This is a genomic window from Cerasicoccus frondis, assembly GCA_031296915.1.
GTDB lineage: Bacteria > Verrucomicrobiota > Verrucomicrobiia > Opitutales > Cerasicoccaceae > Cerasicoccus > Cerasicoccus frondis.
The window spans coordinates 170,740-228,018 of record JAVDPC010000007.1; the positions used below are offsets into that span (position 1 = coordinate 170,740).

At 56.0% G+C, this 57,279-nt stretch carries 50 protein-coding genes and 1 tRNA gene (1 of these 51 only partly in view); 12 read left to right on the forward strand and 39 right to left on the reverse strand.

Annotated features, from left to right (window positions below):
• Positions 1-441, reverse strand: the 5' portion of a protein-coding gene (locus RBB63_RS08105) for an Ntn hydrolase family protein (protein WP_309382943.1). It extends 132 nt beyond the left edge of the window; the window shows 441 of its 573 coding nt (coding positions 1-441); it begins with the start codon at positions 439-441; its stop codon lies beyond the left edge, outside the window.
• Between the two features lie 127 nt (positions 442-568).
• On the opposite strand from RBB63_RS08105, the gene RBB63_RS08110 reads away from it, so the two are divergent.
• From RBB63_RS08110 to RBB63_RS08120, 3 genes are all read left to right on the forward strand, one after another.
• Complete coding sequence (locus RBB63_RS08110) at positions 569-2,101, forward strand: mechanosensitive ion channel family protein (protein ID WP_309382945.1); 1,533 nt, start codon at positions 569-571, stop codon at positions 2,099-2,101.
• Between the two features lie 125 nt (positions 2,102-2,226).
• Entirely contained in the window at positions 2,227-2,613 is a 387-nt protein-coding gene (locus RBB63_RS08115; RefSeq protein WP_309382947.1) for a VOC family protein, read from the forward strand.
• A 338-nt stretch (positions 2,614-2,951) separates the two neighbouring features.
• Positions 2,952-3,509: a hypothetical protein gene (locus RBB63_RS08120; RefSeq protein WP_309382949.1), complete on the forward strand. Its 558-nt coding sequence runs from the start codon at positions 2,952-2,954 to the stop codon at positions 3,507-3,509.
• A gap of 67 nt (positions 3,510-3,576) precedes the next feature.
• Here RBB63_RS08120 and RBB63_RS08125 read toward each other — a convergent pair whose 3' ends face one another.
• Complete coding sequence (locus tag RBB63_RS08125; RefSeq protein ID WP_309382951.1) at positions 3,577-5,667, reverse strand: RecQ family ATP-dependent DNA helicase; 2,091 nt, start codon at positions 5,665-5,667, stop codon at positions 3,577-3,579.
• A gap of 197 nt (positions 5,668-5,864) precedes the next feature.
• Between RBB63_RS08125 and RBB63_RS08130 the strand changes: the two genes are divergently transcribed.
• On the forward strand, positions 5,865-6,566 hold the full coding sequence (locus RBB63_RS08130) for a PEP-CTERM sorting domain-containing protein (protein ID WP_309382953.1): 702 nt from the start codon (positions 5,865-5,867) through the stop codon (positions 6,564-6,566).
• Here the strand turns inward: RBB63_RS08130 and RBB63_RS08135 are convergent.
• The 4 genes from RBB63_RS08135 to RBB63_RS08150 are packed head-to-tail and all read right to left on the reverse strand — an operon-like array spanning position 6,554 to position 10,248.
• On the reverse strand, positions 6,554-7,597 hold the full coding sequence (locus RBB63_RS08135; protein WP_309382955.1) for a DUF4129 domain-containing protein: 1,044 nt from the start codon (positions 7,595-7,597) through the stop codon (positions 6,554-6,556). The genes RBB63_RS08130 and RBB63_RS08135 overlap by 13 nt on opposite strands.
• Positions 7,598-7,647: 50 nt before the next feature.
• Positions 7,648-8,919 carry a DUF58 domain-containing protein gene (locus RBB63_RS08140; RefSeq protein WP_309382957.1) on the reverse strand — a complete coding sequence of 424 codons (1,272 nt, stop codon included), beginning with the start codon at positions 8,917-8,919 and terminating at the stop codon, positions 7,648-7,650.
• Positions 8,920-8,922: 3 nt separating this feature from the next.
• Positions 8,923-9,867, reverse strand: coding sequence for an AAA family ATPase (locus RBB63_RS08145; RefSeq protein ID WP_309382959.1), 945 nt, complete (start codon positions 9,865-9,867; stop codon positions 8,923-8,925).
• Between the two features lie 36 nt (positions 9,868-9,903).
• On the reverse strand, positions 9,904-10,248 hold the full coding sequence (locus RBB63_RS08150; protein ID WP_309382961.1) for a hypothetical protein: 345 nt from the start codon (positions 10,246-10,248) through the stop codon (positions 9,904-9,906).
• A gap of 261 nt (positions 10,249-10,509) precedes the next feature.
• Here RBB63_RS08150 and ychF point away from each other — a divergent pair, with 261 nt between their 5' ends.
• A complete protein-coding gene (gene ychF / locus RBB63_RS08155; RefSeq protein ID WP_343219123.1) occupies positions 10,510-11,610 on the forward strand; it encodes a redox-regulated ATPase YchF in 1,101 nt (366 codons plus the stop codon).
• Here the strand turns inward: ychF and RBB63_RS08160 are convergent.
• The 9 genes from RBB63_RS08160 to pyrG all read right to left on the reverse strand — a co-directional run bounded on the left by RBB63_RS08160 (position 11,607) and on the right by pyrG (position 22,054).
• A complete protein-coding gene (locus RBB63_RS08160) occupies positions 11,607-12,698 on the reverse strand; it encodes a hypothetical protein (protein ID WP_309382963.1) in 1,092 nt (363 codons plus the stop codon). The two genes, ychF and RBB63_RS08160, sit on opposite strands and share 4 nt — an antisense overlap.
• Before the next feature lie 16 nt (positions 12,699-12,714).
• Positions 12,715-13,152: a glycine-rich domain-containing protein gene (locus RBB63_RS08165; protein ID WP_309382965.1), complete on the reverse strand. Its 438-nt coding sequence runs from the start codon at positions 13,150-13,152 to the stop codon at positions 12,715-12,717.
• A 105-nt stretch (positions 13,153-13,257) separates the two neighbouring features.
• Positions 13,258-13,650 carry a response regulator gene (locus tag RBB63_RS08170; protein ID WP_309382967.1) on the reverse strand — a complete coding sequence of 131 codons (393 nt, stop codon included), beginning with the start codon at positions 13,648-13,650 and terminating at the stop codon, positions 13,258-13,260.
• 302 nt (positions 13,651-13,952) lie between these two features.
• Positions 13,953-15,113: an alginate O-acetyltransferase AlgX-related protein gene (locus RBB63_RS08175; RefSeq protein ID WP_309382969.1), complete on the reverse strand. Its 1,161-nt coding sequence runs from the start codon at positions 15,111-15,113 to the stop codon at positions 13,953-13,955.
• 21 nt (positions 15,114-15,134) lie between these two features.
• Positions 15,135-16,547: an MBOAT family O-acyltransferase gene (locus RBB63_RS08180; RefSeq protein WP_309382971.1), complete on the reverse strand. Its 1,413-nt coding sequence runs from the start codon at positions 16,545-16,547 to the stop codon at positions 15,135-15,137.
• Positions 16,548-16,610: 63 nt separating this feature from the next.
• Complete coding sequence (locus RBB63_RS08185) at positions 16,611-17,411, reverse strand: ABC transporter ATP-binding protein (protein ID WP_309382973.1); 801 nt, start codon at positions 17,409-17,411, stop codon at positions 16,611-16,613.
• Positions 17,412-17,453: 42 nt separating this feature from the next.
• Positions 17,454-19,325 (reverse strand): heparinase II/III domain-containing protein, encoded by a 1,872-nt coding sequence (locus tag RBB63_RS08190; RefSeq protein WP_309382975.1) that lies wholly within the window; start codon positions 19,323-19,325, stop codon positions 17,454-17,456.
• A gap of 77 nt (positions 19,326-19,402) precedes the next feature.
• The gene (locus RBB63_RS08195) at positions 19,403-20,359 is read right to left on the reverse strand and encodes an AraC family transcriptional regulator (protein WP_309382977.1); all 957 of its coding nucleotides are present in this window, start codon (positions 20,357-20,359) and stop codon (positions 19,403-19,405) included.
• 24 nt (positions 20,360-20,383) lie between these two features.
• Positions 20,384-22,054, reverse strand: coding sequence for a CTP synthase (pyrG, locus tag RBB63_RS08200; RefSeq protein ID WP_309382978.1), 1,671 nt, complete (start codon positions 22,052-22,054; stop codon positions 20,384-20,386).
• 204 nt (positions 22,055-22,258) lie between these two features.
• On the opposite strand from pyrG, the gene RBB63_RS08205 reads away from it, so the two are divergent.
• Positions 22,259-22,720 carry a hypothetical protein gene (locus RBB63_RS08205; protein ID WP_309382980.1) on the forward strand — a complete coding sequence of 154 codons (462 nt, stop codon included), beginning with the start codon at positions 22,259-22,261 and terminating at the stop codon, positions 22,718-22,720.
• A 7-nt stretch (positions 22,721-22,727) separates the two neighbouring features.
• Here RBB63_RS08205 and RBB63_RS08210 read toward each other — a convergent pair whose 3' ends face one another.
• Positions 22,728-23,219: an acyl-CoA thioesterase gene (locus tag RBB63_RS08210; RefSeq protein ID WP_309382982.1), complete on the reverse strand. Its 492-nt coding sequence runs from the start codon at positions 23,217-23,219 to the stop codon at positions 22,728-22,730.
• Between RBB63_RS08210 and RBB63_RS08215 the strand changes: the two genes are divergently transcribed.
• Together RBB63_RS08215 and RBB63_RS08220 are read left to right on the forward strand one after the other, a co-directional pair.
• Entirely contained in the window at positions 23,218-23,514 is a 297-nt protein-coding gene (locus RBB63_RS08215; RefSeq protein WP_309382984.1) for a hypothetical protein, read from the forward strand. The two genes, RBB63_RS08210 and RBB63_RS08215, sit on opposite strands and share 2 nt — an antisense overlap.
• Complete coding sequence (locus RBB63_RS08220) at positions 23,504-24,097, forward strand: hypothetical protein (protein WP_309382986.1); 594 nt, start codon at positions 23,504-23,506, stop codon at positions 24,095-24,097. The genes RBB63_RS08215 and RBB63_RS08220 overlap by 11 nt, the downstream gene beginning before the upstream one ends.
• 23 nt (positions 24,098-24,120) lie before the next feature.
• Here RBB63_RS08220 and RBB63_RS08225 read toward each other — a convergent pair whose 3' ends face one another.
• From RBB63_RS08225 to RBB63_RS08235, 3 genes are all read right to left on the reverse strand, one after another.
• Positions 24,121-30,402 carry a right-handed parallel beta-helix repeat-containing protein gene (locus RBB63_RS08225; RefSeq protein WP_309382988.1) on the reverse strand — a complete coding sequence of 2,094 codons (6,282 nt, stop codon included), beginning with the start codon at positions 30,400-30,402 and terminating at the stop codon, positions 24,121-24,123.
• A 518-nt stretch (positions 30,403-30,920) separates the two neighbouring features.
• The gene (locus tag RBB63_RS08230; protein WP_309382990.1) at positions 30,921-31,109 is read right to left on the reverse strand and encodes a CopG family ribbon-helix-helix protein; all 189 of its coding nucleotides are present in this window, start codon (positions 31,107-31,109) and stop codon (positions 30,921-30,923) included.
• A gap of 69 nt (positions 31,110-31,178) precedes the next feature.
• A tRNA-Tyr gene (locus RBB63_RS08235) sits at positions 31,179-31,265 on the reverse strand.
• 452 nt (positions 31,266-31,717) lie between these two features.
• Here RBB63_RS08235 and RBB63_RS08240 point away from each other — a divergent pair.
• Together RBB63_RS08240 and RBB63_RS08245 are read left to right on the forward strand one after the other, a co-directional pair.
• Positions 31,718-33,145 (forward strand): chloride channel protein, encoded by a 1,428-nt coding sequence (locus RBB63_RS08240; protein WP_309382992.1) that lies wholly within the window; start codon positions 31,718-31,720, stop codon positions 33,143-33,145.
• The gene (locus tag RBB63_RS08245; RefSeq protein WP_309382994.1) at positions 33,142-34,950 is read left to right on the forward strand and encodes a chloride channel protein; all 1,809 of its coding nucleotides are present in this window, start codon (positions 33,142-33,144) and stop codon (positions 34,948-34,950) included. The genes RBB63_RS08240 and RBB63_RS08245 overlap by 4 nt, the downstream gene beginning before the upstream one ends.
• A gap of 65 nt (positions 34,951-35,015) precedes the next feature.
• Here RBB63_RS08245 and RBB63_RS08250 read toward each other — a convergent pair whose 3' ends face one another.
• Positions 35,016-35,477, reverse strand: a complete 462-nt coding sequence (locus RBB63_RS08250) for a heme-binding domain-containing protein (RefSeq protein WP_309382996.1) — start codon at positions 35,475-35,477, stop codon at positions 35,016-35,018.
• A gap of 41 nt (positions 35,478-35,518) precedes the next feature.
• Positions 35,519-36,121 (reverse strand): shikimate kinase, encoded by a 603-nt coding sequence (locus RBB63_RS08255; protein ID WP_309382998.1) that lies wholly within the window; start codon positions 36,119-36,121, stop codon positions 35,519-35,521.
• A gap of 117 nt (positions 36,122-36,238) precedes the next feature.
• Between RBB63_RS08255 and RBB63_RS08260 the strand changes: the two genes are divergently transcribed.
• Complete coding sequence (locus RBB63_RS08260) at positions 36,239-37,381, forward strand: polyprenyl synthetase family protein (RefSeq protein WP_309383000.1); 1,143 nt, start codon at positions 36,239-36,241, stop codon at positions 37,379-37,381.
• A 504-nt stretch (positions 37,382-37,885) separates the two neighbouring features.
• Here the strand turns inward: RBB63_RS08260 and rimO are convergent.
• From rimO to RBB63_RS08290, 6 genes are all read right to left on the reverse strand, one after another.
• Entirely contained in the window at positions 37,886-39,274 is a 1,389-nt protein-coding gene (gene rimO / locus RBB63_RS08265; protein WP_309383002.1) for a 30S ribosomal protein S12 methylthiotransferase RimO, read from the reverse strand.
• A 139-nt stretch (positions 39,275-39,413) separates the two neighbouring features.
• The gene (locus RBB63_RS08270; protein ID WP_309383004.1) at positions 39,414-40,214 is read right to left on the reverse strand and encodes a hypothetical protein; all 801 of its coding nucleotides are present in this window, start codon (positions 40,212-40,214) and stop codon (positions 39,414-39,416) included.
• A 103-nt stretch (positions 40,215-40,317) separates the two neighbouring features.
• A complete protein-coding gene (locus RBB63_RS08275; protein ID WP_309383005.1) occupies positions 40,318-40,515 on the reverse strand; it encodes a hypothetical protein in 198 nt (65 codons plus the stop codon).
• Positions 40,516-41,058: 543 nt separating this feature from the next.
• Positions 41,059-42,375: an ABC1 kinase family protein gene (locus RBB63_RS08280; protein WP_309383007.1), complete on the reverse strand. Its 1,317-nt coding sequence runs from the start codon at positions 42,373-42,375 to the stop codon at positions 41,059-41,061.
• A gap of 114 nt (positions 42,376-42,489) precedes the next feature.
• Complete coding sequence (locus RBB63_RS08285) at positions 42,490-43,326, reverse strand: PEP-CTERM sorting domain-containing protein (RefSeq protein WP_309383009.1); 837 nt, start codon at positions 43,324-43,326, stop codon at positions 42,490-42,492.
• Between the two features lie 155 nt (positions 43,327-43,481).
• Positions 43,482-44,132 carry a TetR/AcrR family transcriptional regulator gene (locus RBB63_RS08290; protein WP_309383011.1) on the reverse strand — a complete coding sequence of 217 codons (651 nt, stop codon included), beginning with the start codon at positions 44,130-44,132 and terminating at the stop codon, positions 43,482-43,484.
• A gap of 171 nt (positions 44,133-44,303) precedes the next feature.
• Between RBB63_RS08290 and RBB63_RS08295 the strand changes: the two genes are divergently transcribed.
• Positions 44,304-45,176 (forward strand): sugar phosphate isomerase/epimerase family protein, encoded by an 873-nt coding sequence (locus RBB63_RS08295; RefSeq protein ID WP_309383013.1) that lies wholly within the window; start codon positions 44,304-44,306, stop codon positions 45,174-45,176.
• Positions 45,177-45,312: 136 nt separating this feature from the next.
• Here the strand turns inward: RBB63_RS08295 and RBB63_RS08300 are convergent, their stop codons facing one another.
• The 12 genes from RBB63_RS08300 to RBB63_RS08355 form a co-directional block, all read right to left on the reverse strand.
• Complete coding sequence (locus RBB63_RS08300) at positions 45,313-46,047, reverse strand: tetratricopeptide repeat protein (RefSeq protein ID WP_309383015.1); 735 nt, start codon at positions 46,045-46,047, stop codon at positions 45,313-45,315.
• Positions 46,044-47,789: a BatD family protein gene (locus tag RBB63_RS08305; RefSeq protein ID WP_309383017.1), complete on the reverse strand. Its 1,746-nt coding sequence runs from the start codon at positions 47,787-47,789 to the stop codon at positions 46,044-46,046. The genes RBB63_RS08300 and RBB63_RS08305 overlap by 4 nt, the downstream gene beginning before the upstream one ends.
• A 26-nt stretch (positions 47,790-47,815) precedes the next feature.
• Entirely contained in the window at positions 47,816-50,398 is a 2,583-nt protein-coding gene (locus tag RBB63_RS08310) for a VWA domain-containing protein (protein WP_309383019.1), read from the reverse strand.
• Positions 50,395-51,438, reverse strand: a complete 1,044-nt coding sequence (locus RBB63_RS08315) for a VWA domain-containing protein (RefSeq protein ID WP_309383021.1) — start codon at positions 51,436-51,438, stop codon at positions 50,395-50,397. The genes RBB63_RS08310 and RBB63_RS08315 overlap by 4 nt, the downstream gene beginning before the upstream one ends.
• The gene (locus RBB63_RS08320) at positions 51,435-52,037 is read right to left on the reverse strand and encodes a DUF4381 family protein (RefSeq protein ID WP_309383023.1); all 603 of its coding nucleotides are present in this window, start codon (positions 52,035-52,037) and stop codon (positions 51,435-51,437) included. The genes RBB63_RS08315 and RBB63_RS08320 overlap by 4 nt, the downstream gene beginning before the upstream one ends.
• Positions 52,038-52,961, reverse strand: a complete 924-nt coding sequence (locus RBB63_RS08325; RefSeq protein ID WP_309383025.1) for a DUF58 domain-containing protein — start codon at positions 52,959-52,961, stop codon at positions 52,038-52,040.
• 118 nt (positions 52,962-53,079) lie between these two features.
• Positions 53,080-54,072: an AAA family ATPase gene (locus tag RBB63_RS08330; RefSeq protein WP_343219124.1), complete on the reverse strand. Its 993-nt coding sequence runs from the start codon at positions 54,070-54,072 to the stop codon at positions 53,080-53,082.
• 456 nt (positions 54,073-54,528) lie between these two features.
• A complete protein-coding gene (locus RBB63_RS08335; RefSeq protein WP_309383029.1) occupies positions 54,529-55,119 on the reverse strand; it encodes a hypothetical protein in 591 nt (196 codons plus the stop codon).
• Between the two features lie 73 nt (positions 55,120-55,192).
• Positions 55,193-55,627 carry an immunity 22 family protein gene (locus tag RBB63_RS08340; protein WP_309383030.1) on the reverse strand — a complete coding sequence of 145 codons (435 nt, stop codon included), beginning with the start codon at positions 55,625-55,627 and terminating at the stop codon, positions 55,193-55,195.
• Between the two features lie 15 nt (positions 55,628-55,642).
• A complete protein-coding gene (locus RBB63_RS08345; RefSeq protein WP_309383032.1) occupies positions 55,643-55,963 on the reverse strand; it encodes a hypothetical protein in 321 nt (106 codons plus the stop codon).
• A gap of 350 nt (positions 55,964-56,313) precedes the next feature.
• Positions 56,314-56,661, reverse strand: a complete 348-nt coding sequence (locus tag RBB63_RS08350; protein WP_309383037.1) for a hypothetical protein — start codon at positions 56,659-56,661, stop codon at positions 56,314-56,316.
• Positions 56,662-56,714: 53 nt separating this feature from the next.
• Complete coding sequence (locus RBB63_RS08355) at positions 56,715-57,059, reverse strand: hypothetical protein (RefSeq protein WP_309383039.1); 345 nt, start codon at positions 57,057-57,059, stop codon at positions 56,715-56,717.
• Between the last annotated feature and the right edge of the window lie 220 nt (positions 57,060-57,279).

Here is a 57,279-nt window from a genome sequence, read left to right on the forward strand (position 1 = left end):
GCCCAAGGCGTATTCCCGCCCGGCGCCGATGGCCCAAAAGCGTGAATACTCGTTGACATTGCGGTAGCTGCTGAAGCCTAAAATACCCTTGGGCGAAATCAGCAGTCCGTCCAACTGGGAGGACTCAACGGGCTGGCTTTTATCCTCGCTGGTTTCGAGAAAGAAGTCAGTGCGCAAGATGGGATGGAGGCCGCGCAGGGTGTCGAAGACTCCCTGGCGAGAATGGTCGTCCAATGCGTCGGGGTAGTCGCGGATCAGCGTTTCGACGATATTGCCCAATGCGCCCCAGCCGATCAGCCCGACCCAGCAAGGGCCCCACTTGTAGAGTTTGTGGCTGTTCACCTTATGCTGGGGCGGCACTTTCAGCGTGCCGGCGGTAAAGAGTGAGTCCGACGCAATGGCGACGCGGTTTCCTTTTTCAACAGCAACAACTACCGACATGGCTGCATTTTCCTCGTTGAGCGCGGCAACGCCACACTAAACTTTGCGAGAATCCACCGGTAGGTCGCTACGGAATTGTCTCACGATGCGGCTTGATATGAACGTCGGTGGTCTGCTAACAAGGCGCATGCGAAAAATCTTCAGCTTCGTGCTACTGGTGGCCACGGCAATTGCCTGGTTCTCCGTAGTCGCCCCTGCTCAGGAGAATGGCTCGACCCTGGACGCCGCTCCCGCCAAGGAATCCCAGACTGCTTCGGCGAAGCCAACTGACCCGGATGCACAGCAAACGACCACACTCGATGAGGCCGATGACTTGGTCGACAGCGGCATGGACGAGTTTGGCGAATCGCTGAGGGCTTCAGTCCGCGAGTTGGCCAGCGAAGCAGCCCAAGCAACTGGCTTGAGCAGTGAGATTTCGACGTTCCTCAACTTCAAGATTGGCAGCTTTCAGGTGAAGGATTTGTCCGTGAGCTTCGTCATCCTGCTCGTGGCCATGATGATGCGCAACGTGATCACGCGCATCTTTTTCAAGCGCCTGCAAGGCTTGGCGAAGAAAACGAAATTTGAGCACGACGACGAGTTGCTCGACGTGCTGGAAAAGCCGTTCTCCATATTCCTGCTCATCCTGGGCATCTACCTGGCGATCTTGGTCCTGCCGCTCAGTTCGATGGTGGAAGGCCTGGTAGGCGATCTCTTCCGTGGCTTCACCATGGTGCTCGCCGTCTGGGGCATGCTCCGCGCAACGGATGTCTTCACCAAAGCAATTTCTGAGAACTTGGCCGGACGCGGCTCGGCCCTGCATGGCTTCATTCCCACGATTAACAAGACGCTGAAAATATTCATTGTGATCGTCGGCGTGCTGCTCGTCATTGACAACCTCGGCTACAATGTGGGCGGGATTCTGGCGACACTTGGCCTTGGCGGCGCCGCAATCGCCTTTGCCTCTCAAGATACGATTAAGAACCTGTTCGGCACGTTCATGATCATGCTCGACCGTCCGTTTAAGGTTGGCGACTGGATCATGGTCGGCGACAAAGTCGATGGCGACGTTGAAGAAATTGGCCTGCGTTCGACCAAGGTGCGCACTTGGCCGAAGACGGTTATTTCGATTCCCAACGGCGTCCTCGCCAATGAGTATATCAACAATTGGACGCGCATGCCGAAGCGTCGCGTAAAGCAGGTCATCGGCATCACCTACGAGGCGACAGCCGAGGATATGGAGGCGCTGGTGCAGGACATTCGCCAGATATTGCGCAACGACGAAGGCGTGAACCAAGAGTTCATCCTCGTCAACTTCACTGACTTCGGCAGCAGCTCGCTGGATATCCTCGTTTATTATTTTTCGCTGTCGACGAAGTGGCTCGAATACATGGACGTGCGTCAGCGCGTGAATTGCAAGATCATGCGCGCGATCCGTGACCGTGGTTTGTCCGTGGCCTTCCCCACGCGCACGCTTTACCTCGATGGCCAAGTGGCGCGCAACATGGCGCAAGTCGACTACGAAGACCGTTGGATGGAGCAGTCGCGCCGCGGTGGATTGGGTGGTGCTCGCCCGGCTGACACCGGCCACGATCCGAACCGTCCTCCAGGGCAACTTGGTGGCGGCGGCGACGGCGAAGGCCGACTCCCCGGCGACTTCGGTTCGCAATTGCCAATGTAGTGCTTGAAGCGATTTTCGGGCAAATCCGCTCATTGTCCGGGCAACCTTTTACTTGATCCCAGGGCTCAACGCCCTATGACTGGTGTTTCCGTCTGATCTTTTATCAACTTTAACCAATGCACGCCATGAAGCCGGAGATTATCAAAAAACTAGATTGCATGAGCCCGCAATTCCTCGTGGCGGACTTGGACCGCTCCATCAAGTTTTACACTGAGACTTTGGGGTTTCAGCTCAACTTCCGCTACATGGATTTCTATGCGGGCATCAATTGCAATGGGCACTCCATTCACCTGAAAGCCTGTCAGCCCTACACTGAGCACCAGAATCGAAAAATTGCCGAGGGGCATGTGGACGTCACTTTTGGCGTCATCGACATCGAGGCGGTTTATGAGGAAGTCTGCCAGGCTGGGGCGGAGATCGTGCAGCCCTTGCGGGTCATGCCCTACGGCACGGAGTTTTACATTGCCGACCCGGACCGAAACATCATCGCATTCTTTTGGAGCGAGGGTTGAACCGGCAACTTGAGGAAGCGTTCGCTCGCTCCTGATGAACGGTCTATCCGTACCGAAAATAGAACGTTGTTTTACCGTTTTATAGCTCTATCTCGAAACCTGCCTTGGCGTTACCCACTGGAGGGCGACGCTCTGTCGTCGCATCAGCTTGTTGTCGGATTTTTTAATTGCTGTCTTGTCTTTATTGCCAGGAATAGATTGAAAACATTTTACTGTACGATGTTACATAAATAAACTGGCTAAATGCTTCAACTGGCACTGAAAGGCTTACTACTCTTCGTTTGTTGAGTGATGTTTTTGAAGCTTAAAAGATACCGCTCTGAAAAAAGAAAGCTGAATTGAAAAGAGAGTTTGAAGATAATCCTTACCCTGAAACAGGTTATAAGCTGTTTCGTGATGGAACTGACTTGGTCTTTTACCCTGATGGAGGTTATTTCCCTTGTCGATGCGTGAAAACCAACGCACAGGAAGGACTTGAGGAAGTTTTTGAAACTGCGGTAGATGACGCATTGCTAAGGTCAATCCTCGGCTTGTTTATACCGAGAAGGTTACTGAGCGGTGTGATGGGGGAGAACCATGTGATTATGCAGATCTACCTTCGCAAAGACCTTGCCCTTAAAAGGAAGGCTTTGAGGTTTTTCATGGCTATGTCTATAGCGGCTGGAGTCTTGCTGATGGTGTCTGCGTTACTTGGCCAAAGTCTTCTACTTGGGTTGGTCTCAGGATTTTTATTTTTGGTATTTATCGTCCTTCGGAGAGTAAGCAGTATTCTTAGGGTTAATAAATGGAAACGAGACAGATTGCGGCTAACGGGGGCTGGTTTGTTGTTCGTGGAAACCCTCCAGCGCGAGGATTCGAACAAGTCGCCACAGGCGATGCCTAACGCAGCAACCTAGCCTAGACTTTCCCATCCAACTCGCGGTGATAACAGAGCAACGCCCTCCAGCTAAGCAGACGCCGCCCTCAAGCGCTCGCCGCTGGGGCGGCGCTGGCGTTGATCAGCTCCAGGAACGGCGGGAGGATGCTTCGGGCTTTTTGTGGGCCGATGCCTTTGATGGACATCGCTTCCTCGGCGTTCGCTGGTTTGAGGGCGGCCATTTGCTGGAGCACGGTGTTGGGGAAGATCGTGTAGGCAGGCGGGTTGCCGCGCTTGCGGCGCATGTCGTTGCGCAGCTTCACGAGCTGCTCGTAAAGGGCGTCGTCGGGCTCGGCGGCTTGGACGATGGCGTCATCAGTTTCCGGCCAGACGAGCTTGGGGCGCAGTTCGCCAAACATCACTTTGCTGCCGGAGTCGGTTAGCTCAAGCAGTGGGTAGTCTCCTTCGGTCACGGTCAGGTAGCCGCTGTTTTCCAACTCGTTGAGCAGCTTGCCGACGAACTCCGTGCCGTGCTCTTTCAAGATGCCGTGCGTGGACAGCTTGTCCAAGCCGGGGTCGACGATGACCTTGGCCTGGCTGCCGGTGAGGCACTTGATGATGCGGTCGCGGCCGTAACGCGCCTCCCAATGGTGACGACTGCGGCGGACGGACATCCGGGCGACGCCGCTCAGCGCCTTTTGCACCACGAGCGCCTTGTCTTCATCGACGGGGCCAACGTTGCCCGGGCGATGACGACAGCGGTCGCACTGGCCGCATTCGGCGGCGTCGGCGTCTTCGAAGTATTCGAGAATCCACTGCTGGCGGCAGCTCTTGGCGTAGGCAAATTGAATCAACCGGCGCAGCTTGTCCTCGTCGCGTTGGCGCTTGATGAGGAGCCCGCGCGCATCGAGCCCGAGCTCGCTGGCGAGACGCACACGCTTGAGCACCCGTGTGCCACGCAGGCGCGAGCCCGGCACGTCAAAGCGCTCGATGGCGCCGCAGCGGCGCAGTTGGCTGATGGCGGAGCTGACGGCCATGCCGTTTACTTTGCCCGGCAAAGTATCGCAGATTTCTTCCATGGAGAGGAAGGCCTCGTTGTTCTCATTCACGTTCCTTTGCAATACAGAGTGAATGCTGTGGATGAGGCTCAGCGGCGGGTTGGCGCCTTCGATAAAAAACTCCTGCGTGGTCTTGTCGGCGTAGCAGAACAGCATCTCGCAGTAGGCGGGTTTGCCATCGCGGCCGGCGCGCCCGGCTTCCTGGTAGTAGGCCTCGACGCTGCCCGGCATTTCGTAGTGTGCGACGAAACGGATGTCCGACCGGTCGATGCCCATGCCAAAGGCGTTCGTGGCGACGGCAATGGGGACCTCGCCGCGGACAAAGCGGTCTTGCGCGGCGTCGCGCTCACTGGGCGTCATGCCGCCGTGGTAAATGACGTGCTGCACGAACTCCTCGCGTAGTAGCGTGGACACCTCTTCGACGGACTTGCGGCGCGCGCAGTAGATAATACCGACGCCGTTGTTTTCGATGAGCTGGCGGATGCGCTTAATCTTGTCCTTGCGCTTGTCGATTTGCTTGATCGCAAAGGAGAGGTTGTCGCGGCCAAAGCCGGAAACAAACGTCGCCGGCTTACGCAGCTTGAGGTTGTTGGCGATGTCTTCGCGGACCTCAGGCGTGGCCGTTGCGGTGAAGGCCGCGCAGCACGGGTGGCCGATCTTTTCCAGGGCCTCGCCGAGGCGTTGGTAGTCGGGGCGGAAGTCATGGCCCCATTGGGAAATACAGTGCGCTTCGTCGACCGCGAACAGCGAGATCTTCACGCCCTTCAATGAGTCGATAAACGACTGCGCGCGGAAGCGCTCGGGTGCGACGTAAACCAGCTTGAGCTCGCCGCGGCGAAGGTCGTCGAGGCAGGCGCGTTGCTCATCCCAGCTTTGCGAGCTGTTGATCATGGCCGCCGCAATGCCGCGCGCATTGAGCGCGTCGACCTGGTCTTTCATCAGCGCGATGAGCGGCGAGATGACGAGCGTCACCCCGGGTAGCATCAGCGCGGGGAGCTGGTAGCAGAGGCTCTTGCCGCCACCGGTCGGCATGATGACCAACGTGTCGCGCCCGCCGATGATTGATTCGACGATTTCGTCTTGCGGCTCGCGAAATTGCTCGAAGCCGAAATGTTTTTTAAGTCCTTGGGCGGGCGTCATGCTGCCCTAACTAACTGCACGGAAATGCAGTGAGTCGAGGCTGAATTTGCCGGAAGTTTTTAGTCGTTGAGCGAGAGGTGTTTGGAGATGGTGATTTCTCGTTGTTCGCCCCCTTGGGAATCTTGCGCTGACTGGAATTCCGGTTGACTTTTCGCTGTTTGAGGATGCAATGTTTTTAAACGCTTCACCCCAGCACTATGTCCTCTTTTTCTATTCTCTCATCGTTGTTTGCGGCCACTGTGTTCGTCGCCAGCACGAGCAGCGCGCAATTGTTGATCATCGGTGGAACTGACCCCGATTACCTCAACAACGGCAGCTTCGAAACCGAAACGAATTGGTGGATCGGGGAGTTGGATAACGCGACTACCTTGTCCAGCAACCTGGGCGTCAACCAGGGGTTTTTACAGCGAGACAACATAACGCCTCCAGATGGCGACTGGTATGCGGTCGTGGGCGCAAACCTGGACCGGGAAGACCTGCGTGGGTTTTATCAGGATACGGGGTATGACCTCGTGGAAGGCGACACGTTCAACCTTAGTTTCTGGCATGCCGAGCACTATGCGCTGGAGTCGGGAGACAGCTTTTCCTGGATGCTGTTTACGACCAGCACGAATACCGACCAGGGCGTGGTGGATAGCATCATCGCCTCTGGCGATGTTGACGTGGTGCTCGACAATGAGTTTGTCAAAGTCGCGGCCAACGGAATCGGTGAAGTGACCAGTGATCTCGAAGGAGCGCGGCTGTTCATCGCATTTTTGCCAACGGGATTGAACAACGACTATGTTGCGCTCGACGAAGTCAACCTTTCGCTGGTGCCCGAGCCTGGAGTTTACGCGCTGATGATGGGGGTGGTTGTCCTGGGCGGACTATTCTGGCGTCGCCGTTACTATTCGCGATAGGCGACGATGATCTGCGGCGTGAGCTCTTCCATGGTCGTCGCGTCGAATTCGTTGGTTGCTTCGTCGTGATAGCATGCCCGGTAAAATAGGTCGTTGATCGACTCGCAGAGGGGGGCGGGGATGCCGCGCTCTGTGGTTAAACTTTCGGCTATTTCCTGCGGGGTGGCCGCGACGTCATGTGGGAAGCCGAGCTTGATCAGCGCTTTCAACATTTCGTGGTAGCTGTAGATGATGCGCTCGCGGGGGGATTGCCGCCCCAGCGCTTTCTTGAATTGCTCAGCGATGCGGTGAAAGGCGGAATCGGTGTTTTCAAACGGTGCGTCGGCGACTTCCTGTTTCTCGCTAAAGAAGCGAATCAGGTACGGGAGTAAAAAATAAGCCATCGCCGCGAGCACCACGAAGTCCCACCACTTTATCTGGTGCTTTTGAGTGGTTGCTGCGGCTCGTTCCATCACGAAGGCAGGCGCCTTGGCGGGATTGAGTTCGACGCCCATCAGGTGAAGCAGCACCCCGAGCACGAGGTAAATTGCCAGGATGCCAGCGCTAAGCCCAAGGATGATCAATGCGAGTTGACCATGATCCCGCCAGGACAGATACGCCCGGGACTCGGGAGGGTCGTAGGTGAGTTGCAAGGCGAGGATCAGCAGCAGCGGGATGCACCAGAAGAACAGCTTTCCGGCCAAGCCCCAGAATGCAGCGCCTAACGCCAGGAAAATGCCGATCCGCATGAGGACATCGGTTTGCGACTGTGCGCGCGTCGCTGTCAGGCCGATCAGCCCGAAGCCGACGGCCATTGCCACACGCTTGGCGGCGGGGCTGTCGGTCATCAGGTTGGCCCCAATGAGAAGCGCGAGGACCGGCAGGACTATTTTCCAGCGACCTTCCATGTATTCCCAATCCATGTCGCTGACCTTGACCAGGTATTCATTGAGTGCGACGGCGATGCAGATGCCGAAAATAATGAGCACTGTCGTGCTAATGGCGCTGCCCGTGGACAGCGGTCCCCAGGCGCCGGCCCACAGGGGCAACATGCTGAGGGAAAAGATCGACAACGCGTGCCAATATTGGGGCGTCAGCTGCCTCACAGCGGACCCTCCAGCATGGACTTTTCCAGGCCGCGTTCGATATCGACCCACCAAAACGCAGCTACTCGATTGCCGATCTGGGCCGCCAGTTGTTGGCGATTGGGCCGGGCGGCGCGGTCTTGCAGCGATTTTTCATAAGCGACCATGCCTTCGTCGTCCAGGATCACCAAAAAGATCTGGCATGGTTTCCAGGCAAAGGGTTCGAGCAGTTCATCGAGCGCGTCGATGGAGAAATTGACACGACTTTGGATCAGCCAGAAGGTCGACCCGTCGCGGATGATATCCGGGTGTTCTTTTAGTTGCGCTTTGAGTGTCGATTCACTTTTTTCGCGAACGGGGATGAGCGCGTCGAGGATTGCGATGAGGTGCTGGTGACCACAGTCCGACGGCACAAACACCGATGGCTTGCTGTTGATGAGCACGCCGATTGGTTGCCCGCTTTGGATGGTCTTAGCCGCAATGCTGCCCACCAGTTGCACGCCGTATTCTTCGGTGGAAACTTTGCCGGTGCCCGCGCGACCGGCCAGTGGCAAGTCCAGCAATATGAAGGTGTTTGCGGGCGTTATCTGCTCGTATTCGCGAACCATCAGCTCTTCGCTGCGCGCGGTTTGCGGCCAGTGAAGGTGCCGGTAGGGATCGCCGGGGACGTATTCGCGAACGCCGAGTTGGAGGTCACTTTCTCCCGCACGCGCCCGGGGCAAGCCTTCGGGAATCGCGTCGGGAATGCCGATGCCTGGCGGGCTTACAGGGACATTAAACACCTGCGGAAAAACGGAGAATTCCTGTTTCACGTCGAGCGTTCGTGTGAAAATAAACATGCCCAGAGGGTCGGACAACTCGATGCGAATTGGCCCAAGCGTGTAGCGTCCGCGGTCCATGTAGCACTCGGCGTTGTAGTGAAATTCGGTGGAGGAGTGGGGGGGGAGTAAGCCAGGAAGCGTCAGGTATTTGTCCGCCTCCATTTCGGGCTCGAAGTTATCATGCACCATGAGCCGAAAAATCGGAAACCAATGCCGGTTCTCGACAGTGATGGCGACGTCGACGCGTTCTCCCTCGCAAGCGCCGTCAACGCAGGTTCTATGGGCGCGAATTAATTGACGTTGCTGCAGGACGATCAGCGCGCAGCAAAAGCCAAATGTTGGAATGAACAGGCCCGCGAGCAGGTAAGCGGCGTTCTGTAGGTTCCACCCAAACATGATGAGCAGTCCCGAGCCGAACAGCGTGACGGCGCGGCTGATGCGTTGGCGCTTCTGCTCGCTGGCGGTCATGGTTTACTGCGTGATCGGCACCTCGACGTTGTCCAGAATGTCGCGGATGACTGCGGCCGCCGAGTCGACATTGACGACTGAGCGAGTCTTTAAAATAATGCGGTGTGCGAGGACGAAACTCCCAACTTCTTTCACGGTGTCGGGGCGCACGAAATGCTCGCCCTTGAACAGGCTTTGCGCCTGGCTGGCGCGCATGAGCGCCAAGGAGCCACGCGGGCTCGCGCCGACGGCGATACGCTCGTCCTCGCGGGTGGCGGCCATGATGCGCGCGATGTAGTCGAGGATGTTGGGCTCAATGTGGACCTCGCGCACGGCGGCCTGCGCTTCGAGCACTTCATTGACCGAGATGACTGGCTGCACGTCGAGCACGGGGTGGTGCTTGACCTGCATCTGCATGACGCGCGCCTCCTCCTCGACGCTCGGGTAGCCGAGGGAGAGCTTGCCGAAAAAGCGGTCGAGCTGCGCCTCGGGCAGGGAGAAGGTCCCCTTGAGCTCGATCGGGTTTTGCGTGGCGATGACAAAGAACAGCCGCGGCAGGTCATGTGTCACGCCATCGACAGTGACGGTGTGTTCGCCCATGGCTTCGAGGAGGCTGGACTGCGTGCGTGGTGTGGCGCGGTTGATTTCGTCGGCAAGCAGGACGTTGGCAAAGACGGGCCCGCGACGGAACTCAAACTCGTTGCTTTGCCGGTTGAAGACGGCGACGCCAGTCACATCGGACGGCAGCAGGTCGGGGGTGAACTGGATACGCTTGAAGTCGCCGGAAATGGATTTGGCCAGCGTCCGCGCGAGGATCGTTTTGCCGACCCCGGGCATGTCCTCGATCAGCAGGTGGCCGTCGCAGACGAGGGCGATCAGCACGCCCTGCATGGCGCCGGGCTTGCCGACAATGACGGACTCCAGGCTCTGGCGCAGCCGGGTGAGTTTGGTGAGTATATTCGAATCCATAGCAGTGGCGGCAGAAAATCTTATTAATTAAAATGATTAACTCATGAGGGTGGAGAAATATTTAATGACTTTTCCATCACGAATTATGGCAAACCCGCGACAACCGCATTTTTTAGCGAAATTTTCGGGAGGGCTACTAAATGACCAAAGTTCGTCTCCTTCCTCTAGTTGGCTGGTGAAGCTTTTCCATGCGGCTGTCACTTGCCCGAAGGGGCGCTCTTGGAATTTTGTCCTGACTTTGGCGATTGGAAGCTTGAATGCATCAGCTTTACTTTGCAGTTCAGCTTCCTCAAAGGAAGCTATGCTTCCTTGGTGCTGTAACCAGCTTGATGGTATGAGTCTTTCTTCCGACATATTGGTGAAGTAGAGCTTTGCGGTCAATATTCGCTACGGATTGATAACACTGTGCCGGGCAAAGTCAAAGGGGGAGTCGCTGTGGATTGGGGATGTCGGGAAGGATCGCGAATTTCCACATTCGCCTCCATTCAACGACTTTTAAATTCAGATGGATTGGCAGCGATTGTGGAAATTCGCGATCCGCGCTTGATCCGCAGGCGGTTTGGCGCGCTTTCTTTCGCGATTGACGCCGGGCGGCTTTGGCCCTTGCGTTGCGGGTTTCTAAATAACCCGGATTTTTACATTATGCTGCAAGCAGGCATCGTCGGACTGCCCAACGTGGGCAAGAGCACCCTTTTTAACGCCCTTACGCGCACCCGCAAGGCGGAGGCCGCCAATTACCCATTTTGCACGATCGAGCCCAATGTGGGCGTGGTTGAAGTGCCGGACGAACGTCTGGAGCCGTTGCGCCAGATCGCCAAGACCCAGGTGATCATTCCGGCGGCGATTGAGTTTGTGGACATCGCGGGGCTCGTCGCTGGCGCCAGCGAAGGTGAGGGCCTCGGCAATAAGTTTCTGGCCAACATCCGCGAGGTGGACGCTATTGTCCATGTGGTGCGCTGCTTTGATGACGACGACATCATCCATAAGATGGATACGGTCGACCCGATTCGCGACATTGAGGTGATCAACACCGAACTCATCCTGGCCGACCTGCAAAGCGCCGAAAGCCAGCTCGACAAAAACCGCCGTCGCGCCAAGGGCCAGGACAAGGAAGCCGTCGCCAACGCCGCGTTGCTCGAAAAAATCGTCATGCACCTCAACGCCGGTAAGCCTGCCGTCACGATGGACTTGACCGACGACGAGCGCGAGCTGATGAAGACCTTCTGCCTGCTCTCAGCCAAGGATGTGCTCTACGCCTGCAATGTGGGTGAGGAAGATCTCGCCAACGGTGGCAACGACTACACCGCGAAGGTCGCCGCCTGGGCCGGAGAGCACCACGGCGCCGGGTCCTGCGTGATTTGCGCCCGCATCGAGGAAGAGCTTTCCGAACTGGAGCCCGAAGAAGCCAAGGAATTCTTGGCGGACCTCGGCGTCGATGGTTCGGGTGTGTCCGGCCTCATTCAGGCGGCTTACTCGCTGCTCGGCCTGGCGAGCTACTTCACCGCCGGCGAAAAAGAAGTTCGCGCTTGGACCTTCCACGTGGGCATGAAGGCCCCGCAATGCGCGGCCGTGATCCACACCGACTTCGAGAAAAAATTCATCAAGGCGGAAGTCGTGAGCTACCCGGACCTCGTGGCCGCAGGCTCAGTCGCCGCCGCGCGCGACGCGGGCAAATACCGTCTGGAAGGCAAGGAATACTTATTTAAGGACGGCGACGTCGCGCTGTTTAAGGTGGGCGGTTAATCGCCGCCACACCCTCCGCCGCAACTGCCACCACAGGAGCTGCCTCCGTCGTCGCCATCGCCGCTGAAGAATCCGTCTTCACCGAAAAGGCTTTCGAACCAGCCGCCTTCGTTACGGCGGGAGTCGGTTGTGTTGTCGAAGTAGGTGCCGGATCCCGCATCGTTGCCGGCGTCCCCGGCGTAGATGCTGGAGGAAGATTCCCGCTTGCGGCTTTGGTCGCCGGCGATGACGCCTTCTGGGCCGATGGTGCGCAGATCCTGGCCGGTTTCATCGACGACGCCTAAGTCGGAGCAAAAGATTTTCCGCTCGTGGCAGAGGTCGGACCAGACCCAGGCGTGGGTAAATGCATCCTGCACGCCGTAGTAATTATGAAAGGCGGGCTCGGTGCTGAGTGGCGCTAGGCGGTTGCTGGACTTTGCGCGGGCTCCGTCGCCGCGGCGGATCATTTTACGGAAGGTCTTTTGCTGAGTCGCCTCGACGTGCATGTGCTGATGCAGCGCCATTACGACGGCTCCGGTAAACTGGTCGAACAAGCCGCGTTGTTGGCATAGATACGCGTCGTAAATTTCCTGTTTGGCGAAGATCGGCGCCAGGGATTCGCGCAGTTGGGCGTCGCTACTGTTCTTTGCGGAGAATTCGTTGGAGAAGCCGTTGATGTGGATCTCAATCGGGTGGGCGCCGACTTCGTGGCTGCGTAAAATGTTTACCTGCACGAGGAAGGTCATACCGGGCACGTGGTGCTCCAAGACGAGGGAGAGCTCATTGAAGAGTTCATTTTCCTGCGGATCGATCTCGCGCTCGAAGGCGTCCATGCAGAGGCGCAGGTCCTGCGGGATGCCTTGGTAGTCGTAGTAAAAATCGGTCGCGTCCTTGGACAGCCGGACGATGTTATCAACGCCGATAGCCTGCAGCGCGAGGTTGAGTGATTGAAGAATCGAAATCGCCGTGAAAGTCTGGCGAACTTCCTTGGGAGAAGAAAGACCTAGCGTTAAAAAGTGGGCGAGTTTGCCGAAGGCTTTGGTCGGCCTGCGACGCTCTATGTGGGAGAGTTCGGCAGGTTCTACAGTGATGAGTGCTTTGTAGTACATTGTAGAGTCGGGTGGGTTAAGAGGCTTCGCAGGCGCCGCAGGCGGAGGCGGCAGGCCCAAGGTCGGGGTTATCCCAGAAGCGGATGCTGGGTGGCCCAAAGGCGCTTTTGTAAGCGGCGAGCGTTGCTCGATATTGATGGTGGTTTTGATCGACGGCGCCGCCGGGTGTGTGGTGGATGTACTTGTCGAAGTGCTTTTTGCAAACAGCGTGATACTCGTAAGTGAAGAGAATGAATTCGTGCCAAGCAAGGTCGACTTTATGCGATGGCGTTAGTGGTGAATTACTCTGTGAGACGAGCGTCAGAAAACGAATGACCTCTGTCAGAGCTTCAGTTGCTGTAGGCGCATCACAGGTTAGTGCGCGTGCAATCTTTTCACCGAGTAACGGTCGAGTTTGGATCAGTTTACACGCTATATTGCAGGCGTTAAGCTTTGGATAGTGAGCTTGTATCATGACAGTCGCAGTTCCCTGACGCTACCATGTTGGGGGCAACGCGTGAATTACAATTTGAGAAAAGAATTGTAAGTCAATATTGCAGCCAGATCAGGGTGACTCAGGTTAGCAAGCGGCGCGTCCCAGGAGTGTATCGATCTTATCGGCGAATTTGCGGACTGATTCCAGGGGCTTGTTGAAAAACAAGTCCATGCCGGTGGCTTCGCGGCTGAGGTTGCGCTTGTTGAGATACAGCCCAGAACAGCCGACGATGTAAGTGTCCATATTGAAGGGGCCGTGTAGTCCCTTGCGGATTTGTTCGGCGATGGTAAACCCGTCAATGCCGACCATGGCGATGTCCAGAACGATCAGGTCAAAGTGATTTGTTTTCAACAGATCAGAAGCCTCGGCGGCGTCTTCCGCTTCAGTGATGACGTATCCGCGCGGTGTAAGTATCAGGCGGATGAGTAGTCGTGATTCGTTACAGTCGTCGACCAAGAGTGCGTGTGGTTGGTTCATCGTAGGAATTTTATCCTACTAATAGCGAGTTATGCATTGATGACAAATGAATCAGTTATCTTCACAATTTGATTACAATGGGGGTCGTTACTATGTGTAGTGCATAGATAATTGATGGTTAGTGCTTATCTAGTAAATTACTACAGTAGTTAGTGGATTAAAGATCGCCGCTATATGGCTAACATAGTTTCTTTAATTTGAGACTATGGGGAAGATGACCCACTTATCTTTTGGGGCGGCTGAAATACCGGAATGTGCGATATTTGAGGATGGTCAGCTAATCCACTGACGCAGTTCAATTATCATTGATTGGGCTTCATGTCTGGCGGCCAGGGAATTTGGCTGACGTTAAACCAATACCGTTCGAGTATTTCGAGCACGACAATATCCGGTTTTGTTTCTTCAATGAGCGACACATCCAAATCATAGTTCCATTTTGCAGTGTAGTGACGAAATGCCGGTTGTAAAAATGGCTCCATAGCTAAGAGGAAGGAGTCGTGAAAGATGAGAATTGATAAGTCGGTGCTGGCATTGGAATTCTCAAACTCGAAAAGCACATTATTGGTTCGATGGACCTTTTGAGGAAGCTTAACTTCTCGAGCGGGATTCGTTGGCTTTGCCGTCACGCGTATGTCGTCAATTTGTTCATCTAACAAGAGGAAGCTGGCTAAGTCCCCGCCTTTTCTGGAGGCGATGCCGAACTCATAGTCATCGTCGTTAAACAGAGGGATTTCTGGCGCCAGTTGATGGAGCTCTTGAGTCAGCGTTTGTGCGCCTATGGATGCGCCTAGCTTGTTCCAGTGAGTGTCAGTGCGGTAGTAGAGCGTTTGCTCATGTTGTTTTTTCCCTTCGCGGAGTATAGGCTCCAGATCGACAAAGTTGAGCTCAGGGGCTGCACTGAGCCGGTTACGAATTGGATCGAGGTGGGGCGTCTTGATGACTGGCTTGATGTGCGCAGGTAAATACTCTGGATAGAGGCTTACCTTGTTCGGCGGAGTTACGATGAGGAAGAAAATGTCGCGCTCAGCCAACCAAGCGTTCCAGGCTTTGAGTTTGGCAATCGCGAGGTCTTGCTCTGCGTCAGACATATTCAGGACTCCGCGCCATTGATCGATGGTGTCGTCACGTCCACCTGAAGCCAGATACATCCAGCCGTCTTCTCCGCGTAGTACAGTGCCTGACCAGCCGGAGTAGTCCGGTAGCGTGTCACGAAGAAAATAGGCGGCGTGAATCATTTCCGAGCGTAAGCCAAAGCGGTCTTCGAAGTAGGCGGAGAACTCGCCGGGCCACTTCGCAAATTGTCCCGGATTGTTGGGGATGCTGGGCAGTGGAGCCAGCGTCCGGTTCTCCAAGTTTTCAGTATCCTCGTGTCGACTGAAAGGGATCAAGCACAGTGGTGTGAACAGGATTATAAAAAACACCAGGACATGAGCGCGGGCTTCAGATAAACCTTTCGTATTCACTGACTGTGATTTGTGCTGCATCTAAAAACGGAAATACAGAAAAGGAGAATGCGTCGAACTGACCATTAAAATGATCGCCAGGCAAAACAGGACGTAGAGCAGCACAAACTTGATGGTCTCAGTCCAATCAGAGAGAAAGGTCAAGGAATTGGTGCGCTGAGATAACAGGCGAAATAATGGAGTTGCCGCGATGATGCCCACCGCCATGACGATCCATGCCTCGGTATCGACGACCATCGGAAGTGGGTAGTAGGCCACATCTGATGCGCCAAAGCCAAAGAGCACTCCAAGAAAACGCAGGGCTTCACCAAAGTCTTCCACCCGGAAAAACAACCAACCGATCAGCACGATAAAGATTAGGTAGAGATGCTTTACGGGCGCCCAGAGACGATCAACCATGCGCCCCCACCAGCCGCGTTCGATGATCAGGAAGAAGCCGTGATACAGCCCCCAAATAAGGAAGGACCAACTGGCGCCATGCCAGATGCCGCACAGGGCAAAAACCAAGGCCAGGTTGAAGGCGTTGCGCCACTTTCCGCAGCGGTTGCCTCCCAGTGGGATGTAAAGGTAGTCGCGAAACCAAGTAGACAATGTCAGATGCCAGCGCCGCCAGAACTCTTTTACGCTGCTCGCGATGTATGGGTAGTTGAAGTTCTCCGGGAAGCTGAAGCCAAACATGGCGCCCAGGCCGATCGCCATGTCGGAGTAGCCCGAAAAATCAAAGTATATCTGTAGGCCGTAGGCAAGCAGCGCCACCCAGACTAGTGCAGTGGTGCATTGGTCTGGCGGTAGGGCAAAAACGGTGTCCGCGACACCAGCCATGGCGTCAGCGATGATGACCTTCTTACTCAAGCCGATGATAAAGCGGCGTATTCCATACGCAAATTTTTCCCAAGTAATGCTACGCTCGGTCAATTCATGTGCGATGATTTCATAACGCACGATGGGGCCAGCGATGAGCTGTGGAAACATCGAGATATAGAGGGTCAGGTTGATCAGGCTGCGTTGCGGCGCTACGTGCCCGCGGTGGATGTCGATCAGGTAGGACAGTGCTTGAAAGGTGAAAAAGGAAATGCCGATGGGCAGTGGTATGTCTGGTAGGCGCACCCATTCGGCGGCCAGCGTAGTGTTGATCGTATCGCAAATTAGGTTCGTGTATTTGAAAAACCCGAGAAGCGCCAGATTGCCAATAATGCCCAGGGTTAAGGGCAGTTTACGACGCTCTGCGCTGGTCTTGCCGATCCACAGTCCAGCGGCGTAATTCATTACACACGAAAAGAGCAACAGCAGGACATAGAATGGCTCGCCCCAGGCGTAAAAGATCAGACTGGCAATGAGCAGGAAGACATTGCGCCAACTCCGTCGACTCAGCCAGGCCCCGAGTAGGACGACTGGGAGAAACAGAAATAAAAATGTTGGTGAGCTAAAGACCATTCGCTTAGCAGCAGATTTGGCCAATATGCGTTTTGGAAAATGCCTCGGTAGGCAAACTTTTTCCTAACCAGTCTGGATGACAGAAAGCGCCCACCGCTCATTTGCGCGGCTGATTTGCACTGGCGAATTGAAAGCTTCGCTGAGCACCTCGCTGGTTAGTATGTCTGTGGTGACGCCTTGGGCGAGGGTTTGGCCGTTGCGGAGAATGAGCGTGTGGGAAAAGCCAGGCATGATCTCTTCGACATGATGGGTGACGAGGATGATTGTTGGCGCCTCTGGCTGCCGGATCAGTTCCTCAATGCTGAGCATGAATTTTTCACGCATCACTGGATCAAGCCCGGCGCATGGTTCGTCCAGAATGAGGAGCGCTGGTCGCGTCATCAGGGCTCGCGCGATGAAGACGCGTTGACGCTCTCCCTGACTTAGGTATAGCCAGGCGCGATCCGCAAGGTTGGCTACGCCCAGACGCTCCAGGCATTCTCGGGCGAAGTTGTCGTCCGCCATTTCCTGGTTACGGGTCCAGTAGCCTAGTTGCGCCTTCGGGCCACTGAGCACGGTATTGAGCGCAGTTTCATCGATGGGCACCTTTTGCGATATGCCAGAGCTGACGAGGCCAATGCGTTGACGCAACTTGGACCAGTCGGTCTTACCGTAGGTTTGCCCATCGATTTGGATTTTGCCGCGACTCGGAGTCAGGTAGGCGGTCATGGCTTGCAAAAGGGAGGTTTTGCCGGAGCCATTGGCGCCCAGGATTACCCAATGCTGTCCCTTATCCACGCGCCACGATACGTCGTGAAGTATCGTAGTTTCCCCACGGATAACGCTTAAGCCCTGGATGTCGATGATCGCGCTGCTGTCTGGCATGCGGACAAGTTGTGCCGCTTCTGCCTGAAAGACAAGTGCGCCTTACCAGTCTGAGTAGGCGTCGGGGGAGATGAATTTGCTGGCGCCGCCGCCAGGGCGGAGCTCGACGAGGATGACCTCTTCGCTATTCGCGGGGAGCTTGACCGTGAAGCCGATCATTTTGGCGCCGGGGTTGGGGGCGTCGTAGTCGTGCGGAGGCGGGTCCATCTGGTAGATTTCCAGTTGCGCGTTGGCGGGAGATTTAACCACGAGCTTGAGCTGTTTGCCGTCTTGACGGAGCGTGGCGCAGGTCGGGCTGTCGATGGTTACGTCGGCGTGGGTGCCCATGCCCCAGCGGATTTCCGTTTCATGATCGAGCGTTTCCACGACATCGCGCACGACGACCGTGCCATGCTCGTGGCGCCCCATACCGCGGCGGGCGGATTGGAGCTGTCCGGCGTAGACCGGGCTTGTGTCGATGATCGTGTGAGGGAAGGGGCCGTCGTCCACATCCTTGATGATGGAGGCGTCGCCTTGGACGTCCATATTTTGTCCGTCCACCATGAGTACGTTGTGGCTCTTGATGCCGAGCCGGAACACATCCCAACGCTGTTTGCCCCATAGCTGTATGTCGATGCTCTCAAGGCTGTAGTAGTCCTGCATGCCAAGGTCGATGGCCCAGCGTACGCCGTCGGACTCCATCACGAAAGTTCCTGCATCCATGTGGGCATGGCCGGCGGATGGCGAGCCGCCCTTGATGCCGTAAAACGTGGCGTTGGGATCCTCCCAACTGGTGCGGTGGAAGGTTACTGGCACCTCGCCATCGCCATGCCAGTGATTGGCCATGGGAGCCTCGATGCCTTGCATCGGAGGGGCCCAGATCAGGGCGAATGGAAAGAGACGGTAGTCTGCGCCGTTGGGGTTGTGCTCCCGGTTCAGGAATTCTTCGAGCAGTGGGCGTTCGCGCCACAGGAGAGCGGGGTTCTGAGTGTAGTCGGCAAACCAGACCATCGAGGTGTTGAAGCCGTTGCGGATGCGGCAGTCCGAATAGTTGAAAAAGTCTCCACTGGGGCCGGAGGCGTGTAGGTAATATTCGCTTGAGTCGAGAAAGCCGGGCGATTGAGCGAGATCAAAATCGCTTCCCAAAACCGAGTCGAGCGCATCGATCAGCAGAACGTTGAAGCTGGTGCCGTAGCTCCAGTACATCGGCCCTTCGGGGTAGGCGCCATCGGGTGCGTAGACGCCCATGCCGTAGTGGATGTTGTCCAGCGCGCGTTGAATCATCTGCTCCGCCAATTCCGGCTCGTCTTCGTAAATCGCCAGCGCGCCCATGACCATGCCGGCATGGCAGACTTGGTTCCAGTTGTTGGCGTGGTCTATCCACCACCAATTTTCCGCCAATGAGGGCTGCAGACCTTTCTCCACAATAGCTTGGCGAATGGTAACGCGGGCTTCAGGGGAGAGTGCATCGTAGCACCAGTCGTAGCCGATCGCCAGTGCGGCGGTCATCTCACCGGTGTCGAGAAAGTGTGAGGGATTCCAGTCGGAAAACTCAGCTACAGCGAGCATTTCAGCTTGTGCGCGAAGTGCGTATTTGGGGTCGCCGGTGAGGCGGTAGGCCAGGCCCAGGTAACCCATGCGACGGAGGCATGCGCGTGATGTTTCAAGGAGCCGACGGCCTTCAAGCTCGCGTTTGAGCGTAGGCAGTTCAACCATCTGATCAGCGAGTTCGATGACATGTTCGGATGCTTTGCGTAGCAACGCATCTTCCTTTAGCTTGGCGCGGAAAGCGTTTTCTTCACTGTCGGGGAGGAAGAGGCGCGGGTGCGTTTTGGCAGCTTTGGCCAGTAAGTTAGACATGTCTTCGGCCAAGGCGCGGGAGTGAGCTGTGGAAAAAATCGCCAGCAAAACGAGGGTTACTCGAATGAAAAGCATCGGCCAATTACCCAATAGCCCAAAGTGAGCGTCAATTCAATACCAGGGCCCTGCGCCGCGGTCGCGCGGCGGGTTTTTCACTTTTTGCGGTATTCACTGGGACTGCGCCCGGTGACTTCCTTAAACTGGCGGGAGAAAAAATACTCGTTACAGTAACCAAGCTTGAGTGCGATCTGCTTAATGAGCAGGTCGGACTCACGCAGGAGCAGGCAAGCCTTATTGATACGGGCGTAGACCTGGTAGCGCTGCGGGCTGCAGTTCATGATCTTTTTGAAGACGCGGGTAAAGTAATCAGCGCTGTAACCGCATTCGGTGGCGAGTGCGGCGGTGGTGATTTTGGCGCCGGGGTCTTGCTGAATGCGCATCGCGATTTGCGAGATCAGGCGGCGTTGATAACGATCATGACTGGCGGATTTATCTGCGCGGCTTCGCTGCGACTGAGTCAGCATCTCCATGAGCAACGCGCGGAAGAAGGTGTCGGCAGTTAGGATCGACGCTTGAACCGTTTTCACTTTCGGCGCGAAAATGCTGATCGGCAATGGCGCGAAGATCAGGTACTGGTAGTGATCGTTGACGTACTGGAAGTAGGGATTTGACTGGAGGTTCTCGGCGTCGGGGCTGTCCTTGTAGTCCACGTAACACTGCCAGTACAGTTCGACAATGTGCCGGGTGACAGTTTCCGCCATATCAGCTTCGACGACATCGATGAGCTTCGGGCATTCCTTCGGCAGCACGGAGATCGCTTCCTGACCGCGTCGCAAATCAAACGCGATGAAGTTCGTGCCAATGGGGCGCTCCAGGTCTTGCACGACCCGATACCGGACTCCAGGACGAAACCAGTATAACTCGCCTTGCCGGACTTCCTGGCGCACGCCATCGACTTCTATCGTGCAGACGCCGCGCCAGAAGAACCACAGCTCATGGTTTTCGAGCGTCCTTGGGTTATGCCAGGGGTTATAATTTTCGACGTCACTGGGCCAATCGGAGCGCCCAACGTGCACCACATCAATTTCTAAATCCGACAGAAATGACATGGGGGGTAGTGGCTCATTTGAAGGTTAGGCGTCTTTCTGATGCTTGATCGCGGCTGCGATGAACGCGGCAAACAGCGGATGCGCGTGATTGGGCTTGGACTTGAATTCCGGGTGGAACTGCACGCCAACCATCCACGGGTGGTCAAACACTTCGGCAATTTCCACGAGGTTACGCTCGGGGTTAAAACCGGCGATGCGCAAGCCGCTGCGTTCGAGGATTTCGCGGAAGTCGTTGTTAAACTCGAAACGGTGGCGATGACGTTCGTGGATAATGAAGTCCTCGTCGGCCTGAGGCGCTCCGAGCACGTCAGCATAGGCGGCCCATGAGTGGGTGTCCGGCGTCAACTGGCATGGGTATGCGCCCAGGCGCATGGTGGCGCCTTTTTCGGTCACGCCCACCTGGTCGGCCATGATGTTAATCACGGCGCTGTCGCAGGCGGGATCGAACTCCAGGCTATTCGCTTTGGGATAGCCCGCCACGTGGCGCGCGTATTCGATGACTAAAATTTGCATCCCCAGGCAGAGGCCGAAGTAGGGGATCATCTTGGTGCGCGCATACTCGGCGGCGGCGATTTTACCTTCGATGCCGCGGTCGCCAAAGCCTCCAGGCACCAGGATGCCGCCCAAGCCTTTCAAGTGCGCTTCCGGGCCGTCTTCTTCGATGGCTTCAGAATCGATGCGGACAATGTTCACGCCGCAGTCGTTGGATACGCCGGCATGAGTGAGGCTTTCGTAAACGCTCTTGTAGGCGTCTTGAAGTTCGATGTATTTGCCGACCACGCCGACATCCACGCGGTTGGCGGGATATTTCAGGCGGCGCACAACGGACTTCCACTCCGCCATGTCGCTGTCGGGCGCATTCAGTCGCAGGTGATCGACCACCAAGTCGTCGAGGTTTTCTTGTGCGAGGCGAATGGGCAGCTCGTAGATGGAGGTCTCGACGTCCATTTCTTCGATAACCGCCTTGACCGGGATGTTGCAAAAGAGGCTGAGCTTCTGGCGTATATCCAGATTGATAGGCTGCTCCGTGCGGCACACGAGGATGTCCGGCTGGATGCCGATTTCGCGGAGCTTGGCGACAGATTGCTGGCTGGGCTTCGTCTTTAATTCGCCCGCGGCCTTGAGAAAGGGAATCAGGGTGACGTGGATGAACAACACGTTGTCAAAGCCGACTTCGAGGGCAAATTGACGCATGGCCTCCAGAAAAGGAAGCCCTTCAATGTCGCCAACGGTGCCGCCAATTTCGGTGATCAGCACGTCCACGCGTTCTTCACCCTCCCCGGCGCCGCCGTAGATGTGGCGCTTAATTTCGTCGGTGACGTGGGGGATCACCTGTACGGTTTTCCCAAGGAAGTCGCCACGCCGTTCCTTTTGGATGATCTCCTCGTAGATCTGACCCGAGGTCAAATTGTTGTGGCTGGAGAGGGTGCCGCTGGTAAAGCGTTCGTAGTGGCCGAGGTCCAGATCTGTCTCCGCGCCGTCGTCGAGCACGTACACTTCGCCATGCTGAAATGGGCTCATCGTGCCGGGGTCGACGTTCAGATACGGGTCAAATTTTTGCAGACGACAGGTCAACCCGCGTTGCTCCAGCAGGGCGCCGAGTGCGCCCGCAGTCAGCCCCTTTCCGAGGGAGGACACCACACCGCCGGTGATGAAGATGAATTTCGTGTTCTGGGTTTCCGCTTGGTCAGCCATGGAGCAAATTTGTATTCTAAAAAAGAAAAACGGGCGGCGGAGGCGACCGCTGCCCGGGTCTAAATAAAAAGGCGCGCTCAGCCCTCAGCGCAACCCGTTTTTCGCGCAGATGGCGAATTTTCTGCCCTGACTTGTGCAAGCCGTTGATCTTGAGCAGGAAATTCAGTCATTGATTCGCGACACTTGAATTCTAAACTTTCTCTCATGCCCAATATCGAGGAATTAGCTGCGCAGCTTGCTGGCGACGATAAGTCACGCTATATGCCTTGGCTCGACGCCCTGTCCGAGGGCGCGTTCCTGCAGGGGGAAGCGCACTTGGGGGAGCGCGCCTTTAGCCTGACGGCGGAAGCTTGTGAAACGCCCAAGCAATTTTCGCTGCTGGTTGAGGCATTTGACGAACACGCGAAAGAGCACCCCTATGCCCCCAATGGGTTCAATTTGCTGGCCGATCATGTGGACGACTCTCCCGATTCTTTGGCGGACTGGATTGCCGCCGTGGAGTACTTCTACGACTGGCTTGCTCAAAAAAATCGCACTTCGCCCGGCTTGGCTCAGATACTGGATTACCTAAGCTGCTGTGTTGAGGCCCAGAAAAGCCTGCCTCACAAGGAAGCGCTGGTGGACGTCCTCACGGACATGCTCGATCGCTACGGATTTGAGGGATAAGGCTCTTTCAGGGAAAGTATTGGTCGAAGTGTGCGACGACGTCTTTCGGCGGTTTCACGGGGCGCCCTTCGGGGCTCATGAATGCGTGTCGTGACGTCCCGGTGACCAATAACTCCTCTCCACGGCGCACTTCATAGCTGATATTAATGCGCAATGTGGGTGGTTCGTCGATAAAGCAGACGACTTGGACTTTGTCGTCAAAGAAAGCCGGTTTTTTATAGCTGGCGGAGATGTCGAGCACAGGCAGCAAATAGCCACGGGACTCCAGTTCGCGGTAGGAAAGGCCGATATTGTCCAACATCTCCACGCGGCACAGCTCGAACCACACAAAGTAATTTGTGTGGTAGACTATGCCCATCTTGTCGGTTTCGGCGTAACGGACGCGAATGTTGGTGGTCGATGAGATCACGCGTGGCAGAATGGGGGGCCACCAGCGTTTGCCAAGCATTTTGACTTGGCGCAGGCAACTTCCGTCGCGAACATGCTGGTTTTCCTTCATGAGTAAAACAGACAGAGCTGCGCCGTCTCCCTTGTTTTGGGTGCTTCGATTCATCGCCTATTTTCTGGGGGTGGTGCTTTTTCTCGGACTCACGGGTGGCGTGGTGTTCATCCTGGTGGGCGCATTTACCAACGCGGACAAAACCGTCATCGAGCGTGGGCTGTATGGTTTCCGACTCGGCGCTGAACTCGGCGGCAAAGTCTGGGCGCCGGCGATTAGTCTCGTGCTCTGTGTGATGCAGGCGCACAACGAGAAGCAAAAGCGCAAGCAGGCAAAGGAGCAGGATGAAGTTTAAGCAGCGCCTCATTATCTTTGGTTTTGGCGCGATCATGGGCGCGATCATTGTGACGATCATCAAGGCCCAGCGCGCCCGGGACCGTGAACCCGCCACCATCAGCGCCAGCGCCGCGCCAAAGACGGAAGTGGATATCCAGCGCGAAGCTGTGCCGGGCATACTCCAGGCTTACCGTGAGCGACAGGTCCCGATGCAGTCGGACTTCATTAAATCATCGAAACTTTACGCACACCCGGACGACAATACTTACCGCCGTGTGTTGATCCTGCAGGGGCAGGAGCCAGAGCAAACCCTGCGCATCGAGGAAACCATCCTGAAGCGCGCACAGGGGGAGGTCGTGGACAGCGTGCGCGTCATGTCTGCGGATCGGCTGGTTGTCACGCTCGAGTCCGGCGCTGCAAGCAGCGAGCTTGCGGACGCCGTTCAGCCATGGGGCTACCGCATCCAAAATCGTGGCGATGCTGCCGATCAATACATCCTTACGCTTGGCGCCAAGGAGCCGGAAACGGTGGCGGACGCCATCGTCAACGTCTCTGGCGTAGCCCATGTGGTCAGCGCCCAACCGCTTTACCTCGACCGATAATTTGCACTAAAGGGATCCAGGGACTAATCTAGCTGGACGCGCAGGCGGCCAAAGCTTGGCAATGAGCCTCCGTCCACCAAGTTGATTTCCACGCGCTCGGAGTCGGCGTCTGGCGTCGTTGCAGCCTCGAACCAAACGCCTGGCCCACTGCGCCAGGTGCTGAGGTCATCCGAGACCTCGAAAATGTAGGTGAGATCGTCTCGTTGGAGCAGGCGGTCATAGGCAAAGGCGGGAGCGCCCCCATCCAGGAATGCTTCGACCAGCGGCCCGACATCGCGGGAGCGCGGGTTGAGGTTGAGCGCGTATTCGAGCAGGTTGATGACGCCGTCGCCATCAGGATCGGCGAAGAGTCCGCTGATGGCTTCGTCCGCCAGTTCAGTTTCGTTGAAGTGTTCACTGCGCCAAATATCTATGCCGCTGCCGCCTGCGATGAAGGTGTCGGACTCGATGGGGAACATCCCCACATGAACGGCGGGCACATCGATCGGCTGGATGTAGGTGGCGGGGATGTGGCTGGGGGCGGCTAGCTCCGCTGAAAAGCTGACGCCGTCGGCCAATGGTTGTTTGAGGCGGTAGAGCAGCACCCAGTATTGGGCGACATCCTCTTCGAGAATGATTTCGCCGGTGTTGAAGGTGACGGTTCCGTTATCGGCGTCGTAGGCGCCTTCGTCGCTGATGAGGAAATCGTTCTCATCGAGCACGCCGTTGTAGTCGGCGTCAATGGCCAGCGAGACACTTTCAATATCGTTTACTTCGTCTAGCGTGCCTTGGGCGGTGAAGGTGATGGGACCAGCGATGGCGGTTCCATTTTCCGCGCTGACGGCAATGGTGAGCACGGCTATATCCAATTGATCAGTCGGGAAGTTGCGCGTTTGCGGCTCCTCGCCATCCGCGCGGCCAACGGCGAGTTCGAGGTCGTATTCGATATCGAAGCCAAAGGTGGAAGTGTCTCCGGTCGTCGGATGGGTGGCCGTCATGGTCAGCGTGTTGCTGAAGGGTGGGGGGGAGAGCAGCGTCCAGCGCCCAGTGGAGTCGACGGTGGTGCGGCCAAGGTAGCGACGCCCCTGTATGGGGATGGCGGGCATGCTCGGCGGGTTGTCGAAAATCTCGATGAGGCTGCCTTCGGGAATGTCGGTTAGGCTGGGGACTTCTCCACGGAGAATGTTGTCCCGCAACACACCGCGAATCGGCGGCAGTTGGTCGTTGTTGCCGCTGTTGGTCAGGCCAATGCCGCCCAATGTGTTGTCATAGATGCGATTGCGGACAATGGAGTTGCCGCTGGCGCCGTCAACTTCCACGCCGTAGCGATCATTGCCGACGATGATGTTGCGGCGGCCTTCAATAAACGTTGAGCCAGCGATGACTTCCAGTCCCTGGCCGCCCACGAGGTTGCGGGTTGCGCCGTTTTCAATCAGCACGCCGCTCAGGTCGTTGGGTATTTTATCGCGAAACGACGTCACCCCAATGTAGTTGCCGCTGATGATGTTGCCAGTGGAGCCAGAGCCGGTTAAGCGGACGCCATTGCCATTGTTGCTGCCGATGACGTTGTCATCCCGTCCGGGAATGGAGCCGATCCGGTTGCTGGCGGAGTCGATGAGCAACACGCCGTCGCCATCGTTGGGCTGAGGGGCGCGTCCACGGGAAACGCCAATGGAGTTGGCCTGCACGGTGTTTTGCTGGCCGCCATCGATCACGATGCCCGCGTCACGGTCGCCGCGGAGCCCATTGCCGACTATGCTGTTACCCGTGAGAATGGTCCGATCGCCGATGTAATTGCCCGTCGTATCCTTCAGGTAGATGCCCGCGTATTCGTTGTTGAGGATGTTCAGCGTGCTGACCAGGTTGCTGCCGCCTCCATCGATGTAGACGCCCAGGATGTTATCGCTGATCTGCGCGTTGCTTTTGTGGCGGGAGACGACACTCACGCCCTGGCTGTTTTGGACAAGGATGCCCACGCCAATCGGCGGACCGTCGGCCGGGTCGCCCGGATCTGGTTCGTGGTTGCCGCTTTCGGAAATGTCGTTGTTCAAGAGGACCGTGAGGTTTTGGAAATCACCGGTAGCGTCCTCAAATTTGATTCCTGCATCGGTGTTGTATCGGATGAGGTTCTGTTCGTCCTGATTGACGCTGCCGATTTCGTTGGCCAGCACTTCACCAGTTATTTTGATGCCGACTGTGTTCGGCGCGGTGGTTTTGAAATCGTCCAGGCCAATGTAGTTATTGAAAATGCGATTGGGCTCCTGGCTTGGGTCGGAAGCTTGATCTGCGCCCGCGCTCTCGATCAGTATGCCAGCCTCGGTGCAATTGGAGATGACGTTGTAGCCCCGGTATTCGGCGCCCAGATCGAAGGGGTTGGGGGGCGGGTCTAAGACGAAGACTTGCTCGCCGGGCTGCCCGATGGTGTTGCCATAGGTCCCGTTGCGCAGGTGGATGCCGACCTTGCACTTTGATTCTTCGGCAGGGGGGGAGAAGCCATGTTCTGAGCCAAGTTGCACGCCCCAGATGCGGTTGCTGTGCGTGGTGAAGCCTTCGATGAGGATGCCCGCGCCATCGGGTTGCCCGAAAATGTGCAGGTCGAGAAAACCATGGTACTCGCCAATGTCATTATCGTGAGCGCCATCGCGGATGTGGATGCCTGCTTCGCCGCTGGGCGAATAGCCCACTGGGGCAGGGTATACGCTGGTGACTGTGTCGCCGATGTTCAGGCGGGTAATTTTATTAAAAGCCGTTTCGGAGCCTTCGAGGATGATGCCGCTGTCGTCGTTGCCGACGATGGAGCTGCGCTCGCCAAAACCGCCGGGCGTCAGGCTGCCAATCAGGTTGTTTTGCGGTCCGTCTTTCAGGCGAATGCCTGCGCCCTGATTGTTGAGTTCGACGGCGCCGGACTCATTGAAGTAGTCGATGCCCGTGTAAATGCCGTCGAGCTGATTATCGGTTACGCCATCGCCTTCGAGGCGGATGCCGTCGCCGTTGTTGCCGGCCGGTGCGATCCAGCGGATAACACTGTTGGTGATGCCGGATTGCAGGAACACGCCATGGCCATTGTTTTCAATGATGTCGCTGTAGCGCGGGACCACGTTGTCGTTTTCGCCAATGATATTGAAGTTGCTGCCGTTGCGAACGAGTACGCCGTGGCCTTCATTGAAACGGACTGTGCCCGGGGTCACCTGATTGTAGCTTGCTCCGTTGTCGATTAAGACGCCGCCATCGCCGTTATACTCAAAGGCGCCCAGGACATCGAGCGTGGATACCTGCGACAGCTCGAAGATGTTGTATTTTACCTCCGGTCCATCAAGCACGAGGCCATAGCCGATGCAGTCGATGGCGAAGGTATTCAGGAAGCGGTTATTGCGGGCGCCTTCGCTGAGCATGATGCCGTTCAAGCCACAGTTTTCGATGCGCACGTTTTTCAGCTCGATGTTGTTGGAGTTGACGATGTGAACGCCGTTGAGGCCGAAGTTGCGCAGCACCATGTTTTCCAAGGTGATGCCTTCCTGATCTTCAATGAGAAAACCGTCCTGGTTACCCAGGCCGGAGCCATCAAAAATAGCCGACAAATTAAAGGAGTCGCCGTTGGTGATGGCGGGCAGGGGGGAGGTCAACGCGATGACTGGCATGTCGCCTTCGGGCGTCGTCACGCCGAGGAAAATAGTGTCTGCCGACGATGGACCGCCCGCGCTGTTCTCGTCGTTGTGGACGTAATCGGTCTCCCGGGGAATGACGGGATCTTCCTCCTCTGCGTGTTGTTCGATGGCGCGCCCAAGGGTGCCGTTGGCAATGGCAAACGCCTCGTAAATGCTGATTTCGCCGTCGGGCGCATTGCTGAAGTCGAGCTTCGAAATCGTAATCGACAGACTCTGGGGGCCGAAGCCTTTGGCGGGGCCTTTGGGGTTGGCCACGGTGAAGGGGATTGCATCCGTCAGGTAGCCATCCAGGCTGATCGCCACCGTGTGCGCGCCGTCTTCCAAATTATCCGGCACGCGCACAGTAATTTCTGTTTCGCTGGCGTTGAAGACGGGCAAGGGGTTCCCAAAGTCGCCATCGAAGACAGCTTCGTTGTGCAGGCTGCGTTTCCCGTCGAAGTAGTTTCCGCGGATGTGGACCATGTCTCCGGCGGCCACGATTCTGGGCGTAATGACGTCGGGGTCGTCAACATCGACTTCGGGAGGCGGAGTGTAGACGAATTGCTGAGCCTGGTGCTTCAACGCGTAAGACGTGGTGAGGTTGCCTTCGTTGTCCTCGATGCAAATGCCGGCGGCGCGCTGGGAGCCAAATTCATCGCTCCAGCCATCGGGCACGGCGATGGTCACATTGAAGCCATCGTAGGCGAGAATCTCCGCCTGAAGTTCACCGGAGGAACTGCCGTCGGTGCTGTCAAAGCGGCAAAAGGACACGGTGAAGTCGTCTTGCGACTCGGGCAAGTTACTGCACGTCACGACTACGCGGTCGTCCGTGCGTCCTTGCACTGGGCGAAAGCTGCGAATGGTGGGATCGAACGGATTGCCGACCACGATGACAAAGCGCTCGACTGCTAGGGTGCTGGGCAAAATGTAGCCATAAAAGCGCTCAAGCGTGTTGCCGATGAAGCTGAGTTTTTTGGTGATGTTGAGCGTGTTGGTGATCGTGGTACCAAAGCCTTCGGCGATTGCTTCGGCGCCATTCTCGATGCCGAGCTTGATCAGCTTGTTGCCGTAAATGGCGAAGGTGGTGTCATAGTAGGATTTCAGGAGCTCAAGCACGCGAATCTTGGTGAAATCTCCCGTGCCGCCAAGTTGGCTGACGAGGAGGCCGCCGGTGTTGTCGATCTGCAGGTTGACGAAGTCGTTGAGGCAGGAAGCGTCGTCGAAAATCGTCAAGTCGACCACGGCGCCGAACAAGTCGATGGTGGTTTGGATTAAATTGACGGCGAGGGCGGTGTTCCATTTCCGTTCGCCATCGGGCAGGCGGTTGATGAGGAATGTTTGGCTGGCGCTCGCGAGGCCAATGGAATGATCGAGTAGGAAGAAATCAGTGCCATACCAGAGATTGCCGCTGTAGGCTTCCACGCAGTAGACCGTGGGGAAATCAAGGGGGAGGGATACCTGATTGTTCGCGAGCGACTTTTCGGAGGGAAGCACGCTGGGAAGCAGTGACTTGACCCACTTCACCGCGACGCCGAGCACGTTGATGTTATCCGTGAACAAACTGGCGGCGACTGAGCCGTTTTGAAACAGCTCCTGGGAATCGAAAATGTGATCTTCGTCCAGATTCTCCAGCGTGGCGAAACCGCTGAACAACTCATCCGGGTCAATGTCATAAAAGTAGAGCTGCCAGTCATTGGGCGTGTAGTCACCATCAACTTCGACGGATAAAATGAATTCGCCTGGCGCGTCCTCATTCGCTTTCACCGTGGCCTTCAGCTCCGGTGTGGTGACGGGGATCGTGCCTGTGCGGTCGCTGATGAGGTCATAGATGCGAACCTCTGTGCCGTCGATGGTGTTGTCTTTTTGCGATGATCGTGGATTGCGCCGGGCAAGTGGCGAGACTGGCGTTGACATCACTTCCAGCGTCGTTTCCAGCAGATCCACCATCGCGTCCTCAAAGACTGGATTGCCGAAAAAACTGCGCCCATCGCCGCTGAGATCGCTGATGACCTGTCCAGCAGCGGCGTTATTGGCGTTGAGAATGCTCAGGATCATGTCGCCACGTTCGCCATCACGGGTGGTCAGCGCGGGGCTCAGGTAGCCCATCGCTGATGCCGTGGAGGCGGCGTCGATCACGGCGCTGCTCTCATCAAGCCCCACCATCGTCAGAAAGATTGGATCATCGCGGTCGCGGATTGCCCAGACGGCATGAGGCCGGTCGGCGGGAAGTTCAACCACGAGCGACTCGCCGCCGGATGTCAGTTTATCGACGGTAAAGCCGTCCGGAGTGATGAAGTAGCCGGCTGGATTGACGCCAGGGGGAAAATCAAAACTCACGCTGACATCGCGCGTCAATTGGAACGGAATGGGGAAGGTAATGGCGGCTCCGCCTGACTGCTGGATTTCCAATTCCCCGGACGCGGTGTTGTCATCCAAAGTGACCGTGAGGGTTGTTTCGGTCACGCTGCTGACGGTAACTTCGCTTCCACCGATGCTTACCGTATAGTCCTCATCGAGGTCGAATGAGCCAGTGACGGTTAATTCGTCACCCGAACTGGCGGAGGTTGGCTCGTAATCATAGCCTGAATATAGCGGGTTAAAGTCCTGCGCGTTGGCGAGATGAGCTAGCAGAACTGGCAGCAGTAGAAGCGCTGCTGGCGGAAAACGTAGTAGGCTGATCATGGCAGTGGTGAAGCTGGAGTTTATCCGGATGGAAAACGGTCATTTGCCAAGGCAAGATCTTTACCTGCGCATGCCGCTTCCTCATGCGAGCGTCAACAAGCCATACTGGGATTGCCTGATTGTTGCAAGGTTAAAGGCCCTAGTGGTTCGTTGGGGAACAATGCCTAACGCCGCCGCTTGCTCGGGATGCATTGGTTCTATTATGCAGCAAAGCGCCGCACTTTCAGGGCTTCGCCCAATAGTGGGTTACAGTCTGCTGCCTGCTGTAGGCAGACAGTCATTGGGTTGCCAAATACCAAAAATTGGCAACTGTTCGCCGTCTTTACGGCATTAAAATGGTGAGTGTGTCCAGCGGCGGAATGAAGCTTGATCTTACAGCGCCCTTCAAGCTCTATCCGGCTGGCTCAAGTCGGGGGCTAAAAACTGAAAATGACTACCGTCCCTGCCGTTAGCGGCTAGAAAACCAGCGCCTCAGTGATGCTGAGACGGTAACCATGACGGGCGACTTGGAGTATCGCTTACTCAGTGACTCGGTCGAGAGCCGTTGCGATAAAGTTCGAGCGGTTGCGGTTCTCCAGTGCTGCGAGCTTGTCGATGCGATCGATAAGGTCGGCTGGCAGCGAGATGGAGATCTGCGTCTTGCCCGGTGCGCGCTTCGTTACGGTTTTGCCCTTGGTCTTGGTGCTTTTGGTCGTTTTTCTAGGCATAGTGTTTTAGCCAGTTTTTGTTTATGTTTACTTCACAGAAGATAGGCTAAATTCATTCCTGAATTGAAGTGGTGGTGGGAGGGCGATTCGAACGCCCGAACCGATTACCGGAACAGATTTACAGTCTGCGTGCTTTGGCCGCTTGCATATCCCACCGTTTCTTCGGACCCACGTGATGTGGGCTTCAGGAAAACGCTCTGTTGTAGAGCTATGCGCTGACTTGCCAAGCGTTTTTTTTCAAAAAAATGCATGTCGTCTGTTTCGGATGTCGGGAATTCGAATCTGGTGTTTTCGATACAGGTCTGAGTTTAGTTACTATCTTTTGCGTGTTGTCTATGATGGTTGAACTCCTGAAAAATCAAAATGTTCAACCTCAAAGCGATTTAGGACAACATGGCTAGTCGGTAGCCGTGTTGTGCGGATTAAATTCCGTTCATGTAAATCTCATTACTTTTATTAACGGACTGAATTAATTGGTCTTAATGCAAGTTGATGAAAATAATCGACAAATCAAGTTATGGACCCGGATTTTTGCGCTTTTTTTACAGACGGGAATGACTTTGACAGCATTCCGGGAAACTCCCACATTCACCAACGGGAATTGCAAAATGGCGACAGGAGAACCGGATATCGAAGAGAAGATCGATTGGCGCAAAGCGCTTTTCACACGTGAAGCCTGGTGGGGCTACTTGGTGGTGGCTCTGGGTGGTTTGGCCGCCGGCGCCGGCGCGATGTACTTCTGTGGCGTCGAGATCTTTTGCGGCGCTTACGTGCGGGATTGGAACAATAAGGAGCCATGGCTTGCGTTCATCGTCATGCCGACTTTTCTGATCCTCATCATCTATCTGCGCGATCACTTCTTTTGCGGGACGGATGGCACTGGCATTCCCCAAACCATTGCTGCGCTTAAGCTGCGTGAAGGCCCGACTCGCGACGCGGTATTGTCGATTCGCATTGCCGCAGGCAAACTGATTCTCACCACCCTGGCGCTTCTGGCGTATTTATCCGTGGGGCGTGAAGGCCCATCGGTGCAGCTCGGCGCTTGCTTTATGCGCTGTTGCAATCGCTTTGCGACATTTCCCGCGCACTTGGTCCAGCGTGGCCTGATCCTCGCCGGTGGAGCGGCTGGCATTGCTGCGGCTTTCAATGCGCCGATTGCTGGCGTGGTCTTTGCGATGGAAGAAATCGGCCGTCGTTTTGATAAAGAAAACATGGGCACGTTGGTGCGCACGGTGATTCTGGCTTGCTTGGTCTGCACCGTTTTTCTGGGCAATTACTACTTCTACGGCGACCTGGATAAGGATCGTGATCCGCTGATGTTTGATTCGATTGGCCAATATCTAATCGTGCCGATTATCGCGATTATTGGCGGATTGTTGGGAGGTCTCTTTGCCCGGACATTGTTGTTTTGCATGCCCTACGTCAGCCGGGCGATGAAGAAAAATTTTGTCATCACCGCCGGCTTAATTGGCTTGGCGTGCGCGTCGTTGGCGTTCTTCACCGAGGGCGGCGCAATGGGCAGCGGCTACGCGCAGGCGCAGGCTTTATTGGTCGACGGCAGCCCGGCTTACAAGGAATCCCTGTCCGAGCACCACCTGAACATTCTGGAGGAAGCTAAGAGCCACGTGACGCCGTTTTACTTCCTCTGGCGAGCCCTGGCGACTTTTCTGGTGCTGTTGACCGCGATTCCTGGCGGGTTGTTTGATCCATCTTTTTCCGTGGGCGCAGGGCTTGGGCACACGCTGTTCCCGATGTTTTCCTGGTCGGGCGCTCCAGAGCAGGCCGTCATTTTACTCTTTATCGTCGCTTACTTTTCGGGTGTGGTGCAAAGCCCGATGACGTCCTTTATCATCTTATTGGAAATGACCGGGGTGACGATGTTTGCGCTGCCATTAGCGCTCACCGCCATGCTGGCCTATGAGGTGTCCCGACTTGTCTGCCCCACGGCGCTTTATGAAGCGCTGGCGTTTAACTTCCTAAAGAGCGCAACTTGCGTTCCAGAGGAGCCGAAAACGCCGGAGAAGCAGGCGTCATGAGCAAGGCCTGGATTTTGAATCTGCCAGACTGGATGCGCGCCCGTTTTACTGACGGGCAGCGTTTTTTAATCCTCTGCACGGTGGCTGGCGTATTGTGTGGTTTGGCGGCGGTGGCGTTTCATTTGGCGATCCACGGGTTGTTCCATTGGCTCTGGCACACGGCCAAAGAATTTGGCGAAGAAAGCGCCTGGCTTTTTCCACTGATTCTAGGTCTGGCGCCCGCGATTGGCGGTTTGCTGGTGGGCATCATTTTGACCAAACTGGCGCCCAATGCGGTGGGCAGCGGCATCCCGCAAACTAAGTCCGCCTTTTACAATGATTTTGGCGTCATCAAGCTGAGTGACGGCGTCTGGCGCTTCGTGCTGGGCACGCTTTATGTGGGGCTGGGCAATGCGCTGGGGCGTGAAGGTCCCACCGTCCATATGTGTGCGGCGATTTCTTCCAAGCTCGGGCAATCCTTTGGCTTGGCCAAGGTGCGCATTCAGGCGCTCGTGCCGGTGGGCATGGGCGCGGGCATTGCGGCGGCCTTTAATGCGCCGTTGTCCGCGATTACCTTCGTGTTTGAGGAGTTGCTGGATGACTTTTCCTCGAAGGCTCTGGGCGGCATTGTGGTCGCCGTGGTGGTGGCGGCGGCGGTGTCGCGCATTATCCTGGGGGAGGACCCGGTCTTATCGGTGGACATCAACGAAGTCTACGTGACGAACTACTGGATGCTGGTCGCGATCCCCATTGGGCTCCTTTGCGGAGTGATCGGCCATGGCTTTGTGCAGAGTCTGTTGTGGACGCGCGCTCAATTGAGGATCAGCAAAGTTCCCGCCTGGTTACGCCCAGCTTCCGGCGGCCTCGCCATGGGCATTATCGGGGTGACCGCCTGGTATGTGACCGGCCTGTTTGGCGACAGTCAAAGCGGCGTTTTCTCGATCGGCTACGAAAGCCTGACCCAGGCGTTCGAGAACAACCTCGTCATCACGGTCATGCTGATGCTGTTCGTGTTTAAGTTTATCGCTGTGATCATTTGCTACGCCACGGGTGGTTCCGGAGGCTTGTTTTCGCCGACGCTCTTTCTCGGCGGGATGTTGGGCGGCATCATCGGCGCTTTGTTGGTCCAACTGAATGTCAGCACCGGTTTGTTCGATTTACCCGAGGCGAATCAAGTGGTTGGCGCCTGCGTGCTGTTGGGCATGGGCGCGTTGTTTGCCTCGATTGTCCGCTGCCCGTTTACGTCGTTGCTCATTATCTTTGAAATGACGCGCAACTACGCGCTCATCCTGCCGCTCATGGCGGGCAACATGATTTCCTACTACCTCGCCAGTCGACTGCTGCGCGTGCCGCTCTATAACTCTCTTTTGCTGCAAGACGGTCTAAACCTGCGGAAGATGCCGGCCTATCAGGGCGCCCAGGATTACCGCAATTTGCCGGTATCGACGATCATGACCTATGACGCTGTTACGGTGCGGTCAGACCTGTCTTCCAGCGAGAACTTAAAGGCTATTGAAAAGCCGCACCACGGCTATCCCGTGGTGGATGACGAGGGCAAGCTGGTCGGCGTCATTTGCCACCACGAGATGGAAGAATTCGTTGCTGCTGGCGAAGATTTACCGCTGAGTGATAAAGTATGTAGTCGCCAGATTTTCAGTGTGACGCCCGACACCTCCATCCGCGCGGCGGCGGGCAAGCTGATCAAGGAAGACGTCCTCCAGGTGCCCGTCGTGTCCGAAAAGGACGAAAAGCGCCTCATCGGCGTGCTGACCCTGCACGACATTGCGCGCCAGCAAAACACGGTCAGCGAGCAAATGGGCCGCTAATGACTGCCCACCTGACTCTTTCTTTGGACTGGCGCACCATAAAGTCGGAGACGCGGTTTTCCTGATCAATGGTCGTGCCCGTCGTGGGACTCGTGCTCCTTGGTGGATTCGCCCACGTTGAAAGTCGCCTGCAAACCGGCGGAAAACTCGGTTTTCTGCTCGGCTGTCAGCCGTGCCTTGGGATGCATCCAGGTGTAGCTTTCCAATGGCATCCAGCCCTCGTGGACGGCTTCGTAGGCCTCATCGGCATCGCCCATGTCCGCCCTGGAGATGTTGAAATGCTCGCGGCCATGTTCCACGTGATCGCTGATCCACCACGAAACGGGCGCCAGCTTGGCGTACCAGGGCCACACGGTCTCGTTGGAATGACAATCCGCGCAGGCGTTGGTGAAGAATTCCTTCGTCTGCGGGTTGGCCCAGGTAACGGTGTGCTCGACGGGTGGATTGCTGGTGGTGACGGGGATAAACTGAATGCCGACGGCAATGATAACGAGCGTGATTAATATCTTGGGGAGAAGCTTTTTCATGCGCCTGCTTTTTAGGCGTTAAGGCGCTGTTTTACAAGAGTTTAAGTCATTTCCTTGTTGCGACTGAATCTCCGCGATTCGCGCAGGTAAAAACGCTCTAGGTGGCGGACGATTTCGTTCATCGGTTGCGCGTCCGTGTAGAAGCAGGCCCCGGCTTGCAGGTAGACTGGCTCACGCTCGGAAAGCAGGTCGGCGATGCGTTGGCGCGGGTTTTCCACGTTGAGTAGGGGGCGGTTGCTGTTGCCGCTGGTGCGCTGTAGAATGGTGTCCGGGCTGGCGAACAAACACGCGACCAAACCGCGTCGCTTAAGCTCGTCAATCATGCCCGGCGCCATGACGAGGCCGCCGCCACAGGAAACCACACAACCTTCGTCGGCATGGCCACCGTGGACAAAGTCATGCTCCAATTGTCGGAAAAACGCTTCGCCTTCAGCTGCGAATATTTTCGGGATCGGCCGACCATCGGCTTCTTCAATGGAGCGGTCGGAGTCCAGGTGCTTCATGCCCAAACGACGCGCCAAAGCCCGGCCCACCGTGCTCTTGCCGGTGCCCATGAACCCGACCAAATAGAGGTTTGGCCGCGGTTTCGCCGTTTTCTTTGCCGTATGCGTCATCGTTAGTGGCCATGCGGTTTTAGTGGCCATTGCTCAATGTGAACGGCCTGTTCGCTGGCGCAAGTTCTAAGCTGCGTGGACTTTACGATAATGGCACAAAAAGCGCTTATCGCTTGAAATACTGGCAATTAACTCCATTTTCTTCTCATGTCGCTAAGCGCTGCTACTAACTTTTGGCCTCGAAAAAAGAAAGCGAAGTCATCAGACCCCTTGGAAATGTTGCTCACGCTGGAAGAAGACCTCCATGCGTGCATCACCATGGAACTCAAAGAGTTAGAGGATCACATTGCGCAGCATCAGCCGCTGGAGCCGGCATGGCTCAGCCTCAAGTCCTTCCTCCGCCGTCCGGGCAAGCGCCTGCGTCCGCTCCTGTTTTTGTTGAGCTACAATCTCTTTGACCAGCGGGATACGCCGCCGCCTCGCGCCGCTTTTCGGGTGGCGGGCGCCTTGGAACTTTTTCATGGGTTTGCGCTCATTCACGACGATTTGATTGACCGCTCGGAGTCCCGACGCGGCAAGCCCACGCTCCACCGCGCGCTGGAATGCGACGTCACCAACGGCGAGCGCAACGCGCAAAGCCTGGCTCTCGTCCTTGGCGACATCCTCTTCGGCTTCGCTATGGAGTGCTTCATCGATCCCGAGCTTCCGGCGGACCGCGCGCAGGCCGCCATGCGTTATTTCCTGCGCATTGCCCAGGAAACCGGCATGGGGCAGGCCGCCGAAATCGCCCATCTGGACTTGCCGTTGAGCGTTATTCGCGAATCTGAAATCGAGCAAACTTACCACCTCAAGACCACGCGCTACACCATTGAGTGCCCGCTGGTTCTCGGCGCGTTGCTCGCTGGCGCGGACAATGACGTGCGCCGCGCTTTGGCGGATTTCGCCAAGCCGCTCGGCCTCGCATTTCAGATCGAAAACGACCTGCACGAAGTCGAGCTGCTCCCTGACGGCGCCCCCGATCTTGTCTATGACTTTCATTGCGGCGTGAAGACCCTCGTGCTCAAGCGCCTCCACGATGCGCTCACAGTGGCGGATCAGGCGCTCCTGGAAAAAGCCCTGAAGAATTCTCAATCGCAGGAAGGTTTGGCCGAGCTTGCGCACTTGGTTGCGAAGTCGGGCATCATCCGCACGATGCGCAATGAAGTCCGCCAACACTTCAACGCCGCGCGCCGCGCCTTGCATCACTCAGGCTTGCCCGCGTTGCAAATTGCGTTTCTGGAGTCGGTGGTGGAGTTCATCCAGAGTAACCGCCAGCACTCCGAATCCGACGCCAAGTCCGGCGTTGCTTAGCCCCAGCCTCCGGCTGGACCGTCGAATGCGTTGCATCCGGATTTGCGCATTGCGCAAATGACCAATCCAACTGAATGAAGGTGGCGCGGATCGTCTCGATCCGCAGTTTCATCCGCTCTCGAAAAGGTAGGGCGCAGTCTCCAGACAAGCCGCTGCACAGGAGTGGTTTTAATCAATGACTCTGAGGTAACGCCCGTTATCCTTAACGGGCAGTTTCAGCGGAGTGGCAAAGGTAGCGGCCAGCGTCCCAGCTGGCCAAGCGTGGAACGAAAGTGGTTAAATCGGTCCGCGCCGAACCCATATCCGCGAAATGTGCCATGCGGATAATCATTTGCCGACGGCCTACATCGTGCGGATCGAGGACGATCCGCGCTACCTCAGAGTGATTGCTTCAGGCTGAGAGGAAAGCGGCGGCTGCGCCCTACCTTCAGTCACGTTGCCTCACCATGGCGGCAATGCCGCCATCACAATGCGTTAGCATTGGGGGTGCAGGGCTGCGCCCTGCTACTGGGCGGCCACCAAGTCGTAGCCGCGCCATTCGGAGATGGTGACGTCGGCGAACTCGCCCATCGGCAGAGCCTTGTCCACGAAGACGGAGCCATCGATGTCGGGCGCGTCCCACTGGGTGCGGGCGACGCCGGGCTCCTCGACGAGCACGCGGACCTGGCGGCCTTTCATGGACTCGTTCTTTTTCTCCGCTACGCGCTGCAGGGCGGCCATGGCGGAGTTCCAACGCTTCTTGCGCGTCATGTGGTGGATGTGGCCATCCATTTTGTAGGCGCGGGTGCCTTCTTCCTTGGAGTATTCAAACACGCCGGCGCGCTCGAACTCCGCAGTTTCGATAAACTCCAGCAGCTCGGCGTGGTCGGCCTCGGTCTCGCCGGGGAAGCCGACGATGAACGTCGTGCGGATCGCGATGTCTGGAATCGTGGCGCGCATGCGCTTAACGAGGTCGCGGATGTAGGCGCTGTCGGTTTCGCGGCGCATGAGGCCGAGCATGTTGTCGGAAATGTGCTGGAGCGGCATGTCGACGTAGCGGGCGAGCTTGTCGCAATCGGCAATGGCCTGCATCAGCTCGTCGGACCAGTGGGCGGGGTGGGTGTAGAGCAGGCGGATCCAGAAGTCGCCCTCGATCTGGTTAAGCTCGCGAATGAGCGTGGCCAGGGATTCGCCCTTGGACGAGTCCACGGGGCTGCGCGGGTTGGGGCGCGCGTCTTCCCACTTGTCCATGCCGAAGTAGGTCGTGTCCTGCGAAATGAGGTTCAGCTCCTTGCAGCCATTGGCCACGAGCTGGCGGGCTTCCTTGACGACGCTTTCGATGGTGCGGCTGCGGTGGCGTCCGCGGATTTTCGGGATGATGCAGAACGAGCACGGGTGGTTGCAGCCCTCGGCGATCTTGATGTAGGCCGAGTGGTCGGGCGTCAGGCGGAAGCGCGGCGTGTCGTAGTCGGGGATGTAAACCGGCTTCACGGACACTAGGTCGTCGCCCTGTTCCCCGTCTGCCTTATATTTCCCGAGCAGTTGGTTGATGATGGGCGCGATGTCCTTGATCTGGTCCAGGCCGATGAAGGCGTCGACTTCGGGCATCAGCGCAGGCAGCTCCGTCTTAAAACGCTGGGACAGGCAACCGGCAACGATCAGCTTTTGCTCACCCTTGCGGCCGGCCTGTTCGCGGTCTGCGGCGGCGTCCTGAATCGCGGCGATGGATTCGCGCTTGGCGGCGTCGATAAACGAGCAGGTATTGACGACGAGCACGTCGGCCAGCTCGGGGTCGGGCGTGAGCGTCATGCCCGCCTCGGCGAGATGTCCCATCATGATCTCGGAGTCGATCAGGTTCTTGGCGCAGCCAAGCGATACAAAGCCAACGGTCGTCGTTTCAACCAATGTTTTCATAAGAGCAAGAAAAGCAGCGTATCAGGACGATTTTTGGCCGAAAATCAATGCTTATCGGCGGGGGCGAATTAATCGTAGTCTAGAGGTCAATTGCATTTTAGTTACAGTTTATAAGTCAATTTTGCCGATATGTTGCAACCTAATCATTTTCCCGATCAATTATGATATCTTTGATTTTTGGTAGGTCTGCTTGCTTAATATTAGCGTTATCGATTAATCTTTTGAGTAATTCTGGTGTCAGATCGATGTCTTTTTCTCTCAAAATTGCGAGTAATTCTTGACCAACTTCTGTAGAAATAATTTTATTCTTGAGATCATAATGCGAGTGGCGAACGTAGAAATATGTGTAGGATCCCAGCCAAATCAATCCAATAAGAGCTCCAAGAACACCGGATACATCCAAGACGATAGTGAGTGGTGAATTATGCCGAACAGATACGAGATCGATCCTGTTATCAATTGATTTATGATTGTAATTCGGCCAGTTTTTATCCGCGAGCTCATCCGAATAGCGTCTCCACATTCCCAGTAAATCAAGTGCTGTATCGCGATCTAGAATGTCAAGGTTATTAGCGTTGCATATTGCCTCTTTCATTATTTCAGAACGTATATTACGATGCTGATCAATCAGTTCTCGAAAATGATTTTTAGAGTTTCCATAAGGGTCATAACTTCTACTAACGAAATGATCCGTTCTAGACTTCATTAGCTCCTTTTTGATGAAATCAATCAAGTCGAGTCGAAAATCTAATTCGCTGAATAAACGATTCGCAGAATCCGAGTAACCAGACATTGCATCGATTGCCCGTTTTTCGTGATGGTGCAGGAATAGACTCGTCCTTAAGTCAATTTCATCAATTAAGTTCAGAATGTTCGATGTTTGATCAGCAAAAGTTCTACCGACACTCTGATTACAGATTAATTTTATTTTTCTTCTCATTAAGTATTATCAATTTTTTAGCATTTCTAAGGGAGCCGAATGTTCATTGGGCTGAGAAAGCATTTAGCCATTGAATCAGCAAGGCAGAAAACCACCCGTCTAGTCACCAATGGTGGCTAGATGATATCGTACTAGAGATCGGGTTAGCACAAGAGTTGACCCAATGGATAATGTCATAGGTGACTTTGCCAGTGTCTTCCATGTCGTAGTGGTTGCAGGTATACAGGCCGAGGAAGTGGAACTCGTCCATCTCGGCGGGGCTACGGCCCTTATCCAGACATTCGTAACTAGGCTTTTTCATACAGGCTTGTTTTAAATTCGAACGTCGATAAGTAAATTGATTTTGTCAATTTCGGATAACATTGTAAGAACCTTGGGTAATCGCCGCAATGACAGAGCGTCGCCTTTTAGCTTAGAGACGGAATTGCAGGCTGGTTTGGCGTAACTAGGCCTTTCGCACTTCCCCTCGCAACCCACCCCGTCATCCTGCGTCTACCCTACCCATGGTTTAGACCAAGACATTCCCATGGTTGTGACCAAACCCTTACCACGTACGCGACGAAGCGTCGGCGATGCTTCTGGGAAGAGTCGGCGACGCTTCGATTGACAGTCGGCGACGCTTCGATTGACAGTCGGCGACGCTTGGTCGCGCAGTGGGCGATACTTAGCCCGCTCGGGGGCTCACCTCAGGGCCGACTTTTCATGGTGAAAGTATGCCGATTTTGTCCGCCGGAAGCGAACGAAATCGAGAGGAAAAAGGAAAAAAATTAACGCGCACAAAGTGCGCGTGTGCTGAGGTGGGGAAGTGTTGAGGTGGGGAAGTTGCAGGGGGCGGGATGACATTCTATGCCGTCGCGGTTAGCTCGTCGGGGATCTCGGCGCGAATCACCGAGCGCAGTTGCGCCAGCAGGTTGTAGAGGCCGTAGTAGGCGCGGTTGAGGTAGATCGCGTGGCGGCTGCCGCGGGCGGTGTTGAGGCGCTTGATCTCGGGGTCCTTCTGCGTGCGCTCGCTGAAGTCGTAAATCTCGCGGATGTAGGCTTCGTCGCCGAAGTCGAATTCGCCGTGTTGGAATGGCCGCGAGAGTAGTTCGATGGACTCGCGGTAAAGCTCGCGCAGCATGACGCGCTCCTGAGCTTTGTCGCTGCTCTGGATCAGGCCGAGGCCTTCGAGCATGGATTCGAAATGGGCGTTGTCGAGGACGCGGTTCATATCGAGCAGTTGGAAATACTCGCGGTAGAAGTCGTCCTCCAGCTTTTTGACGCAGCCGAAGTCGAGCACGTAAAGGTGCTCATCGGCGCTGATCAGGAAGTTGCCAGGGTGGGGGTCGGCGTGGAATTCACGCAACTCGTGCACCTGAAAATGATAGAAGTCCCACATGGCCTGGCCGATGCGATTGCGCGCTTCCTGGCTGGGATTGGTTTCGATGAACTTATCCAGCGGCATGCCGTTGATCCACTCCATCGTGAGGATGCGCTTGCTGGAAAAGTCCGGGTAATACTTGGGGAAGCGCACTTCGGGCAAATGCGCGGACTTGGCGGTGAGCTCCTGTGAGCGCTTCAGCTCAAGTTCGTAATCCGTCTCTTCGAGCAGGCGTTCCTCGACCTCCTCGAAGTAGTAGTCGATCTCCTTGGTGGTGAGGCCGATCATCTTCATCGCGATGGGCTTCACGAGGCGGAGGTCGGACTGCAAACTTTGCGCGACGCCCGGATACTGTATCTTCACCGCGAAGGTGTCATCGCCAATCGTCGCCTGGTGCACCTGGCCGATGGAGGCGGCGTTGACGGCGGATTTGGTAAAGGTCTCAAAAATGTCGCTCGGGCCTTGGCCAAACTCTTGCTTAAACGTGCGCACGACGAGCGGGTAGGAGAGAGGCGGCGCGGAATACTGCGCCTGCGCGAACTGCTTTTGGTAGGCTGCGGGCAGGATGTTCTGGTCGATGCTGAGCATCTGCGCGACTTTGAGCGGGCCGCCCTTGAGCTTGCTGAATGCGGCGTAGGTTTCCTCGGCGTTTTCCTCGTGCAGTCGAGCGCGATCGTCCTCGCCCGTGGTGAGCTTTTTTCCGTAATACTTGGCGTAGTTACCACCGATTTTCGCGCCGGTCTTCACGAGGGATGCGGCGCGGGTCAGCTTGTGTTTCGGAATGGAGCGTTGTTCCTTCATCGAATGCTCTAGCTAACGAATGCGCCTGGAATTCGCAAGTCACTCGCTTACAAAAAAATCACCAGCGGCAGCATGCCCACTGGTGACTTCTAGAGATAACATGAAGAAAGTTGATTAACGGCGTCGGCGCAACCAGAGGAGGCCGAGGGTCGCCGCGCCGAGCATCATTGCATAGTGCCCGGGCTCGGGAACGGAGGTTGGCGTGACGTCCGCCCAGCTTGTGCCGACGCGGATTTCGTCGACGTTCAGCGGTTGAGTGGCGGAGTACTCCTTGTCGAAGAGCAGGTATTGCGCGTCCGCGAGATAACCGCCAGTGTCTGACAGTGTCACGGTGGGTGGTGTGTCCGTGCCAAACGTTGAGCTGTCTGGGTTTACCCACAGATTAGCGACGCCCGCGCCGCCTCCATTTGGCTTATAAGAGACGACGATAAACAGCGTGGTGTTGGGCAGGTATTCAGTCGTGTCGACCATCGTAGAAGCGCTGCCGATTCCTTTGTTGGAGCCGTCCAGTCCGATGTTAAAGGCGTTGGCGTTATCAGCATCCAGGGCGACGCTGAATGCCGCTGCTTTCTTGCTTGTTGTATCGCTCAACGTAAAGAGCGGTCCATTGGCTACGTCGGTGGGAAGGGCTGAGATATCAGTCAGTTCAAAGAGGAACGAGTAGTAGATCGTTGCGCCGGTGGAGTTGCCAGTGGGAGTGAAAGGTAAGCCATAAGTGTTCGTCCCGCCCTCGTCCAATACGGAAAATTTATTGCCTTGGGAATCCGCCAGGCCGCTGACTGCCGTTAATGAACCTGAGGTGACGGTGGTGTCTGATCGACCGGTGCCGGACCAGCCAGTCGGAACTTGCGTTCCTGCCGCATCGTCAAAAGGTTCGTAGGCCAACAAGACGCCGTGGCTCTGAGATGCGGCTAAGGCGCCAAGGGAAAGGATGCTGAGGTAGATTTTCATAAACTATTGCTTGAGGGTGTGCCGACTCCCTTCATGGGGATGCGGGATATTGGGACCCTTAATACAATAGCTGCCTCAGCGGCGGACAAATTTATTGAAATTCATCGACTGCGCCAAAAGCATACACTTTTCTGTAGGAGCATTTGTTCACTCGATTAGCTGGCCTTGAATTCGCCCGCGAGAAAACGCACGAGGTCGAATGCGCTGTCGACGACTTGTGCGCCAATCAAATCAAACCCCAAAGTGACTGATTTCTCGATTAATGCATCCGTTCTTTGAAATTGATCGCTCTCATCTTTGAGCCAGAAGTCGATGATGAATAAGAGCTGCGCATACACGAGCCCCGGATAAGCTTGGTTCAATTTGCCGCGTTCGGGGACTTCTTTCGTCGTTTTCGCCTCTTCCAGCACCGGTTTTATGTATGCCAGAAACGCATCACGGAATTTGCTGAGTGAACCGTGGCAGATCAATTGCATGCCGGGAAAGCGCAGCAGCATGAACGAGCGGTAATCCAGCGCCCCTTCGAGAAATGTGTAGTAAAACGCCGCTAGCTTTTGCTGGGCGGGATACTCCGCGTAGTCCTCGTCTGCCTCAAGCGTGGCGACGGTGTCTGTGATCAGCGCTTTCCAGACCTCGCCTTCGAGCGATTCAAAGTTCGCAAAGTGTGCGTAGAAAGCCTTTTCGGTCACGCCCTGTTCTTTGGCAAAGCGGCGCACGCTGGCTGGCGGTTCACCGTTATCGAGCAGGGCGTCGAGGTAGGCGTCGATCCACGCCTGGCGGGACATCTGGGCGGCTTTTTTCGGCATAGCGGTAAGGTTACGCGCCTGGCTGCAAAACTCAAGGCTGCTCAGTTGGTTTTTACTGGGTGAATTTTGTCTGGGTCGAGTAGACTGTTTGGCTTTTCTTCTGCGGGAAAGGGAGTATGCTTACAGTAGTTTCTGTCCCCCAAAGCACACCTAAGCATTACTTGAAAACCCATGAATCCGTTAACTTTGTTTGCCAAAAAGCGGGCGCAGTCCGTGCAGTCGCGTTTGGCCATCCATACGATTTCCCTGGATGTGAAAGGGGTCGAAAACAAGCTGCGCGTCATCGCGGAGGCCGGTTACGCAGGCGTGTCCCTCTGGCGACAGGATGTCATGGAGAAACCGCCGGCCGAAATCCGCAAGCTGCTCAAGGAATACAAGCTCGAGGCGGCGTCTTATTGCCGTGGCGGATTCTTTGCCGCGACTGACGCGAATGCCCGTCGCTCCGCCATTTACGATACCGAACGCTGCATCGACGAGGCGGAGGTGGTCGGCGCATCGGCGGTGCTGATCATTCCCGGTGGCGACCCACATCAGTCGATGGACGACAGCCGCGCGCAAGTGCGCGAAGCGCTGGAACAACTCGTCCCCTATGCGGAGAAAAAGCATGTTCGCCTGGCCCTCGAAGCTCAGCACCCGATGCACGCTGACGAGCGTGGCTGCATCAACACCCTGCGTGAAGCCAATGACCTTGTGGAGCAAATTGGCTCAACCTACCTCGGCGTTTGCGTGGACACTTACCAGCAGTGGTGGGACTCATCTCTGGGCCACGAAATCGCGCGCTCCGGTGAGAGCGACAGGCTGTTCTGTCTGCATGTGGCAGATTGGAAAACGCCGACGCTCGACTTCCTGAACGATCGCGGCATTCCTGGCGAAGGCTGCATTGAGCTGCGCCGCATTTGCCAGCAAATGGATGAAGCAGGCTTTGACGGCCTGATCGAAATCGAAGTCTTTTCCAACCGCTGGTCCCAGGATGACCCAGTGCATTTTCTGCACGAAGTAAAGTTCGCCTGCCGCGACTACATCGAGCCACAAGGCGGCGGCTAGAGATAACATGAAGTTGCCGGGTTGAGCAAGTGCTGGACCCGGCAACTTCATGTTATATCTAGTGAAAACCGATTAACTTTGCATCGCAAAGCGAGTTGCTCCCGTGCTGGAGGACGATACTCCGGGGAGCCGACTATTAATCCCAAATCGGCGCGAAGGCAGTCTTGGAAAGCCAGCCGATTTTATCTTCACCCAGGGAGACGAGGAAGTAATCGCCATGCTGCTCGCGGATCTGCGCCAGTTGCCCGGCTTTGACTGAACCCGCCGCCGGGCTGGTCGATGTCGGCGCTACACTGAGCGTGGCTTCGTCACTTAAAACGACGCCTTGCTGTCCACGTTGATGCCAGCCGAAAAGCCCCATGCCACTCACCGCGAGTAGAACTATGCTGAGTGCGGTCAGGCCGCCGCGGAGCGGTCCTTTCCATCGATACATCGGCGCCAGGATTACCAGGGCGACGGTGACCCAAAATGAAATCGCCGCGAGCCAAGCCCACAGGTTGACCGGCGCCAGATTGCCGATGATTTGCGGCCAAGTAGGCGCATCGGGAGTGAGCTGCGCGGCTTCTTGGGTGAGCTCGAGATTGGCCTGAATGTCGGGGTTGCGTGGATCGAGCGCCAGCGCTTTCTCGTAATGCAACACCGCAGGTCCAAAGTCGTCGAGTTGATAATAGGCATTCCCCAAGTTGTAATGCACATTGGCCGATTGGTGGTCGGGTAGCATTTGCTGATAAGCCTCGATGGCCGGTTCATACTGCTCGTCCTGGTAAAGCGCGTTGGCTTGTTCGAACAGGGCTTCAGGCGACTCGGCGCGCGCCACAACTGCGGCGATCATGGCGGCGAAAAAGAAGACGATGCGCATGAGTTTTTTCATTGTTTGCCTCCCAGTGCGTTGACGGTTTGTTCGAGCTTTGAGTATTCCGCGTTGAAATCGATGGCGCTGCCATCCAGTCCGCCAAAGCGAACAGCGTCCCCGGCCTCCATGAACTCAAGCGCGTTTTGAATGCTGGCTGCTTCCAAGCCCAAAGTTGCGGCGAGCGCCTCGATGTCGGCGATGGTCAAAGACTCCGGCGCTTGCTCCACGTGGCGACCAGCGGCAGCCTGCACAGTGCGTTGCGCGGCTGCGTAGAAGTCAGCGGCGTTGCGCTCGTTGGCGGCCTTTTGCGCGGCGGCGAGCTCTGCCTTGGTCGCCTGATTGGCGCGCACATTGCGGGCGTAGATGCTGTCGTTTTCCAGGCGCAGTTTTTGGCGGCGGGAAAAGAACATTAGCCCAATCGCAAACAAGGGAACGACCTGCGCCGCAAGGAACGCCGGGTGGGTGACGATCGGCTTGATCGTGCGCACAAACTTACCGGGCGCGGTGGCGATGGGCAACAGTTCGGGGCCGCGACGCGAGGCGACAGGATTTCGCTTGGGCCGCGTGGCGTTCGGGTTTTCTTTTACCGTGATCGCCTGCCCGGGGATGGGCATTTCGATGTATTGCGTGCTTTCCGGATCGAAGAAGTTGAAGTTGATTTCAGGTGTTGTGAGGTCGCCAGCGTCGCGTGGAATGAGCGTATACTCAAAGGTTTTGGCGCCGGTGTAGCCCATCGGGTCGGCGGAGAAAAATTCCTCTTCCGGCGGGTAATCACGCCATGCGTCGGACTCTGCGAGCGTCGGAGCCTGCAGACGGTCGAAGTTGCCTTGACCGCGCACAGTCAGCGTCATGGTCAACGGCTCGCCCGCCATGCCACTGCTTTCCGAGAGGCGTGGTCGGTCGACGGTAAACGTACCAATGCCTCCGGTGAAGTATGTCGGCCGACCTTCCTCGGGCAGGGGTTGCACGTCGATGTCGTTGTCTTCCGTGTAAAGCGACACTTGCTGCATTTCGTAGCGACTGCCAAAAAACTGATCAAACATGCTGCGTGTGCGGCGCTGCTGTTGCCGGCTGTTCAGCGTGATGTTGAGGTCTGACTGAATGACCATTGGCTGTGGTCCAGCCTTGAGCGGCGTGATCTTTACCTCGAAGCTGACTTCACGCAGCAAGCGGCCATCGCGCTCCACGTCGCGAGTCTGCTGGTTGCCGAATTCGCTGATCGTGAACGAGTCGTTGCCCTTGGCGTGGAAGGGCGAACCTTGGCGCGCCGAGGCCAGTTGAATGATTTCGCTGGGGTCGTAAATCACCCTCAGTTTGGCCAGCACGGCCTCGCCAACGTAGATCTGCTCGCGTGGTAATTCCAACTCGGACCAGACCGTAGTTTGCAAGCCTTCCACCACGCGAATCGTTGTGGATGGGATTTCCACCTTGCGGCCCGCCACCTCGACTTCAAAGCCGGGTATCGTATACACGCCCTGCTTCACGCCGGTCACCTGATACTGGTATGTCTTCGAAATGGTGCGCGTCATGTGGCCATTGAAAATGTTGACGCTGGACCCCTGCGAGATGCCGGCGAACTCAATGGACAGCCCGTCAATCTCGGGCAGCTCCGGCGGCTGAATCTGCGGATCAATTTCCGAACTGCGTAGCGTAAATTGATAAACGCCGGTCTGCCCCTGGCGGATTTCCTGGTTGGCCTCACTGCCGGCCTGAATGTTTTGCGCTTGCGCCGCTCCGCTCATGAGCAGCGCGATTAACATGAATAGGCGTGGAAGATACTTCGTCATTACCAATCCTTTCGTTTGCCTTCGTCGTCGCGATTAGACTCGCGCCGTCCGTAGCCGGATACCGGCAATTTCTTTTCTGATCGTTTTAAAGATTCCAAGAGGCGCCGTGCGTCATCGCGCGACATCACGCCCAGAGGAACGGCTTCGCCGGTCGGCTCGCCTTCGCCTGCTTCCTGCATGGCGGCGGCGCGGGCGGCGGCTTCCTCGGCGGCGCGCTGAGCGTCTTCTTCAGACAGTTGCATGGATGGCTTTTCGCCGGGCTCCTGCGACTCTTCGCCACTTTCTTCAGCGAGGGATTCTTCTTCGCCGGGTTGCTCGCCGTCCTGCATATCTTGGATCATCTGGTCAACTTCTTCCGAGTCGCGCTCAGCGCCATGGGTTTCCTCGCCCTCCTGTTCGCCGTTTTCAGAATCCGCCGCATCCTGTTCGCCGGTTTGTTCTTCACCGGATTCTTCGGACTGCTCACCTTGCTCTTGCTCGGCCTGATCCTGTTCGCCCGACTGTTGTTCCTGCTCTTCGGAGGTCTGCTCGCTTTGTTCGCCTTGCTCACCTTGCTGGTCTTGTTGGCTGTCGGAGTTCTGTTGTTGATCCTGATTCTGCTCGCCGGACTGTTGCTGATCTTGTTGTTGCTGATCCTGCTGTTGCTGTTGGTCGGAATTCTGTTGCTGCTGGTCCTGATTCTGCTGGTCCTGGTTTTGTTGATCTTGGTTCTGCTGATCCTGCTCCGGGACGAGCTTGCGCAGTTCCTCAATGACGCGCTCCATTTCGGCCTGGGTGTCTTTGTTTTCAATGCGCTGGTTGACGCGCTTCAGGTCGTGCAAATCGCGCTTCAGGTCTTCTGTTTGCTTAGACACGTAGTTGTAATTATACGCGGCGTCCTCACCTGCTGGGTTGAGTTCCAGTGAGCTCTTGAAGTCGTTGGCTGCTTGTTCCCAAGCTTTGCTAATGGGTGTTGCGGCGCTTTGCGCCTCCTTGGCGGCGGTCGCGGTCTCATCTCTCAGCGCCTTGGCTTGTTCCGCAAACTGCAGCGCCTGCATTGCCTTTTGTTGGATACTTTGCAATGCAGAGTTCTTTTCCTCGGACGACAAACTGTTGTCATTTAATACCTGTGCTTCACGCAACACCTGATTGCCTTGCTGGATGGCGATCTCGGTCTGGCGGTTGGCTTCTTCGCCTTGTTGGACGATGGTGGGTAGGTCGGTCCCGCCCAGCTTTTCCTTGGCGGCGGCATAGCGTAGCGAGCCAAGATTATAAAATGCATCGGCTTGCAACTCGAAGTCGGTTGTCGCCAACGCCTTGCCGTAAGCGGCTTGAGCTGCTTCGATTTGCCCGAGCGACTGAAGTGAGTTGCCGAGGTTAAACGCGGCTTGCGCGTTGAGCGGGTTGGCTTCCAGTTCCGTTTTGAATTCCTCCGCCGCCGCCGCGTAGTCGCCATTGCGATAAAGGCGCTCGCCCTCACGCACGCTGGCGGAGAGGTCACTCATGGCAAAAGTCACGACGAGTAGGATGACCCATGTGGCAGCCTTCATTGCGGTGCGGGCGGCGTTGGACGCACCGCTGCTGGCCTTTACTTTGCGACGCAAAGTAATGCGGCGCGTGCCGATGAGCGGCTCCCAGGCAAGCAGGATTATCGCAATGCCCAGCGGCCATTGAAAGCGCTCCAGCCAGACTTTCTGCATGCGCGATGCGAGCTCTTGTTCAGGGATGGCCTCAAGGCCGGCTTCGTAAACTTGCTCCAGCCCATAGCCGGTCGGGCCCAGCGGCGTGTAGAAGCCGTCGGTGACCTCGGCGATCTCACTCAGCGTATCGGCGTCGAGTTGGGTGCGGACGAGTTGGCCGTTGTCATCACGCAGGTAGCCCATGCGGCCATAGCGATCTTTCACCGGGATGAGTTCGCCTTCCGCCGTGCCGACGCCGACCGTGTAAATCGTAATGCCGTTGTCCGCCGCTTCCTTGGCCCGCGCGATGCCGTCTTCTTCAAGGTCTTCACCATCGGTGATCAGGACCAAAATCTTGTGGTTATTCTTATCCGGAAAGGCAGCCTCGGCTTCATTGATTGCACGGGCGATATCGGTGCCGCCGAGTGAAATGACGTCGGTGTTGACGGCTTCGAGGGACTGGCGAAACGCGTCGTAGTCCAGCGTGAGCGGGCATTGGAGAAAGGCGTTGCCAGCAAAGGCCACGAGGCCCACGCGGTCGCCTTCCAACTTGTCGATGAAGTCCAGCACGGCCAGCTTTGAGCGCTCCAAGCGGTCGGGCTTGATGTCCTTGGCGAGCATGCTGCGGGAGACGTCCATGACGAACATGATGTCGATGCCCTTGCTCTTCGTCTCGCGCCAGGTGAAGCCCCATTGTGGACGCGCCAGCGCAAAGAGCAGCAGTGCGAGTGCGGTTAAGATCAACCCGTTTTTTAAACGGCGGCGCATCGGGCTATAGCTCGCGAGGAGTTGCTTGACGAGACGGTCGCTGGCAAACTCGCGCACCCGCTTTTTGCGGGCGCGGCTATTGGCCAAAAATAATCCGCCCAGCAGCAGAAGCGCCACAGGAATCGCAAGCAACCAACTGGTGTATTCGAAGTTCATGGCAGTCGTTTGAAGCGGGTGTTGCCGAGCAGTTGCTCCAGCGAGATCAGGGTCAGGCCGAGCAGCGCCGGCCAGAAAAACAGTTCTTCATACTCGGCGTAGTGCTTTAGCTTGACCTCGGTTTTTTCGAGCTCGTCGATGTCTTGATAGATCGCGGCGAGCTCCTCGGTGTTGGTGGCGCGGTAGAATTTGCCATTGGTGATTTCGGCGATTTTCTCCAGCGTTTCTTCGTCCACAAAACTTTCCTGAAAAGAACGCGAGGGGATGACATTTCCATCCTGGTCACGTAGAGGAACCCCGTAACGGTCGGTGCGAGGCACCGGCACACGGCCGGTTTTACCTGCGGCGATGGTGTAAATTTTCACGTCGAATGACTCCGCGGCTTCGGCGGCGGCGATGGGCGGCAACTGTCCTACGGTGTCTTCGCCATCGGTCAGGAGAATCACCACGCGGCTTTTGGCAGGGAGATCGCGCAGGCGATTGGCGCTCATGCCAATGGCTGGTCCGATCGCGGTGCCGGCCCCATCGATGATGCCCAGCTCAAGTCGCTCGAGATTGCGCCGCAGCCAATCGTGGTTCAGCGTGAGCGGGCTTACGAGGAACGGTTGCTTGGCAAAGGCGATCAGACCAATGCGGTCGTTTGGGCGCTCTTCGATGAAGTCATTGATGACGCGCTTCACGATGTCGAGGCGCGTGGCCAAGTCCCTTTGCGTTGCAAAGTCGAGTGCGGCCATTGAACCGGAGACGTCCACCGCGAGCACGATGTCGATGCCGCTCGCTTCGACTTCGGAATGGCCCTTGCCAATCTGCGGACGCGCCATGGCGACGATCAATGCCGCCAGCGCGAGCAAGCGAAGGAAGAAGAGAAAACCACCCGCGCGGCTCTTGGCCTGCTTGGCGACGTCGCGCGCAATCGCGGTCGATGAAAAGAGTAATGACGCCGAGCGACCGGTGCGCCCCTTGATAAAGAGCAGGATGGGGAGCGCGAGGAGGAACCAAAGTATCCACGGGTCGCGAAATTCGAATCCGTCTTGAATCATGCCGTTACCTCCGGGGTTGATGCTTTGGCTTGCTGCTCGGCCTCGTCCACGAAGTTACGCGCGGTGTTGAGGAGGTCCTGGCGCTCTTCGTCGCCAAAGGCATGTTGCGCGAATTTCGCCAAGTCGCAGAGCTCCAGAAACCGCGCCAGCGTATCCAGAGACTTGCCGGGCAGGCGGTTACTTTGCTTGGCGTGCTGGAGGAATTCTTCGGTCGTTTGCTCCGGCGCGCGCAGGGCGTAGGCGCGTTCCAGGTAAACGCGCAACGCGTCGGAGACGGTTACGGAAAACGCCTTGTCATCCTGGCCGTTGGCGAGGCTCGATGCTTCGCCCAGGCGCAGGCGCGCCTCCTCGGCGGGGGAGAGCGTGCGCGCCGGTGGCTTGCGCTTGGCGAGCCAGACAGTCAGCACGATCAGGCCAATGACGGCTGCCACGATGAGCGCGGTGATCCACGGCCAGTTCTGCTCCCAGTAGGAGGTGGGCCGCAGGCCGCGCATTGGGCGCAGGCCGGTCGCCTCCTGCGCGAAAGCCATGGCGGGCGCGGTCATGATAAATGCCGTTAAGCTTTGCCGGACAAAGTTAATTTGCGATGCAAAGTTCACTCAGTGTCTCCTTTGGCTGCGGGATTCAAAGTAGCGGCGAAGATTGTTCACGTAAGGCTCGCCGGTGGTGACGGGGAGGGCGCCGACGCCGGCTTGACGCAGCCCGCGATGCAGCCCGGCCAGGCGTTCGCGGTTTTGCTTGGCGTAGAGCTGGCGGACCTTGGCGCTGCTGGTGTCGATGTCGACCAGTTGGCCGGTCTCGGCATCTTCCAGTGAGATGATGCCGATGTCGGGCAGCTCGACTTCGCGGCGGTCGGAGATCAGAATCGTCGTCAGATCATGGCGGCGATTGGTGATGCCGAGCGCGCGGAAAAGGTCGTCGCCCTGTCGCTCCTCGGGCGTGGGCAAGCGGCCGTCGGGGCCTTGCAAGAAGTCCGTCAGCAGAAACACGATGGCCTTGCGCTTGATCATGTGGTTCACCGTGTCCAGCGCCTTGACGACATTCGTGCCGGTGTGGCGTGGCTCGTGGAAAAGGATTTCGCGAATGACGCGCAGCACGTGTTGGCGGCCCTTGCGCGGCGGGATGTATTGCTCGACCTCGTCCGTGAAGAGGAGCAGGCCGACTTTGTCGTTGTTCTTGGTGGCGGAGAAAGCGAGCACGCTGGCGATCTCGGCCGCGAGTTCGCGCTTGGACTCATCCAGTGAGCCAAAGGCGCCCGAGGCCGACAGGTCGACCATGAGCACGATGGTCAGCTCACGTTCTTCGCGGAATTGCTTGATGAACGGGCGGTCCATCTTCGCGGTGACGTTCCAGTCGATCGCGCGGACATCATCGCCGGGTGCGTATTCGCGGACTTCCTCGAAGTCCATCCCGCGCCCCTTGAACACGCTGTGGTAGGCGCCGGTCAGCGAGTCCGTAACGAGTCGATTCGTCCGGATTTCGATCTGGCGCACCTTGCGCAATATTTCACGGGTGGAGGGCATTTTGGAGTGAGCAAATTAAAGATTAAAAATTAAAGTGGGAATTGCGGAGAGGGACTTGGCCTGCGGGTAGCAGTGGGCCCTCTCTTTAATTTTTAATTTGTTTACTTTAATCTAAGATTTAGGGAACCGGCACGGTTTCCAAAATCTTATAAACCAGTTGCTCGCTGGTGAAGTCTTCCGCCTCGGCTTCGTAGGAGGGGATGACGCGGTGGCGGAGCACGTCGACGCCGATCGTTTTGATGTCCTGTGGGGTCACGTAGCCGCGGCCGTTGAGGAACGCCCAGGCCTTGGCGGCGAGGGTGATGGCGATCGTGGCGCGCGGGCTGGCGCCAAATTGTACGAAGTTGTCAATGTTCAGGCCGTAGTCGCTCGGCTTGCGGGTCGCAAAGACCAGATCAACCACGTAATCGCGGACCTTTTCGTCGATGTAAATTTCGTCGACGACCTTGCGCGCTTCGAGAATCTGCTCCGGTGTGATGACGGGCGTGATGTCCATTTTGGGCGCGGTCGAGGCCATGGCGTCGAGGATCTGGCGCTCTTCGGCGCGCGACGGGTAGCCGATCTTCAGCTTGAGCATGAAGCGATCAACCTGCGCCTCGGGCAGCGGGTAGGTGCCCTCCTGGTCGATCGGGTTTTCCGTGGCCAACACGAGGAACGGCGCGGGCAGCTTGTGCGTCTCGTCGCCGAGCGTTACCTGGCGCTCCTGCATCGCTTCGAGCAGGGCGGACTGCACCTTGGCCGGCGCGCGGTTAATTTCGTCGGCCAGGACGATGTTCGCGAAGACCGGGCCTTTCTTGGTGAAGAATTCGCCCTTTTGCGGGTTGTAAATAAGCGTGCCGACGATGTCGGCGGGCAGCAGGTCGGGCGTGAACTGGATGCGCGAAAAGTCGGCGTGGATCGCGCTGGCCAGCGTGCGCACGGAGAGGGTTTTCGCGAGGCCTGGGACACCTTCGAGCAGCACGTGGCCGTTGGCCAAAATGCCGACGATGAGGCGGTCAACCAGGTATTGCTGGCCGACGATGACCTTCGCGATCTCCTGCCGCAATTGCGGGACCCAGGCGGAGGCCTCTTTCACGCGTTCATTGACTTCTGAAAGGGAGGATGCGGACATAGCTGATTGGTTTAGGTTAAGCCCGAGGCCTTGCCTTTTCCCCAGCAAGGCTCGCTAGGTCGAGAAAGACACGGGTTCAGGTGGTTGGTTTCAATAATTCTGAGTGCCAGCGGAGGAAATATATTCCGCAAAAATCAGCAAAAACGATGCACGTTTCAGGTCAAGGCCGTATGCTGGGGGTGCTGAAACGGGCTGGCGGGGGAAGATTGCCTGTGGATCGTGGTCACATAGCAAGCGCACGATAGAAAATAGCCTGAATGGCAGTGCACTGACTGAACGTGGAGGGTAGGGGCTCCGGGTCTTAGCGTGAACCACTCATGCGTTTTTGAATCTCACGCAAAGACGCAAAGACCCAAAGGGAATACGAGGAAAGATACTCTGACCGAACGCTAAGGGTATGTGCGGAAAATGCGCCAGCATTTTTCGTCACATATCCCGATTTTTTCTATTCATTCACTATTGAATTCTATCAACGATTCTTCTCACCTCTTTGAAATCCTTATATGGCCTTAGCTCCCAAGGTATTACACTAAAATCTAAGCTCCACATCGAATCGCATTCATCACATTGATACCACCTGATCCCTGAGACCTTAGACTCATACAAATTTAATATTCCTTGGCCATTACAGCAAGATTTTGGGCTGCTGCGAATAATGAACGAACATAGTTTGCATTTTCGTGCCTCAAATCCTATAGGTGGTTGACCAATGGAAACAACAGCATAGCCACCACATTCTGAGCAACGTGTAGCTCCATCAACCTCTGCTAAACTCGCTTTAGCACCCAAGGATTCTAATGAAACGATAAGTTCTTCAGCATCAGATAAACTAGAAACCACCAAGCGTTTAGACTTACCTCCTAGGATAGATGAGCACACGTCTTGATGATTCAATGGAGGCTGCAGTATAACATACCTTCTCAGCAAGTCCAAAACTCTTTCCCTGAGTTGCTCGTCCATTGCTTTCAGCTCTTTAAAGGATTTAGCCGTAGGTTTTTCAACCTCGCTCCATCCAGTGAAAGCAACACTAGTCAGATCTTCTTTCATAGAACGCTAAGCTGTGGCACGAAGTGAGCGGAGCGAACGGAGTTGTCCACAAGCGACTTGTTCGAATCTTTCGTTACCATTCATGTGAGATTTCTCCGAGATAGACTAGTTCAACACCAGAAGCCAAAAAAGAACGCGGATTCGATACTTGGCGATGTTCTCCGAACTTGGGTTGATGATCAATCCCCATCATCGCGAAACTGTTATAGTCTGCGATTCCCAATTCTCTGAGCTTCTCTTCGACAATGGGAGCCCATTTTTCAACCCAAGAGTGGCCTACAAACATTTTCTCCAGGCTTGAACTTTCTTTCGAGCTAAATCCAAATTCAAAAAAATCATGATCAAACCATGTCTCTCCTTGAGATGCGATGAACTCACTAAGAGGTAATTCGTCGTTATCTTCATTTTCTTCGTCGAAATACGATTCATCCTCTTTAAAGAATTCCTTGCAACGATTGCCATCTGAAAATTTGCAAATCCAAAATTGTGATCTAATTCTTTTGGCCATATAATTTTTCGAACGCTAAGAGTAGGTGCGATGTGAATCGTCACCTACCTCGGTTGGTTGTGCTTTTGGTCCTTCTATGTGAAGTAAAAGAACCTCTTTCAATTCAGATTCGGTTACAGGCTTAGATTCCGTCCCCCATTCATTGCGACAGCGCTCAGCCATCGAGGTCCATTCCGATGCGATTGATCTTATATCCTGATCTATTTCTTCGCCTTGCATTTCGTTCTGCGTCGATAGGCATGCATAGTAGAATTCAATGAACTCCAAATTCCCAAACACGTATTGATTCGCATGATGAACCAAAGAGCGAAAGCTTGTTGAGAATTGCTTATTCATTTTTGCTGCACAACGCTAAGAGTAGCTGACCGTCATGAAGCGCCGAAAGGCGCGGAATGAAGGGTCAGCTATCTTGACTGGTTCGGTTGCTGGTTGCGGTTGCATGGTCGTGGAGTGGGAATCTTTGTAGGTGGGTTTCAGGTGGATAGCAATTCCTCAGTGTGATGGGAATACCTTTTCTGTCGTGAAGTGGCTTTGGGTTTCCGGTTCTTGGCGTGAACAACTCATGCGTTAATGAATCTCACGCGAAGACCCAAAGGCGCGAAGAGTTTCTTAGGAGTGGCAATGTTGACCGAACGTCGAGGTCTCACGCGGCGCTTGTCGCCGTTGTGAGCACCGCCTTGATATGCTTATTGTTTAAATTGTGGATCATGGTCGATAGCTCCGAGAACGGCATCGTCTCCTTCATAAAATCGCTTCAACCTCGCCAACATCTCATCCTTGGTATTGTGCAGTTCGCAACCAACGATCCAAGCATCATGACTCGGAAGCTGATACATGTTCTTCTTTAATTCGTCTGACCATTCTGTTTCGCGAACAACTTGCCTAAGAAGTGCGGAAATCAGGTTAAGGTAACCATCTTTCGTTCCAAGCAAAGTAGACTCGTCCGTATGCTCAGAAGCGATAACACAAGAAGCTGAATCATCGGTGATCGATGACTCAAGAAGTTCTAGTGCTTGTTGCAGTTTGGGATCCATTTCATATCTGCATAACGTGGAGGGTATATGCGAAAATGCGCCAGCATTTTACGTCATATATCCCGCTTGGTTAGCGCTTCTACAGTTGGTATAGCTTTCCACCACAGGTAGAGAGTTGTTAGCCCATATAATCCAGCGCCGAGAAATGCGCATATCGCAATATTTATTTTGCCGTTGAATATAAGCAAACAACTGGTGAATAACCATAAAACAAAAAGTAACAGGGCTGGAATCTGGGTCCAGCGCCAATTCATCAACATTCCGAGGCCAACCAAATAACCTAAGCAGACGGATGTTAGCCCGAACCAACTCAAGCCAAGGCCATTCTTAAGGAGAGCAATCGTTGCTCCAAGCAATAGAACGATCCCCATGCGCTGAATGTGATTCGGATATTTCATCTACTTCGCTAACGCTAAGAGTAGCTGACCGTCATGGAGCGCCTAAAGGCGCGGAATGAAGGGTCAGCTATCTCGACTGGTTCGGTTGCTGGTTGCGGTTGCATGGTGGAGGAGTGGAATTGGTTGTAGGTGGGTTTCAGGTAGATGGCAATTCCTCAGTGTGATTGGAATGCCTTTTCTGTAGTGGAGTGGCTTTGGGTCTCCGGGTCTTGGCGTGAAC

Bases quoted from the DNA above. Each gene is read 5' to 3' on its own strand.
- RBB63_RS08110 (WP_309382945.1), top strand. From the start codon at position 569: ATGCGAAAAATCTTCAGCTTCGTGCTACTGGTGGCCACGGCAATTGCC.
- RBB63_RS08115 (WP_309382947.1), top strand. From the start codon at position 2,227: ATGAAGCCGGAGATTATCAAAAAACTAGATTGCATGAGCCCGCAATTC.
- RBB63_RS08125 (WP_309382951.1), bottom strand. From the start codon at position 5,667: ATGACGCCCGCCCAAGGACTTAAAAAACATTTCGGCTTCGAGCAATTT.
- RBB63_RS08130 (WP_309382953.1), top strand. From the start codon at position 5,865: ATGTCCTCTTTTTCTATTCTCTCATCGTTGTTTGCGGCCACTGTGTTC.
- RBB63_RS08135 (WP_309382955.1), bottom strand. From the start codon at position 7,597: ATGTTGCCCCTGTGGGCCGGCGCCTGGGGACCGCTGTCCACGGGCAGC.
- RBB63_RS08140 (WP_309382957.1), bottom strand. From the start codon at position 8,919: ATGACCGCCAGCGAGCAGAAGCGCCAACGCATCAGCCGCGCCGTCACG.
- RBB63_RS08145 (WP_309382959.1), bottom strand. From the start codon at position 9,867: ATGGATTCGAATATACTCACCAAACTCACCCGGCTGCGCCAGAGCCTG.
- ychF (WP_343219123.1), top strand. From the start codon at position 10,510: ATGCTGCAAGCAGGCATCGTCGGACTGCCCAACGTGGGCAAGAGCACC.
- RBB63_RS08160 (WP_309382963.1), bottom strand. From the start codon at position 12,698: ATGTACTACAAAGCACTCATCACTGTAGAACCTGCCGAACTCTCCCAC.
- RBB63_RS08165 (WP_309382965.1), bottom strand. From the start codon at position 13,152: ATGATACAAGCTCACTATCCAAAGCTTAACGCCTGCAATATAGCGTGT.
- RBB63_RS08170 (WP_309382967.1), bottom strand. From the start codon at position 13,650: ATGAACCAACCACACGCACTCTTGGTCGACGACTGTAACGAATCACGA.
- RBB63_RS08180 (WP_309382971.1), bottom strand. From the start codon at position 16,547: ATGGTCTTTAGCTCACCAACATTTTTATTTCTGTTTCTCCCAGTCGTC.
- RBB63_RS08185 (WP_309382973.1), bottom strand. From the start codon at position 17,411: ATGCCAGACAGCAGCGCGATCATCGACATCCAGGGCTTAAGCGTTATC.
- RBB63_RS08190 (WP_309382975.1), bottom strand. From the start codon at position 19,325: ATGCTTTTCATTCGAGTAACCCTCGTTTTGCTGGCGATTTTTTCCACA.
- RBB63_RS08195 (WP_309382977.1), bottom strand. From the start codon at position 20,359: ATGTCATTTCTGTCGGATTTAGAAATTGATGTGGTGCACGTTGGGCGC.
- pyrG (WP_309382978.1), bottom strand. From the start codon at position 22,054: ATGGCTGACCAAGCGGAAACCCAGAACACGAAATTCATCTTCATCACC.
- RBB63_RS08205 (WP_309382980.1), top strand. From the start codon at position 22,259: ATGCCCAATATCGAGGAATTAGCTGCGCAGCTTGCTGGCGACGATAAG.
- RBB63_RS08215 (WP_309382984.1), top strand. From the start codon at position 23,218: ATGAGTAAAACAGACAGAGCTGCGCCGTCTCCCTTGTTTTGGGTGCTT.
- RBB63_RS08210 (WP_309382982.1), bottom strand. From the start codon at position 23,219: ATGAAGGAAAACCAGCATGTTCGCGACGGAAGTTGCCTGCGCCAAGTC.
- RBB63_RS08220 (WP_309382986.1), top strand. From the start codon at position 23,504: ATGAAGTTTAAGCAGCGCCTCATTATCTTTGGTTTTGGCGCGATCATG.
- RBB63_RS08225 (WP_309382988.1), bottom strand. From the start codon at position 30,402: ATGATCAGCCTACTACGTTTTCCGCCAGCAGCGCTTCTACTGCTGCCA.
- RBB63_RS08230 (WP_309382990.1), bottom strand. From the start codon at position 31,109: ATGCCTAGAAAAACGACCAAAAGCACCAAGACCAAGGGCAAAACCGTA.
- RBB63_RS08240 (WP_309382992.1), top strand. From the start codon at position 31,718: ATGGCGACAGGAGAACCGGATATCGAAGAGAAGATCGATTGGCGCAAA.
- RBB63_RS08245 (WP_309382994.1), top strand. From the start codon at position 33,142: ATGAGCAAGGCCTGGATTTTGAATCTGCCAGACTGGATGCGCGCCCGT.
- RBB63_RS08250 (WP_309382996.1), bottom strand. From the start codon at position 35,477: ATGAAAAAGCTTCTCCCCAAGATATTAATCACGCTCGTTATCATTGCC.
- RBB63_RS08255 (WP_309382998.1), bottom strand. From the start codon at position 36,121: ATGGCCACTAAAACCGCATGGCCACTAACGATGACGCATACGGCAAAG.
- RBB63_RS08260 (WP_309383000.1), top strand. From the start codon at position 36,239: ATGTCGCTAAGCGCTGCTACTAACTTTTGGCCTCGAAAAAAGAAAGCG.
- rimO (WP_309383002.1), bottom strand. From the start codon at position 39,274: ATGAAAACATTGGTTGAAACGACGACCGTTGGCTTTGTATCGCTTGGC.
- RBB63_RS08270 (WP_309383004.1), bottom strand. From the start codon at position 40,214: ATGAGAAGAAAAATAAAATTAATCTGTAATCAGAGTGTCGGTAGAACT.
- RBB63_RS08275 (WP_309383005.1), bottom strand. From the start codon at position 40,515: ATGAAAAAGCCTAGTTACGAATGTCTGGATAAGGGCCGTAGCCCCGCC.
- RBB63_RS08280 (WP_309383007.1), bottom strand. From the start codon at position 42,375: ATGAAGGAACAACGCTCCATTCCGAAACACAAGCTGACCCGCGCCGCA.
- RBB63_RS08285 (WP_309383009.1), bottom strand. From the start codon at position 43,326: ATGAAAATCTACCTCAGCATCCTTTCCCTTGGCGCCTTAGCCGCATCT.
- RBB63_RS08290 (WP_309383011.1), bottom strand. From the start codon at position 44,132: ATGCCGAAAAAAGCCGCCCAGATGTCCCGCCAGGCGTGGATCGACGCC.
- RBB63_RS08295 (WP_309383013.1), top strand. From the start codon at position 44,304: ATGAATCCGTTAACTTTGTTTGCCAAAAAGCGGGCGCAGTCCGTGCAG.
- RBB63_RS08300 (WP_309383015.1), bottom strand. From the start codon at position 46,047: ATGAAAAAACTCATGCGCATCGTCTTCTTTTTCGCCGCCATGATCGCC.
- RBB63_RS08305 (WP_309383017.1), bottom strand. From the start codon at position 47,789: ATGTTAATCGCGCTGCTCATGAGCGGAGCGGCGCAAGCGCAAAACATT.
- RBB63_RS08310 (WP_309383019.1), bottom strand. From the start codon at position 50,398: ATGAACTTCGAATACACCAGTTGGTTGCTTGCGATTCCTGTGGCGCTT.
- RBB63_RS08315 (WP_309383021.1), bottom strand. From the start codon at position 51,438: ATGATTCAAGACGGATTCGAATTTCGCGACCCGTGGATACTTTGGTTC.
- RBB63_RS08325 (WP_309383025.1), bottom strand. From the start codon at position 52,961: ATGCCCTCCACCCGTGAAATATTGCGCAAGGTGCGCCAGATCGAAATC.
- RBB63_RS08330 (WP_343219124.1), bottom strand. From the start codon at position 54,072: ATGTCCGCATCCTCCCTTTCAGAAGTCAATGAACGCGTGAAAGAGGCC.
- RBB63_RS08335 (WP_309383029.1), bottom strand. From the start codon at position 55,119: ATGAAAGAAGATCTGACTAGTGTTGCTTTCACTGGATGGAGCGAGGTT.
- RBB63_RS08340 (WP_309383030.1), bottom strand. From the start codon at position 55,627: ATGGCCAAAAGAATTAGATCACAATTTTGGATTTGCAAATTTTCAGAT.
- RBB63_RS08345 (WP_309383032.1), bottom strand. From the start codon at position 55,963: ATGAATAAGCAATTCTCAACAAGCTTTCGCTCTTTGGTTCATCATGCG.
- RBB63_RS08350 (WP_309383037.1), bottom strand. From the start codon at position 56,661: ATGGATCCCAAACTGCAACAAGCACTAGAACTTCTTGAGTCATCGATC.
- RBB63_RS08355 (WP_309383039.1), bottom strand. From the start codon at position 57,059: ATGAAATATCCGAATCACATTCAGCGCATGGGGATCGTTCTATTGCTT.